50 protein-coding genes (2 of these 50 only partly in view) are annotated in these 57,022 nt (G+C 55.3%); 26 read left to right on the forward strand and 24 right to left on the reverse strand.

The annotated features are described in order from the left end of the window. Positions 1-264, reverse strand: partial view of a protein translocase subunit SecD gene (secD, locus tag Abor_RS09540; protein WP_179193572.1) — the 5' end (the start) only. 1,302 nt of this gene lie to the left of the window's left edge; only the first 264 of its 1,566 coding nucleotides appear in the window; it begins with the start codon at positions 262-264; the stop codon falls past the left edge of the window. A 309-nt stretch (positions 265-573) separates the two neighbouring features. Here secD and Abor_RS09545 point away from each other — a divergent pair, with 309 nt between their 5' ends. The 3 genes from Abor_RS09545 (at position 574) to Abor_RS09555 (ending at position 4,773) form a co-directional block, all read left to right on the forward strand. Then, complete coding sequence (locus tag Abor_RS09545; protein WP_048841647.1) at positions 574-1,554, forward strand: Gfo/Idh/MocA family protein; 981 nt, start codon at positions 574-576, stop codon at positions 1,552-1,554. A 203-nt stretch (positions 1,555-1,757) separates the two neighbouring features. Next, positions 1,758-3,692, forward strand: coding sequence for a ribonucleoside-diphosphate reductase subunit alpha (locus Abor_RS09550; RefSeq protein ID WP_048841648.1), 1,935 nt, complete (start codon positions 1,758-1,760; stop codon positions 3,690-3,692). Between the two features lie 64 nt (positions 3,693-3,756). After that, positions 3,757-4,773, forward strand: a complete 1,017-nt coding sequence (locus Abor_RS09555; protein WP_048841649.1) for a ribonucleotide-diphosphate reductase subunit beta — start codon at positions 3,757-3,759, stop codon at positions 4,771-4,773. Between the two features lie 403 nt (positions 4,774-5,176). On the opposite strand, the gene Abor_RS09560 is transcribed toward Abor_RS09555, so the two are convergent. Beyond that, entirely contained in the window at positions 5,177-5,980 is an 804-nt protein-coding gene (locus Abor_RS09560) for a tRNA1(Val) (adenine(37)-N6)-methyltransferase (protein WP_048841650.1), read from the reverse strand. Between the two features lie 238 nt (positions 5,981-6,218). Between Abor_RS09560 and Abor_RS09565 the strand changes: the two genes are divergently transcribed. Beyond that, entirely contained in the window at positions 6,219-7,166 is a 948-nt protein-coding gene (locus Abor_RS09565; protein ID WP_371861222.1) for a polyprenyl synthetase family protein, read from the forward strand. A 369-nt stretch (positions 7,167-7,535) separates the two neighbouring features. Here Abor_RS09565 and Abor_RS09570 read toward each other — a convergent pair whose 3' ends face one another. Further along, the gene (locus tag Abor_RS09570) at positions 7,536-8,399 is read right to left on the reverse strand and encodes a glutamate racemase (protein ID WP_048841653.1); all 864 of its coding nucleotides are present in this window, start codon (positions 8,397-8,399) and stop codon (positions 7,536-7,538) included. 13 nt (positions 8,400-8,412) lie between these two features. Beyond that, positions 8,413-9,165 carry an orotate phosphoribosyltransferase gene (locus Abor_RS09575; protein WP_048841654.1) on the reverse strand — a complete coding sequence of 251 codons (753 nt, stop codon included), beginning with the start codon at positions 9,163-9,165 and terminating at the stop codon, positions 8,413-8,415. A gap of 274 nt (positions 9,166-9,439) precedes the next feature. On the opposite strand from Abor_RS09575, the gene Abor_RS09580 reads away from it, so the two are divergent. Together Abor_RS09580 and Abor_RS09585 are read left to right on the forward strand one after the other, a co-directional pair. Continuing rightward, positions 9,440-9,679, forward strand: a complete 240-nt coding sequence (locus tag Abor_RS09580) for a hypothetical protein (RefSeq protein WP_048841655.1) — start codon at positions 9,440-9,442, stop codon at positions 9,677-9,679. An 88-nt stretch (positions 9,680-9,767) separates the two neighbouring features. Further along, positions 9,768-10,166 carry a hypothetical protein gene (locus Abor_RS09585; protein ID WP_126621017.1) on the forward strand — a complete coding sequence of 133 codons (399 nt, stop codon included), beginning with the start codon at positions 9,768-9,770 and terminating at the stop codon, positions 10,164-10,166. A gap of 73 nt (positions 10,167-10,239) precedes the next feature. Here the strand turns inward: Abor_RS09585 and gltA are convergent, their stop codons facing one another. The 4 genes from gltA to Abor_RS09605 all read right to left on the reverse strand — a co-directional run bounded on the left by gltA (position 10,240) and on the right by Abor_RS09605 (position 13,346). Then, the gene (gene gltA / locus Abor_RS09590) at positions 10,240-11,550 is read right to left on the reverse strand and encodes a citrate synthase (protein WP_048841657.1); all 1,311 of its coding nucleotides are present in this window, start codon (positions 11,548-11,550) and stop codon (positions 10,240-10,242) included. A gap of 151 nt (positions 11,551-11,701) precedes the next feature. Next, the gene (locus Abor_RS09595; RefSeq protein ID WP_048841658.1) at positions 11,702-12,229 is read right to left on the reverse strand and encodes a SixA phosphatase family protein; all 528 of its coding nucleotides are present in this window, start codon (positions 12,227-12,229) and stop codon (positions 11,702-11,704) included. Further along, a complete protein-coding gene (locus tag Abor_RS09600; RefSeq protein WP_048841659.1) occupies positions 12,226-12,543 on the reverse strand; it encodes a chorismate mutase in 318 nt (105 codons plus the stop codon). The genes Abor_RS09595 and Abor_RS09600 overlap by 4 nt, the downstream gene beginning before the upstream one ends. Positions 12,544-12,611: 68 nt before the next feature. Further along, the gene (locus Abor_RS09605; protein WP_048841819.1) at positions 12,612-13,346 is read right to left on the reverse strand and encodes a metallophosphoesterase; all 735 of its coding nucleotides are present in this window, start codon (positions 13,344-13,346) and stop codon (positions 12,612-12,614) included. 287 nt (positions 13,347-13,633) lie between these two features. Here Abor_RS09605 and Abor_RS09610 point away from each other — a divergent pair, with 287 nt between their 5' ends. Further along, a complete protein-coding gene (locus tag Abor_RS09610; protein ID WP_048841660.1) occupies positions 13,634-15,151 on the forward strand; it encodes a succinate CoA transferase in 1,518 nt (505 codons plus the stop codon). Between the two features lie 157 nt (positions 15,152-15,308). Here the strand turns inward: Abor_RS09610 and Abor_RS09615 are convergent, their stop codons facing one another. The 8 genes from Abor_RS09615 to Abor_RS09650 all read right to left on the reverse strand — a co-directional run bounded on the left by Abor_RS09615 (position 15,309) and on the right by Abor_RS09650 (position 26,564). Further along, on the reverse strand, positions 15,309-16,067 hold the full coding sequence (locus tag Abor_RS09615) for a PI-PLC domain-containing protein (RefSeq protein ID WP_048841661.1): 759 nt from the start codon (positions 16,065-16,067) through the stop codon (positions 15,309-15,311). Beyond that, on the reverse strand, positions 16,054-20,604 hold the full coding sequence (locus tag Abor_RS09620) for an AAA family ATPase (protein ID WP_048841662.1): 4,551 nt from the start codon (positions 20,602-20,604) through the stop codon (positions 16,054-16,056). Before Abor_RS09620 ends, Abor_RS09615 begins: the two co-directional genes overlap by 14 nt. A gap of 39 nt (positions 20,605-20,643) precedes the next feature. After that, entirely contained in the window at positions 20,644-21,276 is a 633-nt protein-coding gene (locus tag Abor_RS09625; protein ID WP_048841663.1) for a thioredoxin domain-containing protein, read from the reverse strand. An 84-nt stretch (positions 21,277-21,360) separates the two neighbouring features. Beyond that, positions 21,361-22,296, reverse strand: a complete 936-nt coding sequence (locus Abor_RS09630) for a hemolysin family protein (protein ID WP_048841664.1) — start codon at positions 22,294-22,296, stop codon at positions 21,361-21,363. After that, positions 22,293-22,832, reverse strand: coding sequence for an rRNA maturation RNase YbeY (ybeY, locus tag Abor_RS09635; RefSeq protein ID WP_048841665.1), 540 nt, complete (start codon positions 22,830-22,832; stop codon positions 22,293-22,295). The genes Abor_RS09630 and ybeY overlap by 4 nt, the downstream gene beginning before the upstream one ends. Then, positions 22,816-23,892, reverse strand: a complete 1,077-nt coding sequence (locus Abor_RS09640) for a PhoH family protein (RefSeq protein ID WP_048841820.1) — start codon at positions 23,890-23,892, stop codon at positions 22,816-22,818. The genes ybeY and Abor_RS09640 overlap by 17 nt, the downstream gene beginning before the upstream one ends. Before the next feature lie 32 nt (positions 23,893-23,924). After that, positions 23,925-25,310, reverse strand: a complete 1,386-nt coding sequence (gene miaB, locus Abor_RS09645) for a tRNA (N6-isopentenyl adenosine(37)-C2)-methylthiotransferase MiaB (RefSeq protein ID WP_048841666.1) — start codon at positions 25,308-25,310, stop codon at positions 23,925-23,927. Between the two features lie 183 nt (positions 25,311-25,493). Then, complete coding sequence (locus tag Abor_RS09650) at positions 25,494-26,564, reverse strand: lysophospholipid acyltransferase family protein (RefSeq protein WP_181014222.1); 1,071 nt, start codon at positions 26,562-26,564, stop codon at positions 25,494-25,496. Positions 26,565-26,864: 300 nt separating this feature from the next. Between Abor_RS09650 and Abor_RS09655 the strand changes: the two genes are divergently transcribed. Both Abor_RS09655 and Abor_RS09660 read left to right on the forward strand, forming a co-directional pair. Beyond that, positions 26,865-28,787, forward strand: coding sequence for an autotransporter assembly complex protein TamA (locus tag Abor_RS09655; RefSeq protein WP_048841821.1), 1,923 nt, complete (start codon positions 26,865-26,867; stop codon positions 28,785-28,787). Then, complete coding sequence (locus Abor_RS09660) at positions 28,787-33,193, forward strand: translocation/assembly module TamB domain-containing protein (protein ID WP_048841669.1); 4,407 nt, start codon at positions 28,787-28,789, stop codon at positions 33,191-33,193. The genes Abor_RS09655 and Abor_RS09660 overlap by 1 nt, the downstream gene beginning before the upstream one ends. 167 nt (positions 33,194-33,360) lie before the next feature. On the opposite strand, the gene Abor_RS09665 is transcribed toward Abor_RS09660, so the two are convergent. After that, positions 33,361-34,167, reverse strand: a complete 807-nt coding sequence (locus Abor_RS09665; protein ID WP_048841670.1) for an exodeoxyribonuclease III — start codon at positions 34,165-34,167, stop codon at positions 33,361-33,363. Between the two features lie 110 nt (positions 34,168-34,277). Here Abor_RS09665 and Abor_RS09670 point away from each other — a divergent pair, with 110 nt between their 5' ends. The 6 genes from Abor_RS09670 to Abor_RS09695 all read left to right on the forward strand — a co-directional run bounded on the left by Abor_RS09670 (position 34,278) and on the right by Abor_RS09695 (position 39,664). Further along, positions 34,278-35,363 (forward strand): dipeptidase, encoded by a 1,086-nt coding sequence (locus tag Abor_RS09670; protein ID WP_048841671.1) that lies wholly within the window; start codon positions 34,278-34,280, stop codon positions 35,361-35,363. Positions 35,364-35,626: 263 nt separating this feature from the next. Then, the gene (gene uvrC, locus Abor_RS09675; RefSeq protein ID WP_048841822.1) at positions 35,627-37,543 is read left to right on the forward strand and encodes an excinuclease ABC subunit UvrC; all 1,917 of its coding nucleotides are present in this window, start codon (positions 35,627-35,629) and stop codon (positions 37,541-37,543) included. 99 nt (positions 37,544-37,642) lie between these two features. Next, entirely contained in the window at positions 37,643-38,212 is a 570-nt protein-coding gene (gene pgsA, locus Abor_RS09680) for a CDP-diacylglycerol--glycerol-3-phosphate 3-phosphatidyltransferase (protein ID WP_048841672.1), read from the forward strand. Between the two features lie 169 nt (positions 38,213-38,381). Then, a complete protein-coding gene (locus Abor_RS09685) occupies positions 38,382-38,900 on the forward strand; it encodes a hypothetical protein (RefSeq protein ID WP_048841823.1) in 519 nt (172 codons plus the stop codon). 45 nt (positions 38,901-38,945) lie between these two features. Then, positions 38,946-39,209, forward strand: a complete 264-nt coding sequence (gene moaD / locus Abor_RS09690) for a molybdopterin converting factor subunit 1 (RefSeq protein WP_048841673.1) — start codon at positions 38,946-38,948, stop codon at positions 39,207-39,209. A gap of 5 nt (positions 39,210-39,214) precedes the next feature. After that, positions 39,215-39,664: a molybdenum cofactor biosynthesis protein MoaE gene (locus tag Abor_RS09695; protein WP_048841674.1), complete on the forward strand. Its 450-nt coding sequence runs from the start codon at positions 39,215-39,217 to the stop codon at positions 39,662-39,664. Between the two features lie 98 nt (positions 39,665-39,762). Here Abor_RS09695 and Abor_RS09700 read toward each other — a convergent pair whose 3' ends face one another. Beyond that, positions 39,763-41,052 (reverse strand): adenosylmethionine--8-amino-7-oxononanoate transaminase, encoded by a 1,290-nt coding sequence (locus tag Abor_RS09700; protein WP_048841675.1) that lies wholly within the window; start codon positions 41,050-41,052, stop codon positions 39,763-39,765. Positions 41,053-41,113: 61 nt separating this feature from the next. Here Abor_RS09700 and Abor_RS09705 point away from each other — a divergent pair, with 61 nt between their 5' ends. From Abor_RS09705 to bioD, 3 genes are read left to right on the forward strand one after another with little or no spacing between them, the layout of a single operon-like run. Then, a complete protein-coding gene (locus Abor_RS09705) occupies positions 41,114-42,310 on the forward strand; it encodes an aminotransferase class I/II-fold pyridoxal phosphate-dependent enzyme (RefSeq protein ID WP_048841676.1) in 1,197 nt (398 codons plus the stop codon). Beyond that, positions 42,307-42,984 (forward strand): alpha/beta fold hydrolase, encoded by a 678-nt coding sequence (locus tag Abor_RS09710; protein ID WP_048841677.1) that lies wholly within the window; start codon positions 42,307-42,309, stop codon positions 42,982-42,984. Before Abor_RS09705 ends, Abor_RS09710 begins: the two co-directional genes overlap by 4 nt. An 18-nt stretch (positions 42,985-43,002) precedes the next feature. Continuing rightward, positions 43,003-44,403 carry a dethiobiotin synthase gene (bioD, locus tag Abor_RS09715; protein ID WP_048841678.1) on the forward strand — a complete coding sequence of 467 codons (1,401 nt, stop codon included), beginning with the start codon at positions 43,003-43,005 and terminating at the stop codon, positions 44,401-44,403. A gap of 181 nt (positions 44,404-44,584) precedes the next feature. Here the strand turns inward: bioD and lexA are convergent, their stop codons facing one another. Beyond that, complete coding sequence (gene lexA / locus Abor_RS09720; RefSeq protein WP_048841679.1) at positions 44,585-45,250, reverse strand: transcriptional repressor LexA; 666 nt, start codon at positions 45,248-45,250, stop codon at positions 44,585-44,587. 222 nt (positions 45,251-45,472) lie between these two features. On the opposite strand from lexA, the gene Abor_RS09725 reads away from it, so the two are divergent. Further along, positions 45,473-46,783 carry a carbohydrate porin gene (locus tag Abor_RS09725; RefSeq protein ID WP_084594483.1) on the forward strand — a complete coding sequence of 437 codons (1,311 nt, stop codon included), beginning with the start codon at positions 45,473-45,475 and terminating at the stop codon, positions 46,781-46,783. A 518-nt stretch (positions 46,784-47,301) separates the two neighbouring features. On the opposite strand, the gene Abor_RS09730 is transcribed toward Abor_RS09725, so the two are convergent. After that, positions 47,302-48,501, reverse strand: a complete 1,200-nt coding sequence (locus Abor_RS09730) for a molybdopterin molybdotransferase MoeA (RefSeq protein WP_048841681.1) — start codon at positions 48,499-48,501, stop codon at positions 47,302-47,304. A 142-nt stretch (positions 48,502-48,643) separates the two neighbouring features. Here Abor_RS09730 and rpmG point away from each other — a divergent pair, with 142 nt between their 5' ends. Further along, a complete protein-coding gene (gene rpmG, locus Abor_RS09735) occupies positions 48,644-48,811 on the forward strand; it encodes a 50S ribosomal protein L33 (protein WP_003623017.1) in 168 nt (55 codons plus the stop codon). Positions 48,812-48,894: 83 nt separating this feature from the next. Here the strand turns inward: rpmG and Abor_RS09740 are convergent, their stop codons facing one another. From Abor_RS09740 to eno, 3 genes are all read right to left on the reverse strand, one after another. Continuing rightward, positions 48,895-49,461, reverse strand: coding sequence for a hypothetical protein (locus Abor_RS09740; RefSeq protein WP_048841682.1), 567 nt, complete (start codon positions 49,459-49,461; stop codon positions 48,895-48,897). 43 nt (positions 49,462-49,504) lie between these two features. Further along, a complete protein-coding gene (locus Abor_RS09745; RefSeq protein ID WP_048841683.1) occupies positions 49,505-49,834 on the reverse strand; it encodes an FtsB family cell division protein in 330 nt (109 codons plus the stop codon). Between the two features lie 165 nt (positions 49,835-49,999). Further along, complete coding sequence (eno, locus tag Abor_RS09750; protein WP_048841684.1) at positions 50,000-51,277, reverse strand: phosphopyruvate hydratase; 1,278 nt, start codon at positions 51,275-51,277, stop codon at positions 50,000-50,002. 193 nt (positions 51,278-51,470) lie between these two features. On the opposite strand from eno, the gene Abor_RS09755 reads away from it, so the two are divergent. The 5 genes from Abor_RS09755 (at position 51,471) to Abor_RS09775 (ending at position 54,699) form a co-directional block, all read left to right on the forward strand. Next, positions 51,471-51,947, forward strand: a complete 477-nt coding sequence (locus Abor_RS09755; RefSeq protein WP_048841685.1) for a DUF3429 domain-containing protein — start codon at positions 51,471-51,473, stop codon at positions 51,945-51,947. A gap of 116 nt (positions 51,948-52,063) precedes the next feature. Then, on the forward strand, positions 52,064-53,038 hold the full coding sequence (locus Abor_RS09760; RefSeq protein ID WP_048841686.1) for an FAD-dependent oxidoreductase: 975 nt from the start codon (positions 52,064-52,066) through the stop codon (positions 53,036-53,038). A gap of 78 nt (positions 53,039-53,116) precedes the next feature. Then, positions 53,117-53,314 (forward strand): sulfur carrier protein ThiS, encoded by a 198-nt coding sequence (gene thiS / locus Abor_RS09765; protein ID WP_048841687.1) that lies wholly within the window; start codon positions 53,117-53,119, stop codon positions 53,312-53,314. A 3-nt stretch (positions 53,315-53,317) separates the two neighbouring features. Beyond that, the gene (locus tag Abor_RS09770; RefSeq protein ID WP_048841688.1) at positions 53,318-54,094 is read left to right on the forward strand and encodes a thiazole synthase; all 777 of its coding nucleotides are present in this window, start codon (positions 53,318-53,320) and stop codon (positions 54,092-54,094) included. Next, a complete protein-coding gene (locus Abor_RS09775; protein WP_048841689.1) occupies positions 54,091-54,699 on the forward strand; it encodes a thiamine phosphate synthase in 609 nt (202 codons plus the stop codon). The genes Abor_RS09770 and Abor_RS09775 overlap by 4 nt, the downstream gene beginning before the upstream one ends. A gap of 18 nt (positions 54,700-54,717) precedes the next feature. Here Abor_RS09775 and recG read toward each other — a convergent pair whose 3' ends face one another. Continuing rightward, positions 54,718-56,859, reverse strand: a complete 2,142-nt coding sequence (recG, locus tag Abor_RS09780; RefSeq protein ID WP_048841690.1) for an ATP-dependent DNA helicase RecG — start codon at positions 56,857-56,859, stop codon at positions 54,718-54,720. A gap of 68 nt (positions 56,860-56,927) precedes the next feature. On the opposite strand from recG, the gene Abor_RS09785 reads away from it, so the two are divergent. Beyond that, positions 56,928-57,022 carry the start of an FAD assembly factor SdhE gene (locus Abor_RS09785; protein ID WP_048841691.1) on the forward strand. 217 nt of this gene lie beyond the right edge of the window, so the window shows 95 of its 312 coding nt (coding positions 1-95); its start codon is at positions 56,928-56,930; the stop codon falls past the right edge of the window.

The raw sequence follows: 57,022 nt of genomic DNA on the forward strand, positions 1-57,022 counted from the left end.
AATGTTGCGGTAGCCCAGTTGGCTTTTGATCAGCGTATCACGCGTGCTGTCTGCCAGGGTTTGCAGGCGGTCATGCGTCAGGCTTTTCAGGTCGATTTGCATGAGCAGATAAGACCCGCCGCGCAAATCCAACCCAAGGTGGATTTGCCGCCAGGGCATGGACGGGAAGGGGTTGCGCAGGCCATTTGGCAGGCAAAGAAGCAGACCTAATAGGCATACACCCAGTACCGAGGCCATCTTGAGGCGGCTGTAATACATTCTCACCTGAATCAATCGGTTTTTGTCGGGCGGAACATGCCGCTCCCGTGCGTGTGATGCAACACTCCAAGCAACGCGGTGGGGGTGCTTGGAGCCATTCTTGGCAAAAAAGTGGCACAGTTGCATCACTTTAGACAGCTAAAAGCCGCAGGAAACGGCCATTTGGTGTGGTGCGGAGAAAAAAGCGGGGGTGGGGGCAGAAAATTTGCGCGCAGGCAGTATTTTTTGCATTTTTGAGCACAGCACTTTGGGTTAGGCCCAAGGACTGCTACCGCTGCATGACAGAGCTTAAACCGGGCATTGAAGGGGCAGTCTATGCAAAACAGCTTGCGCGTGGGGGTTATTGGGGCCGGACATTTTGGCCGTTACCATGCCTTAAAAATACGCGATGTGGCGCGTGAGACTTTGGTGGGGCTGTTTGACCCGGATTCTAAACGGGCGGCAGAGGTTGCGCAGGAAGCAGGCTGCCCGGTTATGACATCGGTCGATGATCTGCTGGCGGTGTGTGATGCCGTGGTGGTAGCGGCTCCGGCTGAGTTCCATTTTGAACTGGCGGTGCAAGCCCTGCGTGCTGGCAGGCATGTGCTGGTTGAAAAACCCGTAGCGGCAACGCTGGAGCAGGCTGATTTTTTGGTAACTCTTGCGCAAGAAACCGGGCTTGTGTGCCAAGTGGGGCATTTGCTGCGCTATTCGGCTGAGCATAAGGCCATTACCCAACGCATTAGCCGCCCCCTTTATATTGAAGCCACCCGTATTGCCCCCTTTAAGCCACGCGGCACAGATGTGTCTGTGATTCTTGACCTCATGATTCATGATCTGGATTTGGTGCTGGCTATTGTAGAGAGCCCTATTGCCCAGGTTGACGCATTAGGGGCTGCTGTTAGCTCTGCCCACGAAGACATAGCCAATGCGCGTGTACGCTTTGAAAATGGCTGTGTTGCGACCATTACCGCCAGCCGTATTTCTCTTAAGACCGAGCGGCGTATGCGCCTGTTTTCTGAGGAAGGGTATCTCTCAGCCGATTTTGGCAAGCGGGAATTGACCATGATCGGGCGGGAGCGGGGTATGCCATTGCCGGGCACGGGGGGCTTCCGCCGAGAATCGATCTCATGGAAAGACAGTGATTCGCTTTATGCCGAGCACGAAGCCTTTGTTGCCGCCTGCTTAGAGGGTGCCCCTGTTGTGGTTGATGCCCGCGCAGGCCGCCGTGCGCTTGAGGCCGCATTGGCGGTTGCTGATGGCATAGAAACCACGCGCCGCCGTATGGAGCTGTCGGGGTTAATTGAGGCCCGTTAAAAAAAGACGGTGACTGAAATATTTTATGATCGCTGAAAACTGCGGCAAAAACGCAAAGCAAGTCTTTTTTTGGTGTGTTTAGTCAAAAAAATCACTAGATATAGGGGACACTTTCGAGCAAGAACGCGAGATATGGTGTGGCCCGCAGGGTGCCGACACAACTCAACTACAGCACTATCAAACGCAAACGGAGCAAATGATCCATGAGTCTTGTCGACGTTCAGGAAAATGAAAGCCGTTGTTCTGAGCCACGGGAACCTGGGGCTTGTGATCTGTTTGCGCCAGACCAGCTGGAAGATATGGTGCAACTGCCAGGCCACCACCAAGTACGCGTAGACCGCACGCGTGATGCCCTGCTGACCCCCTTTGGTAAAGCCACGCTCGATAACCGCTACCTGCTGCCTGATGAAAGCTATCAGGATCTGTTTGGCCGCGTGTCGTCTTACTACGGGGCAGATGCCGCCCACGCACAGCGTATTTATGACTATATGAGCCAGCATTGGTTTATGCCCGCCACGCCTGTGCTGTCTAATGGCGGCACAACGCGGGGCCTGCCAATTTCGTGCTTTTTGAACGAAGCCAGCGACAGCCTTGATGGTATTGTGGGGCTTTGGAACGAAAACGTGTGGCTGGCCAGCCGTGGGGGCGGCATTGGCTCTTACTGGGGCAATTTGCGCTCTATTGGTGAGAATGTTGGCCGTAACGGCAAAACGTCTGGTGTTATTCCCTTCATTCGTGTGATGGACAGCCTGACACTGGCTATTAGCCAAGGCTCTTTGCGCCGTGGCTCTGCTGCTGTGTACCTGCCTGTCTGGCACCCTGAAATTGAAGAATTTATTGAAATTCGCCGCCCAACAGGGGGGGACCCAAACCGTAAGGCGCTTAACCTGCACCACGGTATTTTGGTGTCTGATGCCTTTATGCGCGCGGTTGAAGCTGACGAAGAATGGGGCCTTGTTTCCCCCAAAGATGGCTCGGTTATTCGTAAGGTGTCTGCCCGTGCATTGTGGATCCGTATTCTTACGGCCCGTATGGAGCAGGGCGAGCCCTACATTGTCTATTCAGACCACGTAAACAACGCACGCCCTGAGCACCACAAGCTGGCTGGGTTGGAAGTAAAAACCTCCAACCTGTGTGCCGAAATTACGCTGCCAACTGGTATCGACCACCATGGCAAACAGCGTACTGCCGTGTGCTGCCTGTCTTCGCTGAACCTTGAGACATGGGACCAGTGGAAAGACCACCCGCAGTTTATTGAAGACGTTATGCTGTTTTTGGATAACGTGTTGCAGGACTTTATTGACCGTGCCCCGCCTGAAATGCACAAGGCGGCTTACGCTGCCATGCGCGAGCGGTCTGTGGGCTTGGGGGTTATGGGGTTCCATTCTTTCCTGCAAGCTAAAAACCTGCCATTTGAAAGCGTGATGGCTAAGGTTTGGAACAAGAAGATTTTCAAGCATATTCGTGAGCAGGCCGATGCGGCGTCTCGCAAGTTGGCAGACCTGCGCGGGCCGTGCCCCGATGCGGCTGAATACGGCGTGCATGAGCGTTTTTCTAACAAAATGGCTATTGCGCCAACGGCGTCTATTTCCATTATTGCAGGGAATGCCAGCCCCGGTATTGAGCCGATTGCGGCCAACGTGTTTTTGCAGAAAACCCTTTCTGGCTCGTTTACCGTGCGTAACCGGCACCTGCAAAAATTGTTGCAGCAAAAAGGCAAAGATACAGACGAAGTTTGGTCTCACATTACCCTGAGCAAGGGCAGTGTGCAGGGCTTGGACTTTTTGACCGATGACGAAAAAGACGTGTTTAAAACCGCCTTTGAGCTAGACCAGCGCTGGATTGTGGAACACGCGGCTGACCGCCAGCCCTTTATCTGCCAGGCGCAGTCTATCAACCTCTTCCTGCCTGCTGATGTGCATAAGCGTGACCTGCACCAGATACATTATATGGCATGGAAAAAAGGCCTGAAGTCTCTGTATTACTGCCGCTCTCTTTCTATCCAGCGTGCAGATACGGTCAGTAACGTGTTGACCGCAGCAGACGTACAGGCCGCAGAGCATGCACAACGTGCCGGTGCGGCTGCACCAGCGCCTGCCACCAGCACCGACTATGATGAGTGCCTTTCTTGCCAGTAATGGCAAGAAGTGCTTCTAGTTATTTGTTTTTAAAAGTTTATTCCTTTTTCTGAAGGAGCCCGCCATGAGCGAAACACAGGCCGGAAACGGCGAACAGGAACAGCATTTTGACCTGCTGACCTCTAACCCGGTTTATAAGCCGTTTCGCTACCCGTGGGCGTATGATGCGTGGTTGACCCAACAGCGCCTGCACTGGTTACCAGAAGAAGTGCCTCTGGCTGATGATGTAAAAGACTGGCACCGCGTGTTGAACGACACAGAGCGCCATCTGGTTACGCAGATTTTCCGCTTCTTTACGCAGTCAGACGTTGAAGTGAATAATTGCTACATGAAGCATTACAGCCGGGTGTTTAAGCCCACTGAAGTGCTGATGATGCTCTCTGCGTTCTCTAACATCGAGACCATTCATATTGCCGCGTACAGCCATTTGCTGGACACGCTTGGCATGCCCGAAGAAGAATATTCTGCATTCCTTAAGTATAAGGAAATGAAGGATAAATACGATTACATGCAGGCGTTCTCTGTGGACAGCAAGCATGAAATTGCCAAGACACTCGCGGCTTTTGGGGCCTTTACAGAAGGCTTGCAGCTCTTTGCATCCTTCGCAATTTTGCTCAACTTCCCACGGTTTAACAAACTTAAGGGTATGGGGCAGATTGTCTCTTGGTCTGTGCGTGATGAAACACTGCACTGCCTGTCTATTATTCGCCTTTTCCGGGTGTTTGTGCACGAAAACCCTGAAATTTGGACGGACAGACTGCAACAGGAACTGCGCGAAATTTGCGCAACCATTGTTGAGCATGAAGAAGCATTTATTGATCTGGCGTTTGAAATGGGGCCGGTTGAAGGCTTGGATGCGCAGCAGGTTAAAAGCTACATTCACTTCATTGCTGACCGCCGCCTGATTCAGCTTGGGTTGGAGCCGCTTTATAACACGACAAACAACCCTCTGCCTTGGCTGGACGATATGCTGAACGCAGTGGAACACACGAACTTCTTTGAAAACCGTGCGACCGAATATAGCCGTGCGTCTACCTCTGGCACATGGGAAGAAGCGTTTGAGGCTTCCGTGTTCGAGTAAGACCGTCCTTCGGTTGAATCCTTAAAAAAGGCTACCTGTTAAAGGGTGGCCTTTTTTATTGGGGCGTGGGCGTAACGGTGGGAGAGTGCGGTTAACTCTGGCGAGTTAAAGAGTTGTTTTTAAAGAGTATGGCTTGCGTAAAGGGTCGCTCTGGTGTGAGGCCAGAGCCAGAGCCAGAGCCAGAGCCATGGGCTTTGAGCGTGGTGGTTTGAATTGGTGGCGCCTAAGACAAGGTAGGTGCTCAAAAGGCCTGCGTGGTTTCTAAAAAAGCATTTCTACCCCTAAGCAACATGCTTCCGTTTGTGGCTTGTTGTTGCACGGAGGGTAGAAAAAAGGCTTGCCTTGGGGCGCTTACGGGCTTGAGCCGTTGCCGTTGCCGTTGCCGTTGCCGTTGCCGTTGCCGTTACCGTTGGGTGGCTTGTGGCTGGTAAGGGCGTGGTGTGCGGGTAGGCTGTGTTGCTGTGAGAGTAAGGGCGTGGCCTTCTTTTAAAATAAGGCGGCTTTGAGGGGTAAAACTGCCATCTGCCTCGTGCAGAATAAGGCCGGGCAAAATGCGTGCGGGGCTGCGCACGCAGTAACGGGCCTGCACAATGATAAGGCGTGCCTCACGCCCTGTTTTGGGCCAGAGGGGGCATAGGGTTATGTCCCCAAAATTATGGTGCGTGAGAGCGCCACAGGCTTCTGCCAGCAAGGTTGCGGGTAGAATAAGGGTTAGGCTGCCTTTGTAGCGTAAAAGGCGTGTGCAGCCTTTTACCCATGCCTCAAGCGTATCGGGTTGGGCGCGGCGGGCAAGGTCGCGCCGTGTGTGTGGCGAGGCTGTGCCCAGTGTTGGGTGCCAAGGCGGATTCGCAAAGCAGTGGTCAAAACGGCCATAGGGCAGGTCTGGTGGCAGGCTCTGGGGAAAATAAACATTAAGGAGCGTGACTCCGGTACGGCCGTTAGCGTCCAGATTATGCTGAGCCAGAGCGGCTGAGGGAGAATCTGCCTCGATACCCCACAAGTTCAGTCCTGTTATGCGTTGGCTCAAACATAACAGGCCAGCCCCCGCGCCGCAGCCAATTTCTGCTACGCGTTGGCCGGGCCGGGCTGGCACGCAAGCGGCCATAAGCACAGGTTCTAGGCCGGTTCTGTTGCCAGAAATAAACTGGTCGTAAAGAATTTTTCCGGCCATAAGAGTACCAGAAGAGAGTGGGGGGAGTGCGGACATGCCCGGCCTTGACCAAAATTGTCTGGTTGTCTTGAAGGTGTTGATGCTTGACCGTTTTTCTGGTGCCCCGCATATGAAGGGACGTCAACTCATCCCATGGCTGGGGGAATAGCGTTTGGGTGTTGCAGTGAGAGTGCCGGAGACCGGTACGGCCACAAGCCAGGATGGAACTAGTGTTTCTGTGAGTAAGCCAGGAGAAGCGGGCTTAAAAGCCTTGGCCGATTATCTCGCGCAGGATATGCGCGCCTGTAATCAGGTTATTATTGACCGTATGCAAAGCCCTGTTGCGCTTATTCCGCAACTGGCGGCGCATCTTGTTGCGGCAGGGGGCAAACGCCTGCGGCCGTTGCTTACGCTGGCATCTGCCCGGCTATGCGGTTACGACAACCAAGATGGTAAGCTGCGGCATGTTGAAATTGCCGCCTGTGTTGAGTTCATTCACACAGCCACTTTGTTACATGATGACGTGGTGGACGAAAGCCAGCTACGCCGTGGGCTTGCGAGTGCTAACGCCATATTTGGCAACAAGGCGTCTGTACTGGTGGGCGACTTTTTGTTTGCACGTGCCTTCCAGATTTTAACAGCTGATGCCTCTCTTGATGTGATGGCCATTCTCTCTGCTGCTTCAGCCACATTGGCTGAAGGGGAAGTGATGCAGATGACCACGCAAAACGACCTTTCCACCTCGGTTGAGCAGTATTTGCAGGTTATTTACGGCAAGACTGCGGCGCTGTTTGCTGCAGCCTGCGAATCTGGCGCGGTCATTGGCGAAACAGCCCCTGAAAAGCGTGAGGCCCTGCGCGTTTATGGCGCAAACCTTGGTATGGCTTTTCAGTTAGTGGATGACGCATTGGATTATGCGGCAGACCAAGCTGTGCTGGGCAAAGAGGTTGGTGATGACTTTAGGGAGGGAAAAGTAACCCTACCTATTTTGGCTGCTTACGAAGCCGGAAGTGAAGAAGACCGTATTTTCTGGCGGCGTGTGATTGAAGAGTCTGAGCAAACGCCAGAAGACCTTGATACCGCCCTGCGCTTAATTGAACAGACCAACGCCATTGCTGTAACGCTGGCTAAAGCAGAAGAGTATGCTGCTAAAGCACGTGAGGCTTTGAGCTTGTTTGACGACTGCGACATTAAGGCTTTGCTGGTTGAAACGGCAAGTTACTCAGCTAGTCGTGCAAGTTAAGCCAACAGGTACATAACGTTAAGAAAAAGCCAGTCTGATATGTTTCAGGCTGGTTTTTTTGTTGGTGGGTAGGCATTTCGCTCAGGCTCAGGCTCAGGCTCAGGCTCAGGCTCAGGCTCAGGAGGTTGAGGCTTTGCTGCGGGGGCAGAATGGCTGCGTTTGTACCCGTAATGATGAGAGTGTAATTTTTAACGGCATAGGCCACTTTACCGACACGTTAGTGCTTTGTTTGAGCAAAGAGAAAGCGTGTGTATTTTCAGGCGCGTGCAATGGCGGGCTAACCAGCTTTAGCGGCTTTTGAATCTGGCTTTCAATCGTTTGGTTTTGCTCACGACTGGTGGCGGTTTGTCTAGCGAAACCAGAATATTTCTAAGCTGAAGAAACAGGCGCTTGTGATGGGGTGTTTTGCCAGAGTGTGAGGTCACTAAAGCCAAAAAGCGGTAAGCGCTGGCGTAGGGCCGCGGCGTTGGGTGGGGTGGCGGTAAAGAATGCTTGTTGGGCTGTGTGTGTGGCTACTGGTGGCAGGCATGTTGGGCAACTTTGCAACACGGTAAGCGTGTGGCGTGCAACAGCCGGTGCGGGGTCTAGCCATGTGATATGGGGCGGGGCAAGGGCTTTAAGCCGCTCCAGCACAAAGGTATAATGTGTGCAGCCAAGGCCTACTGTATCTAGTTTGTGGCTTGTATCGCGGTCGAATAGGCCGGAAATTTCGTGTGCGAGTGTGCTGTCTGGTACATCTTCACCCCGAAAAAGGCTTTCTGCGCAGGCGGCAAGGCCGGGGGCTGCGTGGGCTATGAGCGTACAGTCTGGCGCGTAAAGTGCCTGTAAATTGTTAAGATAGGGCCGCCGGATGGTCGCGCGGGTGGCGAGTAGGCCAATAACCTGTGTGCGGGTGGTGCGTGCCGCCCAGCGTATGGGGGGGACACAACCAATAAAGGGCATGTCTGACCATGCGGCCCTAAGGGCTGGCAGTGCCAGTGTGCTGGCTGTGTTGCAGGCTACAACGACAGCCTGTGGCTGTAGGGTGCGTATGGCGCCAGACAGAAGAGCTACAATACGGTCTATTAAAAAGTCGTCTTGTTGCTCGCCGTAGGGAAAAACGGCGGTGTCGGCCAAGTAGTCTATGGCAAGGGTGGGGGCAAGGGTGCGCAAGGCCCGCACAATACCAAGCCCGCCTATTCCGGAATCAAATGCCAGAATACGGTGCGGGGCAGGGTGTGCGGGGCTGCTCATGCCAAGTGGGGGTTCAGCCCTGTTTAGCTTTATATGCTGCGGCTTCTTCTAAGCTGCCAACGCCGCCATGGCGGGCAGACCAAGCGCAGGGGTCTTCAAGGAAGCGACGTACTTCTGCTGCTGCGGCTTCTGAGAAATAGGGGCGGGTTGAGCAGGCTTCGAGCACGTCCCACCATGTGCACAGAGAGTGCAGGGCTACGTTCATGTCTGTCAGGGTGCGGTGCGCACCGGGGAATACACCGTAATAGAACACCACAAAAGCGTGGTTAACCAGAGCGCCAGCATCACGCAGGGCGTTGGCAAAGCGTACTTTAGAGGCACCATCGGTTGTTAGGTCTTCAACCAGCAGGGTGCGCATACCTTCGGGTACATCGCCTTCAATTTGGGCGTTGCGGCCAAAGCCTTTTGGTTTTTTGCGGACATAGGCCATAGGCAGCAGCATGCGGTCTGCCATCCATGCGGCGAAGGGAATGCCGGCCGTTTCGCCACCGACAATGGCATCTAGGCTTTCATAGCCAACGTGGCGGCCAATTTTTTCAACACCCAGCTCAACAATTTTTGCGCGCGCACGGGGGAAGAAGATGATGCGGCGGCAGTCGATATAAACCGGAGATTTCCAGCCAGATGTCAGGGTGTAGGGGTCTTCTGGGCGGAAATTGACAGCTTTAATTTCCAGCAGCAGGCGTGCTGTGGTCAGGGCCGCGTCATGGTCCCAATCACTGGTGTGACTTGTGTGGGGGGTGGCCAGAGTGGCGGGTGACGTCATTAAGCACATCCTTAGACTAAAAGGGCGGTTGGAATTGGCTTTGGCATACCCTCCAGCGCCGCGAAAATCCATGCCTTCTTTTGTGTGAGCCTATAGGAAACGCAAAAAATTGGTGCGAAAAGGTATTGAAGAGGAGCCGCACAAGGCATGTATGACAAAAAAGACACGAAAAAAAAGATGTGATGAGCCAAATACACTTTGCCGCTTGCTTAGCCTAACGAAGTGGCGTTTAATTGTTGTAAGTTGAGATTAATTATTAGTTGAGGAATGTGCTGTGGCTGCTGAACTAAGTCGGATCGCGCGTAAATGCGAGCGAGCTGTCATTACAGCCTATCAGGAACTGCGTGACGTTGGCACACAAGATGTGACCGCTTTTCACGCCTGTACAACGCTGTACCGCATTCATCACCCTGAAGCCTCTTTGAATGAAGCGCGCCGCTTAGTGTCTGAATGGATTGACCACCATGTGGTGCGTAAATCTGACGGGCCCACCAAAGGCTGTGACTGCGACTAAAGCATAGCGCCTGCTTAAAATTTAAAGTTTGCTGCAAGCCAAATCTGGCCAAACCGGGTTTGGCTTTTTTATGTTTAGGGCACATGGCATGTCGGATGCAAAACGCAACCTAAGCGGGTTATGGCATGGGCAGTTTAGCTACCCACGTACCTTTCAGCCTGAATTTTTTACCGCAACATTGCTTGACCAAGCTGGTAGCCTGTCTGGCAGCATTACCGACAAAGTAACCGACCCAACCCATGCAACGGGCGTATTTTTGGCGCATGTGCGTGGGCAGCATGTTGGGGCTGATGTGCATTTTAGTAAGCAGTATGAGAGTGCTGCGCGGCCACACCGTGTGCGCTACACTGGCCAAGTGAATGCCGATGGTACGGAGATCAGTGGTACTTGGCAGATAGACGGTAGCTGGTCTGGCCCGTTTTTAATGGTGCGGGCGCAGCCAAGCCAAGAGGTAAGCGTGCAGCGTTACGAGACGTTGGACGTGTAACCGTACGGCCTGATGATAAGTGCTAGTGAAGTTATTGGGGAAGAATAAAGAGATCTTCCCCAATAAGGAGTGTTTAGCGTTTGTCTACCGGCACAAAGTCACGCTTAGGCGCACCCGTATAAAGCTGACGCGGGCGGCTGATACGCTGGCCGGGTTCTTCGATCATTTCTTTCCACTGGCTGACCCAGCCTGTGGTACGGGCCACGGCAAACAGCACTGTAAACATGCTGGTAGGAATGCCCATGGCTTTGAGAATGATGCCTGAATAGAAGTCTACGTTCGGGTAGAGCTTACGCTGCACGAAGTAATCATCGTTAATGGCGATTTTTTCTAGCTCGATGGCGAGGTCAAGCAATGGGTCATCTTTAATGCCCAGCTCTTCGAGCACTTCGTGGCAGGTTTGCTGCATGATTTTGGCGCGAGGGTCGAAGTTTTTATAAACCCGGTGGCCAAAGCCCATAAGCTTAACGCCGCTGTTTTTATCTTTAACTTTGCTGATAAAGTCTGGGATATTTTCTTTGCTGCCAATTTGAGCCAGCATTTTCAGCACGGCTTCGTTGGCACCACCGTGGGCAGGCCCCCACAGGGCGGCAATGCCAGCGGCAATGCAAGCAAAGGGGTTAGCGCCGGTAGAGCCAGCCAGCCGCACGGTAGAGGTAGAGGCGTTTTGCTCGTGGTCGGCGTGCAAAATCAGAATACGGTTCATGGCGCGGGCCAGAACAGGGCTGATTTTGTAAGGTTCAGACACCCGAGCGAACATCATGGACAGAAAGTTTTCTGCGTAGTTCAGGTCGTTGCGGGGGTAAATAAAGGCCTCACCCTGCGTATATTTGTAGGCCCAAGCCGCAATGGTTGGAATTTTGGCAATAAGGCGCATAGCCGCTAGGTCGCGGTGGGCTTTAACAGCAATATCGCCTGCATCGGGGTAGAAGGCAGACAGCGCGCCTACGGTACCACACAAAATGGCCATTGGGTGTGCATCGCGCCGAAACCCGTTGAAGAAGTTACGGATTTGCTCGTGCAGCAGGGTATGGTTTCTGAGGGTGTGGGTAAATTTGTCTGATTCTGCTTGGTCTGGCAGTTCGCCATTAAGCAGCAGGTAAATGACTTCTTCATAAGAGGCGTGCTCTGCCAGTTGGGCAATGGGGTAGCCACGGTGCAGAAGAACGCCTTTATCGCCATCGATAAAAGTAATTTTGCTGTTGCAGGATGCGGTTTCACCGTAACCGGGGTCGAAGGTGAAAACGCCCAGTTCCGCCGGTAATTTGCGGATATCAACAACATCTTGGCCCAGAGTGCCGGAAAGAACAGGGAATTCGGCAGTCTTGCCACCGAGCGAGATGGTGGCAGTGCCCTGCGTACCTTCGTTCTGCGACGTGCTCATAGTACTTCCTTCTGCAAATGCGACCGCAGAACCCTTGTGCGGTCTGCCTGTCTGAGTGTTGTTCCTGATCTTGTAAAAAACGGAAAGAAGGCTGCCGATAAACCGCACGTTATCTGGAAAGAGGCGCGGCGGAAAACTGCCATTTTTGGGCTTAGGGTCGCGAGAATGTGTCTAATGTCAGGCTGAGAGTATCGCAGCTTTGCCAGTTGGGTTGTGGGATATTTGCGGTGCTACCCCACATTTTGAACACGGCCAGACTACCCGTTGCGAATCCTTGGTCGAGCACGGCTGCCTGTGTGTCTAGCTGGCGGGCAAGGGCCGATATACCGGGGTTATGGCCAATAAGCAGTACGGTACGCGCCTGTGGTGGGGCTTTTTGTATTTGTGCCAACAGGGCGTGGGGTGGGGCCTCGTAAATATCGGGGCAAAATAAAGGCGCACTGAGGGGGGCGTGCAAAAAAGGCAGCAAACCCTCTAATGTTTGGCGGGTACGTACTGCGGGGCTGCAAACAACATAGTCTGGTGAAAGGCCTTGTTGGCGCAGCCATAGGCCGCACCGTTGTGCGGCGGCAAGCCCTGCTGCTGTAAGGGGGCGCGCATGATCTGCGGCCGAGCTGAAGTCTCCCATCGGGGCGGGGGCTGCCTCGGCATGTCTGAGCAGCAGGAGCTTGCGGCTCATTTTTTAGGTGTGTCCGCAGACTGGCGGGCAATGGCCTCGTGGTGGCGAATCACTTCATGAATAATGAAATTGAGAAATTTTTCTGCAAAATCAGGGTCTAGGTGTGCCTCTTCTGCCAAGGTGCGCAGGCGGGCAATCTGGCGTGTTTCACGTGCGGGGTCTGCTGGCGGCATGCCGTAACGTGCTTTTAAGGCCCCCACCGCTTTGGTGCACCGGAAGCGTTCGGCCAGCATGGCCACAAGGGCTGCGTCAATATTATCTATGCTGCGGCGCAGCTCTTGGAGGGTTTCTGCGGGAGAGGGCTGGTCTGTCACGGTTGTTCTTTTTTCTCTGTTACTAAAAGTCTTGGCGGCACACAGCCCGGTCGTTTGGGGCCTTGGGCTTAGCCTAACTCTTCCATGAAAGTGGGCGGTAGGTCTAGCCATGCAAGGTGGCCGCCTTTGCCTGCGCCGGTATCTGTAAAAATGGCTTTACCCCCCGCCCGACCGGGAATGGTGAGTGGGCAGCCATTGGTTGAGCGTTGGTCGTGCCCGCAATAAATAGTGTAGCCGGTTGGGATATGATTAACCCAGTTTAAGCAACGCTCGGGGTAGCCATCTTTTTGTACGCGGCTGGTGGTCTCACCAAATAAGGCGCGTGAGAGCAAAAAGGTAACGCGGCCAAGGGCTGCGGGCGGGGCTTCCATAAGCATGCGCACATCAAACGCGCCGTGCACAAAAACAGTGCGGCCCAGCACGACCCATGCCGGTGCGGCATCAAGGTAGGGCAGCACACCGTGCAAAACATCTTCGTTTTCGGGCTGGTGTAGTTGGGCCAGAGTCTCTTCAAGCGGGGGGTCTGGGCGGAGTTTGCGGCCCATAAGGGCGCGACCCAGTTTGCGGTCGTGGTTGCCGATTAAAAACAGGCCACGTTTTTGGTCGATAATTTGCATCATGGCTCGCAGCACGCCCGCGCTGTCTGGCCCGTAATCTACAAGGTCACCTAACTGGATAATGAAGCGGTCTGTGGCAATGGCGTGGCGAAAGGCTTGCAGGTCTCCATGCACGTCTCCGACCACGCGGAGTCCTTTGCGGATCGCGGCTTTCACGTTTTCGTCAAGCTCTAGGCCTCTGTCCATTGGTGTTTGTCCATCAATCCTTCCTTTCATGTAGGCTTGCAGGACGCTTGCAGAAAAGAGGCTATGCGCAATTTTTTGTGTAAAAGCCGCATGCACAAGCATGTGACAGGCCAAAGCACGGTTTTTCTGCCTAGGTTACATCACACCCCGGCACCAGGTGGGGCCGGTTGGAAAAAAGCAAGTATCAGAAGGCTGTAGCCGGAAAGGCGAGGGCGTTATAAGCCTTTTTACAGTTGGCTCGTTCTGCTTTTTTCAGAACGCTATGAACAAGAACAGGAAGCCTCTCAATGACGGAGCGCATTCGTAATATTTCTCTGCGTAGCAAAGTTTGCCCGGCAGAAGCCGCAGCAGAGCTCATCCGCCCTGGTGCGGTTGTTGGGGCAAGTGGCTTTACCGGCGCAGGGTACCCAAAGGCCGTGCCTGGCGCATTGGCCAAGCTGATGGAGCAGTCTCAGGCCAAAGGGCAGGAGTACCGCATAAGCCTTATTACGGGTGCCTCTACCGGCCCGCAGCTGGATGGTGAACTGGCCCGCGTGAATGGGGTTTACTTCCGCTCTCCGTTTAATACCGACGCCGGAATGCGGAATCGGATTAACGAGAACGAAACCGATTATTTTGACAACCATCTAGGCCAAGTGGCTGGCCGTGCGGTGCAGGGCAATTATGGCAAGTTTGATATTGCCCTGATTGAAGCCACCGCCATTACAGAAGACGGTGGCATTGTGCCGACATCTTCTGTCGGGAACTCTCAAACTTTTCTTGATGTGGCCGAGAAGGTCATTGTTGAGGTGAATGAGTGGCAGCACCCCGGCCTTGAAGGTATTCATGACATTTGGGACGGCAATGTAAGCGGTGTACCAACCCGCGACATTATACCGCTTACCAAAGCAGATGGCCGTATTGGCGGGCATTCTCTTAAGGTAGACCCCAAAAAAATTGTGGCCATTGTACGCAGCAACGACCGCGACCGTAATGCCCCGTTTGCCGCCCCTGATGCCGCAGCAAAAGCCATTGCCAAACACCTGCTTGATTTTTTTGAGCATGAAGTAAAGCAGGGCCGCCTGCCGCCTTCTTTGCTGCCGCTACAATCTGGTGTGGGCAACGTAGCCAACGCCGTGCTGGACGGCCTGAACGAAGGCCCATTTGAAAACCTGATGGGCTACAGCGAAGTGATTCAAGACGGCATGCTGGCCATGCTGGATTCTGGGCGCATGCGTATGGCCTCTGCTACCTCGTTCTCGCTGAGCCCCGACGCCGCAGAAGAAATTAATAACCGGATGGATTTTTTCCGGAACAAGATTATTTTGCGCCAGCAGGACGTGAGCAATAGTGCCGGGGTTATTCGCCGCCTTGGTTGTATTGCCATGAACGGCATGATTGAGGCCGACATTTACGGCAACGTAAACTCGACCCGCGTGATGGGCTCTAAAATGATGAACGGGATTGGTGGCTCGGGTGACTTTGCCCGCAACTCCTACCTGTCTATCTTCTTGTCTCCCTCTACGGCTAAAGGTGGCAAAATTTCTGCCATCGTGCCTATGGCGGCCCATGTTGACCACATTATGCAAGATACCCAGATTTTTGTGACAGAGCAGGGCCTTGCTGACCTACGTGGTCTTTCTCCCGTTAAACGGGCGCGGGTGATTATTGAGAAATGTGCACACCCAGACTACCGCCCAATGTTGCAGGATTATCTTGATCGTGCGCTGAAGGAGTCGTTTGGTAAACACACACCGCATCTGCTGAACGAGGCCTTGAGCTGGCACCATCGTTTTGTAGAAACGGGAAGCATGCTGCCCGCATAAGGGCGCAACGCAACAGCGTTAAAGGGCGGTACCTGCGGGTGCCGCCTTTTTTTATGGGGAAAGGCGCTGCCTCTTAGCCGCAAAAAACAGTGTTTTCAGGCCCGAAGGCTGACGTTTTGCGACAGCCTTTTAAGCTGTAGGGGCTTGAGGCTGTTTATTAGCTGTCGTGTTTGAGGGGTTGGGTAAACTGGGTTGGTTGTTGTGTTACAACAATATCAACAGGGCGCTCGGCCAGAAATTTTGTGGTGGAGAGCGCTGGGGTGTTGGGGTTTTCGGTAATAATGGCCTCGGCATCGCGGTGCACAAGGGCAAAGAGCGCTGGTGTAGCGTTAGGGGCAACGTAAGCGGCATAGGGGTGGTGGCCTGCCATACGGTGCGCCAGGTAGGCGTCTCGTGTTGAGCGAATGGGTATGGCCACCATCATGGCGCTGTCGGCCTGTAGGGCGGCTTCTATGCCCTCATGATCTGGGGCAACCAGTACCACGCGGTCGCGCATTCTGGCTTTACGAATAAGTTTTGCAACCGCAACGGGGTCTGTGTCGTTTAGGTCTAGCATCAGAAGGGTGCGTGCCCTGCGTGATGAGGCTAGAACCTCACTGAGCTGGTTGGAGCCGGGTACAACAATAACCCGGCCATCGTTTTGGGTGGCCAGTTGCAGGCGCAGCATGGCCGGTGTGGCGGCTGTATGCAGCAGGCCCGCCGAGTTGGGGGTCATGCTTAGGCCCGTACCGGGTGCGCACACCACCAACCCGTGGTGAATGCGTGCCATAAGCCCATCTGCGCGAGACTTATGAAGCGCTAAGCCCGTGCCTGCAAGCAGGCACACACCAAGTGCAAAGGCGGCTTTACCAACGCAGCATTTAAAGCGGCGGCGTTTGGGCGGTTGTGTTTCTGATGTCAACTCAGGATCCGACATCTGTTGTTTCCCTGTCCTGTTGGCCTGCCATGGCCGCTGCGCGCGCAAGATCAACCGATAGCACGCGGCTTACGCCGCGTTCCTGCATGGTTACGCCAAACAGATGGTCCATATGGGCCATCGTTAGCTGATGGTGCGTCACAACCAGAAAGCGTGTTCCTGCCTCTGTGACCATGTCGCCAAGAAGAGCACTGAAGCGTCCGACATTGGCATCGTCTAACGGTGCATCAACTTCGTCGAGCACGCAGACGGGAGCGGGGTTACAGCGAAAGACTGCAAAAATCAATGAAAGAGCGGTGAGGGCTTGCTCTCCACCTGAAAGAAGGGAGAGTGTTGCCAGCTTTTTACCTGGGGGTTGTGCGTAAATTTCCAACCCCGCCTCGAGCGGATCGTCGCTGCCGACCATACCCAAATGAGCACGCCCGCCACCGAACATACGGGAAAAAAGTGATTGAAAATGGTGATCTACCTGCGTGAAAACGGCCATTAACCGCTCTCTGCCCTCTTTATTGAGCGACCCGATAGAGCCGCGCAGGCGCGCAATAGCGGCTTCTAGGTCTGCAATTTCTGCAGCTAAGGTATTCGCTTGGGTGGAGGCTTCTTCAGCCTCAATTTCGGCGCGCAGGTTCACGGGGCCTAAATCTTCACGCTCACGCGTAAGGCGGCTGATTTTACGGCGGAGCGATGTTTCGGCTGCTTCGGTCAGTTCCCCCAATGGGGGGCGGGGTGGGGCTGGATTTTCGGCCAGAAGCTGGTCAAGAATGGCTTGTGCCTGCTCGCTTTTGCCCTCGGCCTTCAGCACGGCTTCTCGGGCGGCGGCAAGGTCGGCTTCTGTTTTACGGCGCTGCTCATTGGCGGCGGTTAACGTGGCCTCGGCCTGTGCGCGGGTGGCATCGGCTGCGGCGTAAGCCGATTCGGCTTCTTGCAGGGCTTTAAGGGTGGTTTGTTTTTGCCGTTCGGCCTCTGCTGGCAGAGCCGAGACACTTTGGTGCTCTGTGCGGGCACTCTCAAGCCGGGTTGTGGCGTGCTCTAGGTCTGTTTGCGCTGTGGCGGCGCGGGCTGTCCAGTCTGAGAGCGAGGCAGCAAGAGTGTTTTGCTGGTGCGCCAGCGTTGTTTTTTCGGCCAGCAGGGCCGCGCGGTGTTCGCGCAGGTGCTCAAGGGCCGTGGTGAGCGTGCTGCGCTGGGTGTGCAGGGCGGCAATATCTTCTTCCCCCGTTGCGGGTAGGGCCGCTTGGGCCTCTTGCAGGGTAAGGGCGGCCTGCTCTTGCTGGTGGGCAAGGTTTTGTGTTTCGGCACTGAGCTCGCTTAGGCGGGGGGAAAGGGCATCGAGCCGAGATTGGATTTCAAGCGTTTGCTGGGCAAGGCGCTGGTGGGCAAGGCGGGCTTCTTGGGCTGCTTTTTCGGCTGCAGTAGCGGCTTGCTCGGCCACGCTATGGGCTGCCTCGGCCTCGGTTTGGTGGCGTTGTGCGGCCTCTAGCGCTGCTTCAAACTGGGTATTGGCTTTGGCGGCGCTCACACGGCTTTCAAGCTCTGCAAGAGCTGTTTCTTCAGTTAAGACCTCTTGGCGCAGGCGCTCGCGCTCTGGCAGCAAGGTATCAAGCCGGGCGGTTGCTGTGGCCTGTTGGTTTTCAGCCCGTGCAAGGGCTGCATTAGCGGCATGAAGGGCTTGTTCTGCACTTTTGAGAGTGGAGCGCGCTTTTTGCTCGGCCTCTTGTGCGGCGCTGTCTTGTTGCCGGGCTTGGGCCAGAGTGTGCCGCAGGGCTTCGGCTTGTGGGAGGGCGGCGGTAGCTTGGTTTGCGGCAGTGAGAGCGGCTTGTGCATCGGCCAGAGCACCGGCGGCACGCTCTAGTTGGGGGCGTAGGGTTTCAAGCCTTGCGCGAGAGGCCGCATGGCGGCGCTCGGTTTCAGCCTCGTGCGTGCGGGCTTGTTGTAGGGCTTGCTCTAGCTTGCGGCGCTCGGCCTGTTGGGTGCTGGTTTGTTGCTCAAGTTGCTGCACGGCTTGGGTAAGGGTTGCAACGGCTTGCTCAGCGGCTGGGGCTTTTTGGGCCAGTTCTGCTAAGCGCTGTTCGGTCTCTTTTAAAATGCGACGCTGGCCAAGGCGGCGGGTTGCGGCATCTGGCTCGCCCGCGCGAGTATAAAAACCGTCCCATCGCCAGAGGTCACCTTGGGCAGAAACAAGGCTTTGGCCGGGTAGAAGGGTAGCTTGTAGGGCTGTACCGTTTTGCCCATGAGGGAGTAGACCAATAAAGCCAAGCAGGTGTGCCAGCACAGCCGGAGCTTTAATATGCGCACTTAAGGCCACCGCTCCGCCGGGCAAGGGTGGGGGTGGAGTTTGAGCGTTAAGCTGGTGCCAGCCGCGTGGTGCGTTATCAGCCACGGGGGCGTCTAGTCCTTCGGCTAGGGCAGCGGCCAAAGCTGCCTCGTAGCCTTCGGGTACGTCCATTTGGGCAGAGACGGGCTCGGCACTTGTGGCCTCATCGTGGCCGAGGGCCTGCGCTAACCCTTCAGCCTGCGCTTTAAGGCGCGTGAGTTCAGCGCGGAGTGTGTCGTACTCGGTTTGTGCACTGCGCTGCGCTGTTTTTTGGGTGTTAAGGTTGGCTTCTAGGCTTTCAAGCGTTTGGGTAACGCCTGCAAGGTCTGTCTCTAGCTGTGCCCGGTTTTGTTGGGCTGTGTGCAGCACATTGTCTGGAATGGCGGCCTGACTAGCCTGCTCCATGCCCCGGTTAAGGGTTTGCTCCTCCTGCACGGCGCGTTGTAGTGCGGTTTCGGCCGCACGGCGCGCTTCGGCTAGGGTTTTGCGTTGTGCTTCATCTGCTTGAAACGCCCGGCTGGCCTCAGTTAATGCCTCAGATGTAGCGTGGCGCTGGGTTGTGGCGGTTTCTAGCGCGTGCAGTGCGGATTGTTGCGTAGTGCTGGCATTTTGGGCGTCGGTACGCAGGGTCGTGAGGGTGCTGTCTGCTAACAGAGCGCCCTGTGTTTCAGCATGGCGTTTTTCAAGCTGGGTAAGGTCGTGGCGCAGCGTGTTAAGCCGCGCACGGGCACGCTCAAGGGCTTTTGTGGCCTCGGCCTGTGTTTGGCGAGCGTTTTCGGCATCGTTACGGGCAATGGAAAGTGCTACACGAGCCTGAGAACGGGCTTGCTCTGTGCCTTCAACGTGCGTGCGGGCTGCGGCCTGTTCTGCCGTGCTGGCCTGCATGGCGTCTTGTGCTGCGGTACGCTCGGTTTCTGAGGGTAAGCGGGCGCGTAAGCCTTCAAGCTCTGCTTGCAGTGCGTTTAGGGCTTCTGCGCTGCGGGTATGTTGGGCTGTGGCGGTTGAAAGGTCTTCTTGCGCGCGGTCTTTGCGGGCGCGGGCTGTGCTGAGCGACTGGGTAAGCTGGGCAAGGCTTTGCTCTGCTTGTGCCAACTCGGCGCTGAGCGTTGCCTGCTGGTTTTCAGCCTCTGCTGTGCGGGTAGGCAGAGAGGTTATAGCGGCCTGTGTGGTTTCTTGCTCAGCCTTAAGGCGCTCTAGTGTTGCTGTGGCATCATCAACGCGGGTTTGGGCGGCTATAAAGTCTGCTTCGTGTTGGGTAAGCCGTGCTGATGCCGCATTGGCTTGCGCGGCGGCCCGTTCTTCTTCCCGCGCTATACCTTCTGCCGTTACGCGTTGGCGTTCTAGCAGGGTGCGGGCGGTGTCGGCTTTTTCCCGTATGGCGGGTAGGGCTTGTGTGGCCTCGTATTCGGCAATAACGGCGGTTTCGGCTGCTTCTTCGTGCTCGGTTAGGGCTTTGCGGGCGCGGGCTGCCATGTCTATGGCGCGCTCAACCGCAAGGCGGGCACGGGCGTGTAGTACGGCCAGAAGCTCGGTTTCTGCATCGCGCAAGGAGGCAGAAAGTTCGCGGTAGCGGCTGGCCTCGCGCGATTGTTCGGCCAAGCCATCTAGGCGGGTGGTGAGTTGTTGGCGCAGGTCTTCTGCGCGGGTAAGGTTGTTTTCTGTAGCGCGGAGCTTGAGTTCGGCCTCGTGCCTGCGGGCGTGCAGGCCGGTAATGCCTGCGGCTTCTTCTAAAATGACCCGGCGTTCTTCTGGCCTGGCGCCCACCAGCATGGCCACGCGGCCTTGGCTGACCATGGCAGAAGAGCGGGCGCCAGAGGCGAGGTCTGCAAACAGGGTTTGCACATCACGCGCGCGGGCAACCTTGCCGTTTATACGGTATTCACTCCCAGCGCCGCGCTCGGCCCGGCGGGTAATTTGCAGTTCGTCTTGGTCTGCAAAGGCGGCGGGGCCTAAGCCCTTGGCCCCTTCAAGAGTTACCGTGACCTCTGCCAAGGCGCGGGCGGGCCTACTGGTGGTGCCCGCAAAAATGAGGTCGTCTAGTTCACCACCGCGCAAGGAGCGGGCAGAGGATTCGCCCATCACCCAACGCAGGGCCTCTACCACGTTGGATTTGCCACAGCCGTTAGGCCCCACAATGCCCGTGAGGCCGGGTAGAATTTCTACCGTTACGGGGTCTGCAAAGCTTTTAAAGCCAGCAATACGCAACCGGACAAAACGAACGGTCATGGACGGCGGTAAACCTTACGGCCCATACGCACCCTGCTTTTAGCTGGCGTCTGACAGATGTTTTACGAATTCATCGTAAGACATGTCGTTAGAGACCTGCACTTTGTCGTTAAAGCGGAAGGTGGGGGTAGAATCGAAGTGGTATTTGTTTTGCGCGTCTGTCTGCTGGTTCAGGATAAACTGCATGAGAGACTGGTCAGCGATGGTTTTATCAAACGTGTCGCCGGGCATGCCAGCAAAGGCCGCCATTTTTTTCAGCGCATCAACCGGGCTGGAATCGCGCACATAGGCCCAGCGGTCTAGGCTGGCCAGAAGTGACAGAACAAAGGCCTCGTAGCGGTCTGTGGGCAGGCTGCGGGCAACCATAGCGGCCAGTGTGGCCAACTGGTCTGTTGGGAAGTCGCGGAAAACATAGCGAATTTTGCCGGTATCAATCAGGTTTTTCTTAACCTGCGGGAAGGTGTTTTCGGCAAAATGGGCGCAGTGAATGCAGGTGAGGGAGAACCATTCTTCAACCACAATTTTGGCATTGGGGTTGCCCAGCACGCGGGGGGCAAAGCGGCTGTCCGTGGCCGGGGTGGCAGCACTTTGCGCGTGGGCGAGGCTGCTGGTAGCCGCCCCAAGCAGTGCCGTACCTGTGGTGACAAGAAGTGAGCGGCGGGAAAAAGCCATGGAAATGCTGCTCCGAAAAAAGTCAAAAGGACAGTGTGTTACCTGTAGGCATGACGGCAGATAGGCTCTGCCGTCAACTCTCGTTTAGCTTTGCTCTGTTGTGGGCGGGGCAATGTTAGGCTCTGCCGGGGCGTTGGGCAGTTTGCGTAGCCGCACCCGGCGGATATGCCGTGCATCGGCATCAAGCACGCGAAAGACGTAGCCGTTTTCGTGGGTCAGTACCTCACCACGGGTGGGAACGTGGCCCGCCATACGAAAGACAAGACCGCCAATAGTTTCGATCTCGGCTTCTTTTTCAGTAGGGGTTAGAATCGGGCCTACTTTTTGCTCACATTCTTCAACGGGGCAGCGGGCATCGACATCAAACGACCCATCGGGGCGGGCCACAATCATGGTCACGGCGGGTTCGTCGTGTTCGTCTGAAATATCGCCCACAATGGTTTCGATCAGGTCTTCAATGGTTACTAGACCGTCAATGCCGCCATATTCATCAATGACCAAAGCCATATGGGTGTGGCGCTGGCGCATTTGCAGCATAAGGTCGAGCACGGGTATTTGCGGGGCTACCAGCAGGGGCTGGCGCAGTAGGGCCTCAAGGTTAAATGCCTCGCTGGTGCCAACGTAGGCAATGAGATCCTTTACGTGGATCATGCCCACAATATCATCGAGCTGTTCGCGGTAGACCGGCATGCGGGAGTGGTTTTCACGCCGCATCATGGCCAGTGCGTCATCAAGGCTAATAGAGACGGGCATGGCGACAATATCGGGCCGGGGCACCATGACATCATCAGCCGAGATGTTTCTGAGCCGCAAAATATTGGCAATGAGCGCACGCTCTTGGCGGTCTAGCTCTGGCTTTTCGCCGCCTGCGGTATCTTCTTCCGATTCATCGGCGGCTTGCTGCACGAGGGCCGCAATAGAACTACGCAGGCCGGGGGCATTTTTTTTGCGGTTAAAGAAGGAGAACAGCCCGCCACGCGACTGGGGTTGTTGCTCTTGCTGGGGGTCAAAATCGTTCATGCGCGGGGTTTCCACGGATTAGGAACCCCAAGCCGGGAGAGCAGGCGGGATTCGAGCATTTCCATTTCGCGGGCTTCTCCCGCATGGTGGTGGTCGTAACCTGCTAAGTGCAGGCTGCCATGTATAACCAGATGCGCAAGGTGGTGGCTTACTGGCCGCCCGGCTTTTTGGGCCTCACGCAGCACAGTTTCGAAGGCAAAAATAATATCGCCCCCCGGTAGGCCGGGCGGTGGCTCAAAAGTAAGCACGTTGGTGGGTTTATACTTGCCCCGGTGCGTGCCGTTAAGGCGTTTGACCACGCGGTCGCAAGACAGCACAACGCTGCCGGGCTGTAGCCCAATGGCGGTGCAAGCGGCCAAGGCGCGCTTTACCACTCTTTCGGGGTTGGTCACGTAAGAGCGCCAGCGCCTGTCTTCTACAAGAATTTCAGGCGCTGTTTCAAAGGGGAAGGCAGGAAATGCGGTGGCAAAGCCTGCGTTTTCCTGATGAGCCACGTCCGGGGTCTGAACGTGGCTACGGCTACTTGGCGGTTCCATTGTTCTCCTGACGGCGCGTGTTCGAGGGTTTATCCCTACTGGCAGCCGCCTTTGCATCATACGCTTCAACAATCCGCGCGACCAGCCTGTGTCTTACAACATCTGCTGCTTCGAAGCGGGTAATGGTAACACCGCGCACATTTGCCAGTGTTTCAATGGCGTCTCTCAGGCCTGAGGTGGTGCCGGAGGGCAGGTCAACCTGTGTGAGGTCTCCGGTTACGACCATACGGGAGCCGGGGCCGAGGCGGGTGAGAAACATCTTCATTTGCGCAATGGTGGTATTTTGCGCTTCATCAAGAATAACAAAGGCATGCGAGAGGGTACGGCCACGCATAAAGGCTAGTGGAGCCACCTCAATATCACCTGCGGCCATACGGCGCATAACTTGGTCACCGGGCAGCATGTCGTGCAGGGCGTCGTAAAGGGGGCGCAGGTAGGGGTCGATTTTGTCTTTCATATCTCCGGGCAGAAAGCCCAAACGCTCACCCGCTTCGACTGCGGGGCGGGAGAGAATGATGCGGTCTATGGAGCCAGCCTGCAACATGGCAACGGCTTGGGCTACAGCAAGGTAGGTTTTGCCGGTACCAGCAGGCCCTATGCCAAATACCAGCTCTTTGCTGGCCAGAGCCTGCATGTAAGCTGCTTGCCCGGCAGAGCGTGGCTCTATGGCACCATGGCGCATTTTAAGCGTGGGCAGGCTGCCTTCTGGCGTTAGAAAAGCGGGGGCTGCTGCTTCGGTCTGGGGTGTGCGCATGTCGGACTGCCTTGTGCTGGCGTTGAGCATGGTCATGCGGATTGTGGCTTCTATGGCGCTGACATCAACAACGCCGCCTGTAGCCAGTTTTTTGTAAAGATTGCTTAGGGTTGTGCGGGCAATGGTGGTGTGGGGCGGTTGCCCCTTAATGGAAATACGGTTGCCACGGCGGGCAACCTGTATGTCCAGCCCTTCTTCCAGATGCCGCAGGTGGCGGTCGTGGTCGCCTACCAGTTTGGCAAGAAGCGTATTGTCTTCAAACAACAGCGTGAGAGGTTGGGTCTGCTCAGGGGTGGCCGTGGGCAGAGTGGGGGCGGAAGAAGGCTGGCGTTGTGTCGTCAAGCGTACTCGGTCTCCTCTACCAGTTCACCAGACAGAGAGTTGGTGAGACGTTCTGTAATTTTGACAGAGAGTTCCTGCCCGATCAGGTGGCGTGGGCCAAGAACATGCACAGGCTGCAACCAAGGTGAGCGGCCAGTAATCTGGCCGGGTTTGCGGCCTTCGCCGGTAAACAGTACCGGAAAGGTTTTGCCTACCAAGGTTGCGTTAAACTCGTCCTGCTGCTCACGCAAGAGGGCTTGCAGCGCTTGCAGGCGGGTATCTTTAACGTGTTCTGGCACTTGCAGGGGGGCACCTGCTGCGGGTGTGCCGGGGCGCTGGGAGTATTTGAACGAGTAGGCCAGCGCAAATTTAACATCGCGCACCAACTGCATGGTGGCCTCAAAGTCTTCATCGGTTTCGCCGGGGTGGCCGACAATGAAGTCTGAAGACAAAGCGAGGTCTGGGCGCACTGCGCGGAGTTTGCGCACAATCTCACGGTATTCATCAGCCGTGTGGCCGCGGTTCATGGCGGTAAGCACACGGTCTGAGCCAGCCTGTACCGGTAGGTGCAGGAAGGGCATGAGTTGGGGCAGGTCACGGTGGGCCTCAATGAGTGCATCTGTCATGTCGCGCGGGTGCGAGGTCATGTAGCGGATGCGAGAGAGGCCGGGAATTTCTGCCAAAGCGTAAGCAAGGCGTGGCAGATCCCAAATTTCTCCGTTTTCACCTTCACCGTGGTAGGCGTTTACGTTCTGGCCCAGCAGGGTAATGTCGCGCACGCCGCTTTGGGCCATGCGGCGGGCTTCTGCTAATACAGAGGCAACGCGGCGGCTGCTTTCTGCGCCGCGGGTGTAAGGCACCACGCAGAAAGAGCAGAACTTGTCGCACCCTTCCTGAATGGTGAGGAAAGAGGTGAGGTTGCCCGGTGTTTGCGGGGCCTCTGTGTCGGGCAGGAAGTCAAACTTCTGCTCAGCGGGGAAGTCTGTATCAATCACCGCCCCACCGGCGCGGGCCGCGCGGGCCACCATTTCTGGCAGGCGGTGGTAAGTTTGTGGGCCAAGCACAATATCGACATACGGTGCACGGCGGAGAATTTCCTGCCCTTCTGCCTGCGCAACGCACCCGGCTACCGCAATAACGGTGGGGTGGCCTTCTGCTGCGCGGGCTTCTTTTATAAGGCGCAGGCGGCCGAGTTCTGAAAAGACTTTCTCAGCCGCTTTGTCACGAATGTGGCAGGTGTTGAGAATGATCATGTCTGCCGCGTCTGGCAGGTCTACGGGCTGGTAGCCCAAAGGGCGCAGCACGTCGCTCATGCGGGCGCTGTCGTACACGTTCATCTGGCAGCCCCATGTGATGACATGCAGGCCACGGCGGGTGGAAGATGGGGCGATGGTTCCAGTCATGACAGCAGACGCTCCGGCTTACCGCAGGCCCATTCCGTACGGCAGGAGGAGGGAATCAGGCGGACAGGGCCTGAGGTCAAGCCTCTTTTCTCATATAATGCAGGTTTATGCGCAACTGTGGTGCAGGGAACGCGTGCAGAGGGGCCTCCGGCAGGGTTGGTACAGCCTTGGTTTGGGCCAGTATTAATGCCTGTTTTTACATGAAGCAAAAGCCGCACCTATTCTGTCAAGAACTCTTGCAAGACCTCTTACTTTATTGTGCGGTAGCTCTGCGGGGTCGTACTTGCCGGGCAGAACGGTACCGGGGCTATTTTGGCGGAGTTCTGCCGCGCCTTGGGCTACGGCGTTCCATGCGGCCTGAGCCAAGGCTTTGCGGCTAGGGAACAGCTCTGGGTCGAGGGGTTCGTGCAAAATAACGGTGGCACGCGATTCTTTCCATTGCACCAACTGCCAGAGATGGGGGCCTAAATCCATATCGCCATACCATGCAAACACGGGGCGGCGCAGGCGGTGTAGGGGTAGGCCTTCTAGGCGGTCATACACCAGTGAAATGGGCTGAATAAGCGGGGCCATGCCCGGCTCGTAGCTAACCGGCAGCAAGGCGGGATCCATGCCGTCGCGCAGTTTGGGGAGTTTGGCGATGGCAAAAAAAGCCGACATGAACGGTAAAACGCGAGAGCCGTCTGACGAAGTGCCTTCGGGGAAGAGAACCAGATTATCACCCATAACCATGCGGTTGATCATTTCATCACGCTCGCGCCCGGTAGTGCTGCGCTGGCGGCTGACAAAAATGGTGCGGCCAATTTTGGAGATAAGGCCCATGACAGGCCATTTCTCAATATCGCCTTTCGCAACAAACACGGAGGGCAGAATAGTGCCCAGAATAAGCACATCTATCCATGATGAATGATTGGAGATGTAGATAACCGGGCGCTCGCCGCGTTGGCGGGCTTTTGGGCCGCCAACTGTGCCGGCGCGTTGCCCTACAACCCGAATGCGCAGGCCGAGCAGTTTGCACAGAACGCCCCAAATAACGCGTGTCCAGCGTATTTTGGGGGTGCCGGGCACGAGCAGCAGGCAGGCTTCAAACCCAACAGACAGTGGCACCCAAAAAACGACACCGCCTAAGCGTAATGCCCCGCGAATCTGGCCAGAGAGTTTACACAGAGCTTCGACCCAAGCCGGAAGAGGGCAAAGTGGGCCAGACCCGGTTGGCGGCGCAGTGTGGCCCTGTGCAGAGCGGCGGCGGCTGATCATGTTTTTGCACCCGCCAGTATGTGGCAGGGCACCGGATGGAAAGGCAACGAGAAAACCATAACCCGTCTCATAACGCGAACTGATGCAGGTGGACAATCTCGCTTTGTGTGTCTGTAATAAGAAACAGTGAGCAAAAAAAATGCCTATTGCGGCAACCTGCGTTCTTTTACCGTATTTTTGTCATGGTAATGAGAGAGTAACACCCACGCATGAAGAGTTTTTGAGTTGGTACAGAGAGTGCAACACGACAAGAAAAGAGTGTGGGGGGCAACAAACGTGCCCGCAAAAGGGTATGGTGTGTTGGGCCTGTTAGCCCGCACGGCGAATCGTGTTGTAACGGGTGTTTCTTTGTGGGGGGTTAGCCTTGGCTGCGCGTGGGCAGCAGACCCGCAGCCTTATGTGACCACGGTAAAGCCAACCGGGCAGGCAGACCTTGATGCAGCACTGAATGCGTCGTCTGACCTGCTGGGGCTACAAGGCACGCATGCCGTGGGGCCGTTTGCGTTGGCAGGGCGTGTGCGCAGCGATTATGAGCGCCTGCGTACAGCCCTTGAAAGCTGCGGCTATTACGGTGGCACTGTAACTATTACCCTAACCCGCCAAGGTGCCAAAGACGGGGTTAAGCTTGATGGCCAGTCTTCTGCCCTTGCAAGCTGGATTGAAGGCATACCAGAGAAAGAAAAAGTTACGGCTGAAATAACCGTTGAGAAGGGGCCACTTTACCATGTTGGGCAAGTGAGCCTGCTTGACCCTAAAACAAAAGCCCCTCTAACGCTTAACACAACAGAACAAAATGCGTTTGGGCTTAAAACCGGCACCCCCGCCGTAGCCGAGACGGTGCTGGGGGCAGGCGGCAAACTGCTTGAGGCCATGCGGGAAGAAGGCCACGCACTGGCTACGGTTGGCACCCCAAAAGCCTATTTACGCCCAGAGAGCAAAACGCTTGATGTGGTATATGACGTAACACCCGGCCCGGTGCTGAATATTGGCACTATTAACGTGGCAGGCCTTAAACGGGTGAATGAGTCGTTTGTGCGCAGGCGCATGACCGTGCAGGAAGGGCAGCTATACCAGCCCTCTAAAATTGATGCCGCCCGCCAAGACCTGACCAGCGTGGGCGTGTTTTCTAGCGTTGCCGTAAAAGATGGCGCAGACCAAGCCGTAAACGGTACCATGCCGCTGGATTTTACGTTTAAAGAAGCAAAGCGCCGCGCCATTGGTGCCGAAGGTGGGTACTCAACCGACCTTGGTGCCCGTGCGGGTATAAACTGGACACACTACAACCTGCTGGGCAATGCCGAGCGCCTGAAACTGGCGGCCCTTGTAACCGGCCTTGGTGGCTCTGCCCAACAAGGCTTGGGGTATGATGTGTATGCAGATTTTTTTAAACCCGACTTTTACAGCCGAAAACAAAACCTGAGTGTGCGCCTTGAAGGCCTGCGCCAGTTGTTTTGGTCTTACCGCCAGACAGCGTTGCTGGCCCGTGCAGGGCTTACACGCCAAGTGGGGCGGTATTGGAATGTAAGCTATGGCCTTTCTGCCGAGCAGGAAAATATTCAGCAGTTTGGTGTCTCGCGTGATTACACCATTATTTCTGCCCCTCTTGGTGGCGCGTTTGATAACACAGGCGTTGGTAACCCTATTGAACCTGCGACCCATGGTATTAGGGCATCTTTAAACGCGGCTCCCTCCGTTTCATTGGGGAATAAGGGCAGTGGTGAGTCGTTTTTTACTATTCTGAATGCCACGGCATCGGCTTATTTTGACCTTGAGCATTTGGGCATTAGCAAGCCGGGCCGCAGTGTGCTGGCTGTGCGGGGTACTATTGGCAGTATTCAGGGGGCTGGTACCTACGACATACCGCCAGACCAAAGGCTATATGGCGGTGGGAGTGCTACCGTGCGTGGCTTTAGGTGGCAGGGTGTTGGCCCGCAATATAAAAACACTCGCTATGCCATAGGCGGCACATCGTTGGATGCCGGAACGGTTGAATACCGGCAAAGAATACTCAAAAGCTTTGGTATGGCTGGCTTTATTGATGCCGGGCAGGTGGGCAGTAGTAGTGCGCCCTTTACCGGCACTTTGCGTGTAGGTGTAGGGGGTGGTGTACGGTACTACACCCCTATTGGGCCAGTGCGGCTAGATGTGGGTGTGCCCCTGAACCGCCCCGAGCGTGGCGATAAGTGGGATTTGTATATTGGCCTTGGGGAAACATTCTAATGGCGGCGCATGATCAACAAACAGGTGCGCCGCGCCGGTCGGGTTTGCGCCGAGCGGCCCGCATTGCTGGCCTAAGCGTTGGGGTGTTGGCCGGAGTAGCCGGGCTTGCTGTTGGGGTGTTGGTAATAGGTGCCAATACCGGTGCAGGCCGCAGGGTGCTTATGCAGCAAACAACCGCCCTTACCGGGGGTATGGTGAATATAACCGGCCTGGCTGGGCGCTTTCCTGACCATTTGCGGGTTGGCCAGATTGCGATCAAAGACAAGCAGGGGGTATGGTTAAGCCTTAAAAACCTAGACCTTGACTGGTCTTTACTGGCGCTGCTGGGGCGCACTGCGCGTGTGTATAGTGTAAGTGCTGATGAGCTTGATATACCGCGCCTGCCTGTGTCTGACCCGCAAAGTGCCTCGGCTTCTTCTTCCAGCGGGCCATCAAAGCTGGGTATGGGGCTGGATATTCGCAAACTGGCCATTGGGCGCATTAACGTTGGGGCACCGTTGGCAGGTGAGGCAGCCAGCTTTGCGTTAAATGGGCATGGCAGTTTGTCATCGCTTGATGCGGTGCTTAACGGTGTATCTTTGCCAGACCTACCCAAGGCCGATATTGGCCTTGCGTTAAAACGCTTAGACAAAGAAGGCCAGATAAACCTAGCAACCCGCACCAATGGCGGCACACTAGCTGTGCATGTTGATGCCAAAGAAGGGAATAATGGGTTTGCGGCGACCAAGCTGCAAATGCCACAACTGACCCCGTTAGCCCTGACACTGGATTTAAAAGGCCCCAGCAAAGCGGCGGTGCTTAATTTTGCGGCAAATGCTGGGCCAGTAACGGCTAAAGCTGCTGGTGTGCTTGATTTGCCGGGCCAGCGGCTTGGCACGCTTTCTGCCCAGCTTGACGCACCCCAGCTTATGCTCAAGCCAGATATGGGGTGGGGGGCTATTCATTTTACGACCCAGCTTAAAGGCAAAATGACCGAGCCTGAAGGGGCTGGCAGCTTGCAAGTAGACAGGCTGGTAGCAAGTGGTGCGGCTGTTGGTAGCCTAAAAGCCAACTTTACCGGCCACGCAAACCAAGCTGGGCAAAGCGACCTTATGCACGTGGTGGTTACAGCCGATGGCATAAGGCTGCCCGGTGCTGCCCCCACTGTGCTGGCCGCGGCACCGCTTACGCTTGAGGCTACACTTAAACCGCAAGAGGCAGGCAAGCCGGTGGTGCTTGATGTCTCGCACCCGCTGTTGCACCTAACGGGGCAGATACAAAGTGCAGCCCCGCAACGCGGCACGTTAGAGTTGGCACTGCCAGACCTTGCACCTTTGGCACAAGCCGCCAATACGGCGCTGCAAGGGCAAGCAGGCCTTAGGGCGCAGTTTGACTTACCTGCCAAAACAGACGGAGACACCCATGTGGTGGCAGATGGCACCTTGGCCATTACCGGTGGCCAGCCCCAAGCGGTGGGGTTGATAGGGCCTAAGGGAACATTCTCGCTCCAAACCACTCTGCGGCCATTTTATGCGCCACTGGTTGGTAAAGACGAGGCCGTTAAAGGTGAGGCCGCTACCCCGGTTGCACACAATGCAGCGGCAGGCCAAGCGCAAGGGCAACAAGGGCAGGGGGCTGTGCCGCAGCACGCCGCCCAGCAAGATGGAGCGCACACAGCACAGACTGCACAAACAGGCAAAACCCAAAAAGCCGCACCAATTGCCAGCGCTGCCCCACGGCAGGCTGATGGGCAGCAAATAGAGCTGAGCAAGTTTACGCTTTATGGGCAGGCGCTCCATTTGGTAGCGCAGGGCCGGGTTAATACCGGGCATGATATGGCTGTGTCTTCAACCTTGGCTTTGCCTGACCTTGCTAAGGCGCTGCCCTCTTTACGGGGTGGCTTAACATTGGCGCTAGACGCCACAGGCCCACTGCAAGACTTTGCAGCTAACCTGCATGCCGAGGGTGACCCCGGCACAGCCACCATGCCGCGCGGCCCGGTTGCGCTTGATGCCCACCTGCAACATTTGCCCGCAGCGCCCGCTGGTACGCTGGATGTGCAGGGGAGTGTTGATAAGGCACCTTTGCAGCTTACCGCAGCGTTTGCGCAAGATGCCCAAGGCGCACGCCAGCTTGACCTGCAAAAACTGTCTTGGAACAGCGTGCAGGGCGAGGGCAAATTAGCCTTACCCCAAGGTGAGGTTGTGCCACTTGGGGATATTACCCTTAAAATTGGCAGACTGGCTGACTTTAAAAACCTGATTGGCCAGCAAATTGCGGGGGCGTTGGCGGCGTCTGTGCACACTGTGCAGGTTGAGGGTAAGCCGCAGGTTAACCTGAAGCTAGACGGCAACGTAACGACACCACAAGCCAAGGTGGGGTCTTTGGCGTTGGCGGGGCAGGTAACAGACCCAGCCGCACACCCCAATGCTGACTTAACGCTTAAACTGGCAGGGCTTTCTGCCGCAGGTGTGACAGGGCAAGCCAAAATTACCGCCAAAGGGCCAGACGACGCCATGCAGCTTACAGCCCTTGTGGGGCCAGCAAGTTGGTCTGCCAGCCCGTTGGCTTTAGACACAGCGGCGTTGCTTAATTTGCCTGCAAAGCAAGTTAAGCTGCAAAAGCTGACAGCTACCGCCAAGGAGGAAACGTTAAAGCTACAAGCCCCTGCGCTTGTCTCGTTTGGAGACGTAATGGGTGTAGACCGCCTGCGTGCAACACTGGCAACGCGCGGTGCGGCCCCGGCTACGCTTGATGTAGCAGGGCGTATAAAGCCAACCTTGGCCCTTACGGCTGATATTGCCCACGTAACGCCCGCGTTAGCGCGGCCTTTTGCACCAGACTTTAAAGCCCAAGGCGAGCTTGACTTGCACGCTAAGGTTGCAGGCACGTTAGCGCAACCGACTGGGCAGGCACGGCTGAGCGGGCGTGGTTTGCGGTTAGATGGTAGCTCTGCTGCCGCGTCTATTCCGCCGCTCTCGCTGGATGCTTTGGCTGATTTAGCGGGTACGAGTGCCAAGGTAGATATAAAAGCCTCTGCCGGGCCAAAGTTGGGGCTGACAGTGGCCGGGCGTGCCCCCTTGAACAAAACTGGGCCGCTAGATTTGCGGGCTAATGGCAACCTAGACTTGTCTATTGCCAATGGTGTGCTGGGGGCGCAGGCGCGCCAAGCCTTGGGGCAGGTGCAGCTTGCTGTACAGGTAACCGGTACGGCCGCAAGCCCCAATGTAGGTGGTACGGTTGACCTGCGCGATGCTGATATTCAGGACTTTGCCCAAGGCCTGCACCTTTCTGCCATTAATGGCCGTGTGGTGGGGGCGCATGACAGCGTGGTGATAGAAAACCTGACCGCCAAAGCGGGTGAAGGGACGCTGGGTGTTACCGGCTCTGTTGGGGTTTCTGCCCCCGGTATGCCCATAAACCTGCATTTAACCGCGCAAAATGCCCGCCCGCTTTCAAGTGATTTGCTAACGGCTATTATGAATGCCGACATCACCGTTAAAGGGCAGGTTAGCACCCGCATGGATGTGGTGGGCGGTATTGACCTGAAGAAGGTTGATATTAACATTCCCAACTCGCTGCCGTCTTCAGTTGCGCGGTTGGAGGTAGTGCGCCCCGGCGATAAACAGCCAGACCCCAAGCAAGCCCAAGCTAATGCTAAAGCCGCCGTGATTGGGCTAGATTTGCGTGTGACCTCTCCGGGCAAATTTTCTGTGCGTGGCCATGGGCTTGATGCGGAAATGGCAGGCCGCTTGAAAGTGCAAGGCACAGCCCAAGCCCCACTGGTAAGTGGCGGGTTTGACTTAAAGCGCGGTAATTTTGATTTGGCGGGTATTTCGCTCAACTTTACCAAAGGGCGGGTGGCGTTTAACGGTAGCGGCGTAAGCCACAAGTTAGACCCAACACTGGATTTTGAAGCTGACCGTGTGGTGAACGGCCAAACCGCCATGCTTATGGTGGGGGGGTATGCCAGCCAGCCTAAAATCTCGTTCCAGTCTAACCCGGCTTTGCCGCAGGATCAGGTTTTGGCCATGCTGCTTTTTGGTACAGACGCACACTCTTTGTCGTCTACCCAGATGGTGGAGTTGGGAACAGCACTGGCGACCCTGACAGGTGTGACCTCGTTTGACCCTATGGGCACCTTGCGTAAAACCTTGCACCTTGACCGTTTGGCGGTTGGGGGTGGCTCTGGCGTGGGGAATGGCGGCACCACGGTAGAAGCAGGTAAATACGTTATGAAAGGCGTGTATGTGGGGGCCAAGCAGGCAACGTCTGGCTCTGGTACGCAGGCACAGGTGCAAGTTGACCTAACCAAAGAGCTTAAGCTGAATACAACTGTTGGCACGGGGGGTAACGTAACCGGCTTTACCACGCCAGAAAACGACCCCGGCAGCAGTATTGGCCTGTTGTGGCAGCACCGTTACTGAGTGTGCGTGCGGCGCTTCGTTTTTAGGGGGCGCATTACGGCACCTCTGCTGGTTGTTGAGTATGTTGTGCCAGTTTGGGGTATTTTTCACGCGGTGTGAGCGGCTGGCGTGACAAAAGCAAAAAGGGGCCACACTGAATTGTGTGGCCTCTTTTTTGTTGGGTGTTTTTAAAAGGTAAAGTCAACAACGACTGGCACATGGTCGGAGGGAGAGGCCCAGTTTCGGGCCTCTGTGAGCACAGACATGGCTTTAAGGTTAGTGGTTAGGTCTGGGGTAACCCACACATGGTCTAGCCTGCGGCCACGGTTAGACTTTTGCCAGTCTTTGTTACGGTAAGACCACCATGTGTAGAGTTTTTCTGTGTCGGGCACAAAATGGCGCATGGCATCAACAAAGCCTGCATCTCGCCATGCGGTTAGGCGTTCTATTTCAGGCGGGGTGTGGCTTACAATTTTAAGTAGTTGTTTGTGGCTCCATACATCGTGCTCTAGGGGGGCTATATTGAAGTCTCCTACCAAAATGGAGCGGGTAGGTTTGCGCGTGGTAAACCACGTTGTGACCTCTTCAACAAACGCCAGTTTATGCTCAAATTTGGGGTTTTCTATGGGGTCTGGAATATCTCCCCCGGCGGGCACGTAAAAGTCGTGCAGGTCTATGGGGCCGGTTGGGGTTTGCAGCACAACGCCAATATGGCGGCAGTCTTCTTTGCCGTGCCAATTGGGTAGGTTTTCAAGTGGCGTTATGGGGTGGCGCGAGAGAATGGCAACGCCATTATAGCTCTTCATACCTTTGTAATGCAGGTGCTCAAACCCAAGGGTGCGCAGCGCCTCGGCGGGAAAGAGGGGGTCTGCCACTTTGGTTTCCTGAAGGCAGATGACATCAGGGCTTAAAGTGGTGGCCAGCGTTTCTATGTGGGAAAGGCGTAGCCGAAGGGAGTTGATGTTCCAGGTTACAAGTCGCATAGCAATTGGCATTGCGCATCCGGGTTTGCGGAGCAAGTAAAATTCGGCCCATACTGGCCGGGCAGCGCACCCAAGCTTGGCGTGCCCCTTGTAATGACCGGATAGGGAACCATTTTTGCAGCATGACGCATTCTTCTTTGGCGCAAGCCAGCCAGCCGCAGGTTTCTACCGCCGTACGTGCCCTGCAAGACAGAATTTTTACCCTTGATAGCCACATTGATATTCCGTGGCCGGATGAGCGGAATGCGTTTTTAGACACACCAAACCGCCGGGTTGATCTGCCTAAAATGCAGCAGGGTGGTATGTCTGCCGGGTGTTTTGTGGCCTATATTGGCCAAGGCCCCACCACGGCAGAAGCCCACGCACAGGCGCAGGCCCAATGCTTGGCGATGCTGGACGCCATTAACCAAATGCAGGGGAGCCATAACGGTATTACTGCCCGCGTGTGCCCTACCGTAGAGCAAATGCTGGCAGCCCATGCAGCCGGTGCCCTTGTGGTGGTGCCAGCGGTGGAAAATGGCTACGGCATGGGCGACGACCCCGCGTTACTGGCGCAGTTTAAGGCTAAGGGGGCGCGGTACGTAACCCTTACCCATAATGGGCATAATGTGTTGGCCGATGCGGCTATTCACCGCCCGAGCTTGGGCGATAAACCGCAAAACCACGGTGGGCTTTCTGCCTTGGGGCGGGAGGCAATAGCCCATATGAACCGCTTAGGCATGGTGGTTGATGTGTCGCATGCTTCTAAATTAACCATGATGCAGGCTGCTGCGGTGTCGCGTACGCCAATAGTAGCAAGCCATTCTTGCGTGCGTACATTGTGCGACCACCCGCGTAATTTGGATGATGAGCAGCTTGATGCGCTCAAAGACTGTGGCGGGGTGATACAAATTACCGCCATGCCTGCCTTTTTGAAACCTAAGCCAGATGAAGGCAAGCGCACTGCGAATGTAGCCGACTTTGTTGACCATATTGACTACGTGGTGCAGCGCCTTGGGCCGGCCTATGTTGGTATTTCGTCTGACTTTGATGGCGGTGGCGCGATTGACGGCTGGGAGAACGCAACGCAGGGCGTAAACCTAACGGCAGAGCTTATGCGCCGTGGGTATGATGAGAGCGAAATTGCGGCCTTTTGGGGTGGAAATTTCTTGCGTGTGCTCAAAAAAGCAGAAGAGGTGGCAGAACAAACAGCGGACGTATTGGTCTAAAAGATGGACGTAATTTTAGATTGTTTGTCCACTTGCCTGCTTGACTCCTTTATTCTGTAACAAAAACTTCGTATTTGCCTGTGTGCAGGCAACAAAGTTTTTATAAAATCGTTAAAAATCAAACCCTTGCTTTGTATGGCTAAAAAATATGCAATACGAAGAAGGGGGGAGAAATCTGCCGTTTTTGGTGGGGGTGATGGGGGTAATCCACACACTTATCCACAAAATCGGTGGATGAAATTTTTGTGTCGAGAGAGCGCTTCATGACAGCCGATAGGTCTTTGCCACCCACACCAGCAAGCCCAAGCGGGCAGGAGGGGCAAACTGCCCCTTTAAAGGGTGTTGAGGCTATTCGGCATGCGCTTAAAACCATGCCGCTTTCGCCCGGTGTGTACCGCATGTTGGGCAGCAAGGGTGAGGTGCTGTATGTTGGTAAGGCGTTAGCCTTAAAAAAACGTGTGACCTCTTACACCAACGTGGCCCGCCTGCCAGAGCGGCTACGGCGTATGGTGTCTGAGACGGTGGCCATGGAAATTGTGACCACCCACACCGAGGCCGAAGCTTTGCTGCTTGAGGCCAATTACATTAAGCGCATGAAGCCCCGCTTCAATATTTTGTTGCGTGATGACAAAAGCTACCCATGGTTGATGTTGACTGATGGGCACCCTTTTCCGCAGGTGGCAAAACATAGGGGCAAGCCCGTTAAAGGGGCCAGTTTGTGGGGGCCTTTTGCCTCTGCTTGGGCGGTAAACCAGACCCTTAATTTGCTCCAGCGCGTTTTTTTGCTGCGCTCATGTACCGATGCCGTGTTTAACAGCCGTGTGCGGCCGTGCTTGTTGTACCAAATAAAGCGTTGCTCTGGCCCGTGTGTAGACCGCATAAGCCAGCCAGAATATGCCCAGCTTGTTGAGCAGGCGCGTGAGTTTTTGTCTGGCAAAGATAGCGCCCTGCGTGAGCAGATGGGGGCAGAAATGCACCGTGCGGCAGAGGCAATGGATTTTGAACGTGCCGCCGTGCTGCGTGACCGTATTCGGGCACTGGCGCAAATGCAGGATTCAAGTGTTATCAACCCGGCATCTTTGCATGAGGCTGATGTGTTTGGTATTTGGCAGGAAGCAGGCCAAACCTGTATTCAGGTTTTCTTTATTCGGGGTGGTCGTAATAATGGCAACCGCTCGTTTTTTCCGGCCCACGCGCGGGAGGAAGAAGCGCCTGATATTCTGGCTGCCTTTATTGCCCAGTTTTATGATGACAAACCGTGCCCCGCCCAAGTGCTGGTCAATTGCGCCTTGCCCGAAGAGGCGTTGTTGGGGGAGGCTCTTGCCCTAAAACGTGGCCGTAAGGTTGAAGTTTTAGCCCCACAACGCGGTGAAAAACGCCAGGTACTAGACCACGCCGTTGCCAACGCGCGTGATGCCCTGCACCGCAAATTGGCTGAAACCGCAGGGCAAGCCAAATTGCTGGAAGGGGTGGCCAAGGTCTTTAACCTAGAGGAAACACCCCAGCGCATTGAAGTGTATGATAACAGCCACATTATGGGCTCTCATGCGTACGGGGTGATGATTGTAGGAGGCCCAGAAGGGTTTGACCGGCGCTCTTACCGCAAATTTTCTATTAAAGGCCCAGTAACCCCCGGCGATGACTTTGGAATGATGCGTGAGGTGTTGGAACGCCGCTTTGGCCGCGCACTGAAAGAAGCGGCCGAGGGGGATACCTCAAACTGGCCAGACATTTTGCTGATTGATGGCGGCGCTGGGCAATATTCTGCGGTGCGCGGCGTGTTGGATGATCTGGGCGTGACAAATGTGTGCTTGGTCGGCATTGCCAAAGGCTCAGACCGAGATGCCGGGCGGGAGTGGTTTTATACCCAAGACCAAGAGCCATTCCAGCTAGACCCGCGAGACCCGGTTTTATACTACCTGCAACGCTTGCGCGACGAAGCCCACCGCTTTGCTATTACAACGCATAGGGCAGGGCGCTCTAAAACCTTGGTGCGCTCAGAGCTTGATGATGTGCCGGGTATTGGCCCGGCCCGTAAAAAAGCCTTGCTGCACGCGTTTGGTTCGGCACGTGGGGTGAAGCAGGCGGGGCTTGCCGAGCTCGAATCGGCCGCGGGTATAAACCGCGAGACAGCACGGGCTATTTACGGCCATTTTCACCCCGATTGGGTGCCAGAATAGGTGGGGGGCAGAGCAATGTTGTGCATTTATGGGTGAGTGGCGCAAACAGGGGCAGAGAAAGCATTTCAGCCACGCACAAAATAGGTTAGTCTCCCACCAATGCTGACAGATTTGCCGAATGTCCTGACCATTTCGCGTATTGTGGCTATTCCCATAGTGGTGGCTTTTGCTGCTTGGGGAACGCCACAAGCCGATGCTGCGGCCTGCCTGCTGTTTATTTTGGCAGGTATTACGGACTATTTTGACGGAAAGCTGGCGCGCTCACGCCACCAGTTGTCTGACTTTGGTCGTATGTTCGATTCCATTGCTGATAAGCTGTTGGTAGGGGCATGCCTTATGGTGCTGGCGGGGCTTGTGCGCCTGCCATATTATAGCCTGTGGCCCGCTATTATTATTCTCTGCCGCGAAATTTTGGTGTCTGGCATGCGCGAATATTTGGCAGAGCGCCGTGCAAGCTTACCTGTAACCCGCCTTGCAAAATGGAAAACGGGTTTTCAGATGACGGCAATCGGCTTTTTGCTGGCCGGAGATGGTACCGGCGTATTGCTTGGCATGGCGTGGTTGCCTGTTGCCCTTATTGGGGCCGTGCTGCTTTGGATTTCTGCTGTGCTGACCCTGATTACAGGGTGGGACTACCTGACAACCGGCTTACGGCATGTTGAGTTGTAAAAACGTGCTGTGTGGGGTGGGGTGCAGGCGTTTTTAAAACATTAACACATAGGGCGCATAGGGCAGTTTGTTTTAGGCGGTAACCCGATATTTACCTTGATATTGTGTAAGGTAGGCGCGCAGGTCGGGCGTGGTGCTTGCGTGATATAAGGGATAGCTAGGTCTGATGATGCGAAAAGCGGCGTTGGTGGCGGTTTGCCTGAGCGTGAGTGGCTGCTCCGGCTTTGGAAAATATATTTCTGACACAGCAACCCTACCCGGAGAAAACCCAAACGCCCCCGCTGGGTCAGACCTGAATATGCGCCGCGTTTATGGCTACCATACAGCCGAAACCCCAATTTTACCCCAAGGTGGCAATATATGGCCCGGCCCCCCGCCACCTTTGCCAACATTGGAAGATGTTGAAAAAGACCGTAGCGGCACAGCGTTAGATGGCGGCAGCGGGCAAGACGTAGGGGCTGTGCTGCAAGATGGCAGCGAAATGAGCTTGAGCGACCATGATAAAAAAGCTGAGGGCGGCAAATTGCCTGATGCAGAGCCAGATGTGGCCGAGCGTTACGGCGCAAAACGTGGTAATGCCTCGACCATAGAAATTCCCAACGGGGATGGCTCGGTAACACTCATTCACCCAGATGGTACTGTTACGACCGTTCCTGCCAAGAAAAATACGCCCGCAAGCGCCCACTAAGCCTCGACGCTGCTGGGTGCTGAATGTTTCGGGCAAGGAGTGTGTATGGCAACAGCGGTAACGGTTCTCTATTTTGCATCATTGCGTGAGCAGATAGGGCGTGAGCACGATACAGCACCCGTGCCTCCAATAGGTGTGAGCGTACGAGCCTTGCAAGCCATATTGGCAGAGCAAGATGCCACAGTGGGGCAGGTTTTTGCCGCAACCCCGCGCTTACGTGTGGCTATTAACCAAGCATTGGCCACCTTTGAAAACACCGTAAAACCGGGCGATGAGGTGGCATTTTTTCCACCCATGACCGGGGGCTAAGCGGCATGATACGCGTATGTGTGCAAACCGAAGAGTTTGATGTGGGGCAAGAGGCAGCCCGCCTTTCGCGCGTGTCTGACAGTGTGGGGGGTATGAGCCTGTTTGTAGGGCAGGTGCGGGAGCAAAATGACGGGTTAGAAAGCCTGAGCCTTGAGCATTACCCGGGTATGACAGAAGCCTTGCTGACAGAGTTAGCCCAGCAGGCACACGCCCGCTTTAATTTGCTGGCATGCACTGTGGTGCACCGTGTTGGTACCTTAGGCGTAGGTGCGCCTATTGTGTTTGTAGGCAGCTCAGCCCCCCACCGGGCCGCCGCTTTGCAAGCCACAGCATTTTTAATTGATAGGCTAAAAACTGGCGCACCTTTTTGGAAGCGCGAGCATTTTAAAGGTGGCCGCACGGCATGGGTGGAAGCCAAAGAGGCTGACGACACCGCCGCCGCTGCGTGGGACTAAAAGCGCAGCGGTGCAATGCCCCCCCCTTAAGTGTGTGGGCCCCTTACGACCCGAGAGGCTGTGTTTAAACAGCCTGCTTTGGGGGCAAACTGGAAAGGTTAGGGTGTAGAGAGAACCGTATAAATTGCGGTGGTAAGTTTGTGTAACTCTGCTTCGGTTATGGTGAAGGCAGGCGTTAGGTACACAATATTGCGGAAAGGCCGTATCCAGACACCTTGAGCAATAAAGCGTTGGCGCAGGGCATCTGGGTTGGCAATTTTTTCAAGCTCTACCACGCCAATGGCTCCAAGGGTGCGGACATCTTTTACACCCGGCAGGGTGCGGCAGGGTTCTAGCCCTTGGGTTAAGAGCGTGTTGATACGCTGCACTTGCTCAAGCCGGGGTTCTTGCTCAAATAAATCGAGCGATGCATTGGCACATGCGCAGGCCAGCGGGTTGGCCATAAACGTGGGGCCGTGCATAAGCGCGTGCTCTGGGTTGTCAGACAAAAAAGCCTCAAACACATGGCGGCGGGCCACGGTTGCAGCCAGCGCCATAGTGCCGCCAGTAAGGGCTTTAGAGAGCGTTACGATGTCGGGTACAATGCCTGCTTGCTCGCACGCAAACATGCTGCCAGTACGGCCAAAGCCTGTAAAAATTTCATCTAAAATAAGCAACATGTCGTGCTCATCGGCTGCCTTGCGCAAGGTACGCAACACATCTGGGCTATGAAACAGCATACCGCCAGCACCTTGCACCAATGGCTCGGTTATAATGGCGGTAAGTTCATGCGCGTGGGTTTTAAGAAGGCGTAAAAACTCGGCAGTGCTGGCTGCATCTTGTGGTAGGGGGGCAATAATATGCTCAGCCAAGGCGCTGCCATAGAGGTGGTGCATGCCTTCTTCGGGGTCGCATACGGCCATGGTGGCCAGCGTGTCTCCGTGGTAGCCGCCTTTAAAGGCGAGCAGCTTTGTACGCCCGGTTTGGCCTTTATTAAGGCGGTATTGAAGAGCCATTTTCATGGCGACCTCAACCGAGACAGAGCCGGAGTCTGTAAAGAAAACGCGCTCTAGGTCTCCGGGCAGCATGGCGCTTAGGCGGCTTGCTAACGTGAGCGCTGGCTGGTGCACTGTGCCGCCAAACATAATGTGGGGCATGGTGCTAAGCTGGGCTTCTACTGCTTGGCGTATATGGGGGTGGTTGTAGCCGTGGCAGGCTGTCCACCATGCGGCAACGCCATCGGTCAGGCAGCGGCCGTTGCTTAGCTCTATGGTTGTGCCGTGGGTGCGGGTGGCGGCAAGGGGGGCAGAAGCCGTTTTCATTTGCGCGTAAGGCAGCCAGATATGGGGCAGCCCCGTGGTGTACCAACCCGGATTGGCGCTTGTGGGGGCTGTTGGGGTGGTAGACATTGTGCTGCTTACTCCTGCTTGGTGATTGACCAGACGCCACGGCTCCGGCACCACTGGCTACATGACGCGGTTTGATCCTCTTTTCCAGCATGGTTTGGAAAGATTGACAGAGCAGGGGCGTCTTCGCACGTCTCGGAGCCTTGACCCAAGGGCAGATGCCCAACTGGTGCGGGCAGATGGCACGGCTTTGGTCGATTTTTCATCTAATGATTATTTGGGCCTTAGGCTCCACCCGCTTTTGCGTGACAGAGCGGCGGAGTGGGGTGCTCGCTATGGGGTGGGGTCTGGTGCTTCGCGGTTGGTGAGTGGTACCTGTAGTGGCGCAGTGCAGCTAGAGGCACGCTTGGCTGGGCTTAAAGGCACAGAGGCTGCGTGTATTTTCTCTTCAGGGTGGCAGGCTAATGCAACGCTTGTGCCTGCTTTAGCGCGGCTTTCTGCTGCTGTGTTGGGTGCTCCTGCCGTTATTTTTGCCGATAAGCTCATTCATGCCAGCTTGTACCAAGGCTGTGCGGCTGCGGGCATACAGCCGCTCCGGTTTAGGCATAATGATGTGGCGCATCTGGCAACATTGCTTGAAAAGTATGCCGATACACCCGGCCTTAAAATAGTGCTGACCGAAAGTGTTTTCAGCATGGATGGGGATAGGGCAGACCTCCCTGCATTGGCTGCCGTCTGCCGCGCACACAATGCGTTTTTATGTGTAGATGAAGCGCATGCAACAGGCATTTTAGGCGAAAATGGCCGTGGTTTAGCGCATGGCTTGGCAGACCTTGTGGTGGGTACGTTTAGTAAGGCTTTAGGGTGTATGGGGGCGTTTGTGGCGTCTTCTAACCCGGTGTGCCAATGGCTGATGAATAGTGGGTCTGGGTATATTTTCTCAACCGCGCCGTCTCCCATGGTACTGGGCGCGGTTGATGCCGCCCTAGATTTGCTGCCAACCCCAGAGCTTGAGCAAACCCGCACCCATGTTGCGGCCCTTTCTGCCCTGTTGCGGGCACAAGTGCAGGGTATGGGGCTGGATACGGGGCCGTCTTCCACCCAAATTGTGCCGATTATTGTGGGGGGCGAGCAAACCGCTTTGCAGGCTGCGCAGGCTATGGAGCAGGCCGGGTTTTTAACCGTAGCCATAAGACCCCCAACTGTACCGCCGGGCGGGTGCCGCTTGCGGGTGGTGCTGCATGGTTTTCATACACAAACGCAGGTTTTGACTTTGGTTGACGCGTTACGAAATGTGGTGCGCCAAGGTGTAACAGCATGAGCGGGCTACAGCCTGTTTTTGTGCATGGCTGGGCCTGCGGGCCAGAGATATGGCACCCCGTACAAGCAGCGTTAGGTGTGACTGACTGGCTAAGCCTTGACTTAGGGTATTTTAAAGCCCCCACACACCAGCCGCAAAGCGTGGCTGCTACCAATTTTCTGGCAACGCAAGATAAACAGCCCAAGCTGTTTATTGGCCATTCTTTTGGGTTTATGTGGCTCTTAAGCCAGTGCAAAATACCAGAGGGTAGCCGGTTTGTGGGTATTAATGCCTTTGGGCGTTTTGCTGCCACGCAAGGGTATGAGCATGGCGTACCCACTCGTGTACTACAAAGAATGCAGGTGGGGCTAAGCAGAAATATAGCGCAAGGTGTTAATGCCTTTAGAGCACGCTGCCATTTACCAGAGGTGACGGAGGCCATTTGCCAGCCGGCCGCTTTACACGATGGTTTAGAGTTTTTAGCGCAAGGCGATGTGCGGCCCAGCCTGCCCCCACTGGTGCAGAATAAAAGCCTGCTGGTGTTGGCTGGTGCACAAGACCCCATAGTAACGCCAGCCCTGACAGAGGCCGCTTTTCCGGCAGGGGTGGTGTGCCACTGGCAGGCACAAGGGGGGCATATGCTACCGCAGACACACCCGCAGTTTTGCGCTGAACATATTCGCACGTTTCTTTAAGTAAGGCCGCCAGACGTTATGGATACATTGCCCCGCCAACACCGTATTCGCCAAAGTTTTGATAATGCAGCGCAGTACGATACGGCAGCGACTATGCAGCAGGTGGCTGCACGGCAGTTATTTGCGCAAATTTGCACCAAATTGGGCACCAAGGCACCTGCGCGTATTTTAGAAATAGGGTGTGGCACCGGGTTTTTAACGCAGTTGCTGCATGAGCGCTGGCCACAAGCGACACTGATAGCCACAGACATTGCCCCCCATATGCTCAAACGCGCAGCACAGCGTGTGGGTGAAGCTGTACAGTATGCAGTGCTTGATGCCGCCAGCCCTGACATTGAGGGGCCGTTTGACCTGATATGCGGCAACCTTGTTTTTCAATGGTTGGAGCAGCCCAAGGCTGTGCTGGCTCGTTTGGCGGGTTTGTTGGCCCCCGGCGGGGTTTTAGCGCTTTCTAATTTGCTTGAAGGCACCTTTGCTGAGTGGCAGACAGCTTGCGCCCCGCATGAAAGTGGTGTGCCTTACTACCCCAGCCAACAGGTTTTGGCAGACTGCGTGCCGCCATTGTGTTCTGGTAAGTGGCAGGCACAAACGGCGGTGCAGCCTTTTGCCTCGGCCCATGCGTTTTTACGGCATTTAAAACAGACTGGTGCCGCAGTGCCACGGGCTGGGTATAGCCCGTTGCCTATTGCTGCATTGCGGCACGTCATGCAGCGGTTTGATGCAAACGGGCATTATGTGTCTTGGCAATTTGCGTATGGTTGCTTTCAAAGGCCGGTACGGGCTGGGGTATTTGTAACAGGCACAGACACAGGTGTTGGCAAAACTTTTGTTTCGGCCTGTTTGGTTAAGGCGTGGAACGCGCTTTATTGGAAACCCCTGCAAAGCGGTTTGGCTGAGGAAGAGGGTGACACCGCAACCGTTGCACAGTTAGCCGGTTGCGCCCCAACCGATATAACGCCCCCCGCTGGAGCATTTCAGGCCCCACTTTCGCCCGAAGCCGCGGCTCAGGCAGAAGGCCAGTGCATTAATGTGCAGCAGCTTGAGCTACCCAGCAAAGAGCCTATGCGACCTTTGGTTGTTGAGGGGGCAGGCGGGTTGATGGTGCCTGTGGCAGAGCAGGTGATGATGATTGACCTAGCTGTTGCGTGGGGGTTGCCTGTAGTGCTTGTAGCCCGCAGTGGCTTGGGTACGCTTAATCATACTCTGCTGAGTGTTGAAGCCCTGAAACAAAGGGGTGTAGCTCTTATGGGGGTTATATTAAACGGCCCCCCAAACCCCGGCAACAAACAGGCCATAGAGCACAAAGGGGGCGTGCGCATTTTAGCTGAAATTGCACACCAGCTCTATGTGACCCCAGATGCCGTACAGGCCGTGGCGGGCACTTTACCTAAGTGGGAAGAAACATGGTGGCAGGGTTAAGTGGTTTGATAAAATTTTGAGAGAGGTGGCTTCAAGCACTGCCTGAGGTGGTCTGGCAGTGTCTTTATGGCCTGAAAGCGTTGTTTTTTACGCTCATGCTACAGCAGTGGCTGGCAGTATTGCTTCTCCAGCCACCACAATTACGCTGTTCGCTTTAGATATTTAATTTAGAAACAGTGGGTTAGTGGTAACGGCGGATAAGGGCGGCGAGTCTGCCCTGAATTTTGAGGCGCTCTGCAGGAACAATGCGCGTTTCGTAATTGGGGTTTGCTGCTTCTAGGGCAATGGCGTTGCCTTTGCGGCGCAGGCGCTTGAGGGTTACGTCGTTATCATCAATTAAAGCCACAACAATCTGGCCATTTTCTACGCTGTCTGTGCGTTTGATGATGACGTAGTCTCCGTCCATAATGCCAGCATCAATCATGGAATCCCCCGCGACCTCTAGGGCGTAATAGTCGCCTGTGCCGGTAAGATCTGGTGGGATATCGAGAAAAGATGTGGTGTCTGACAAGGCTTCGATAGGCAAGCCTGCGGCAATGCGGCCATAGAGCGGAATTTTGTGTAAAGGCTGCGCTGTGCGCGCAAAGTCACCACGGATAACGTTAGCGGGCAGCGCCTCTGGGCTTTCAGCCATTTCTGGCAGTTGAATGACCTCTAGTGCGCGGGCACGGTGGTGGTGGCGGCGGAGAAAGCCGCGCTCTTCCAGGCCGGAAATAAGCCGGTGAATGCCAGATTTGGAGCGTAGGCCCATGGCTTCTTTCATTTCATCGAAAGAAGGGGAAAAGCCTGTCTGCTTGAGGTGAGATTCGATAAAAAGCAGAAGTTTATGCTGTTTACGGGTCAGCATGGTGGGGCACCTCGGAGCAGAGCGGTCGTGTAAAGGGCATACAATCTCTTTGTTCTATATAAGTTCTCTTTTTGGGTCAAGCATTTATGCGGTGTTGCGCGTGGTATTATCTGGGCAATTGCACCGTGTAGGTGTGGGGCAGCAATGCTGGTGTGGTGGTTTTCAGGTGTGCGTTTTCACGTTACGGCGCAGGACATGACATATGTGCTTATTGCCCCGTAAATGAAAAAGCCCACGCTCTGTGTACCCAAGGCGTTGCTGCAAGCGTGTGCCGTAGGCGGCATTGCGTTGTGTGGCTGGGGTGGCGGGGTGGCACAGGCGCAAGATGCCGATTTTACGCAAAAATTAAGCGGCACGTGGGGTGGGTTGCGTAGCAAATTATTCTCGGAAGGTCTTGATTTTGAAGTTAATGACCAAAATGAATATTGGGGTGTGCCAGTAGGGGGGAGCCAGCCCTCTAACAACTATATTGGTGCAACAACCGCCGCCCTTACGCTTGATTTACACACGCTAACGGGCTTGGCGTTGGGGCGGTTGCATGTAAGTGCAATGGATATTCGGGGTCGGCCGTTTAGCAACACCCCGCTTTACGTTTTTAACCAAGTGTCTGGCATAGAAGCCGATGATAACCTGCGGTTATATGAGTTATGGTACAACCAGTCTTTCTGGCACGAACGCTTTGATGTGTTGGTGGGTAAACTAGACCTAAGCCATGATTTTATGAGCAGTGATATGGCTCAGAATTTTTTAAATGCCTCGTTTTCGTGGCCAATGCTTCCAGATAATAACCTTTATGATCAAGGGCCTACATCACCTCTTGCAACACCTGCGGTGCGTATAAAATACCACCCTAATGCCCATTGGACAGTGTTGGCCGCTGTGGGAGATGACAACCCCATAGGGGCTGGTTTTTACAACGAAAATGACCCTTGGAACCAAAACCAAGACCCAAGCGGCACCCGCTTTCATTTTGGGACAGGGGCGCTGTTGTTTTTTGAAATGCAATACCACCGGCAAGACCCTGTTTATGAAGGAACTTTCAAGCTTGGTGGGTATGGAGATACAGGGCGCTTTCCGGAACAGGGGAATGCGGCAACCACACATAAAGGCAACTGGGCACTGTATGGTGTGGCAGATCAGGTTATAGCCAAGCTACAGGGGGCCACCCGGCTAGGTGTTTTTGTGCGTGCCACTGGCACGGCGGCGGCAGATAGAAACCAAATAGTTTACGGACTTGATGCAGGGGTTGTGTTAACCGCCCCCTTCCAACGGCAGAATGATGCCGTGGGGCTTGGCTGGGGTGTTTGTGCACCCAGTGGTGTGCTTGCCCGTGCTGCACGGCGCACAGGGCAAATGGTGCAGGGAAACGAGTACCATTTTGAATTAACATACCAATACCAGCCATATGCGTGGTTATTGGTGCAGCCAGATATACAAGGCATTATTGCCCCAAGTGGGGGCGTGCCAGATAACACTGGGGCACGGGTACGCAATGAAGCTATTTTTGGGATTCATTCTAGTGTTTCATTTTAGTAATATGATTTTTAAAGATATTTTTTTGTACGCTTATAAAATTGGTTAGATTTGCGTTGGCACGTCTTGTAAGAGTGTTTGCGCTGAGTTTTGACTGCTACTGCTACTGCTACTGCTACTGCTACTGCTACTGCTACTGCTACCGCCAGCGTCTGGGTAAGGTTGTGAGATGCAGCCTCAAAATTTATTTTAACAACCTCACTTTATAAGATGCGGCCCTCAATCTGCTAGTTTATTCAGGCATACCGCTTGAGGTTGCGTGCACGGCTTATAGCCCCGACAGGGCGTTAAGCTACCTGATTGGGGGCGCAAAAGACGGAGCCAGACTTTAGCCCAGCATTTTTGAGACAATTTTTAAATGGTTGCCTCAAAAATGGCCGTGCGTTGTCTGGGGGGCTTTCGCTGCCTGAAACTGGTGTTTTTTACGCCTATTTTGCAGCAGCTTGCTTGTAAAGCTGCTTGCGTTGCTCACAAAAATGCCCAGCCAGCCGTTTAAGTCTGCCCTTTTGAAACAGCTTTTAGGGAAGGCGTATAATTTGGCAGGGGGCACCTGTGTTTTGTGCCGGGGCAAAGGGGGCGCGCAGTAAAAGGGCATCACTTTGGGCAAGAATATTAAGCTGTGCCGAATCTTGCGATGCAAATGGGGTTGCCAGTGGTAGTAGCCCATTAGGTTGTGGGCTAAGCGTGCAACGCAGAAAGTCTTGCCGTTTGTCGTTTTCTTTAACATCGGCCCCCAAAATGGCGGGTTCTGTGCAAAGCTCTGTTGGTACAGGCAGGCCCATAAGGGTTTGCACGGCAGGGGCGACAAATACCAAAGAGCACACCATGGCGGCTACCGGGTTGCCGGGCAGGCCTATCATGGGGGTGGTGCCTAAGTGGCCAGACATAAGCGGCTTGCCGGGCCGCATGGCAATTTTCCAGAAATCTAGGGCCAAGCCATGTGGCTTTAGGGCATCGCGCACGAGGTCATAGGTGCCAACACTGGCCCCGCCAATGGTAATAAGCAGGTCTAGGTGGGCTGCGTAGGCAATCGCGCCAGAAAGAGAGGCCATGTTGTCGCGTGCTATGGGCAGCATGGTGGCCTCGGCCCCAACGCTGTTGAGGTAAGCTGTAACCATAAGCGCGCCAGAATTGACGATTGAGTCGGGCTTGGCGGGGTCTCCGGGCAGGATAAGCTCATCACCCGTGGCAAGAACACCTATGCGGGGTTTACGCGCGACGGGTAGCCACACATGGCCTGCGGCAGCGGCTAACCCGATATCACGCGCACTGAGTACCTTGCCTGCGGGCAGCAGGGGCTGGCCTGCGGTAAAGTCTTGTCCTTGTGTGCGTATAAACTGGCCTTTACGCCCAGCAGCTTGCAGTGTTGCCAGAGTGCCTGTGCGCTCAATATTTTCTTGTATGAGCACGGTATCTGCCCCGGCGGGAATTTGGCTGCCGGTAAACAGGCGTATGCACTGGCCTGCTTTGAGCGTGAGTGGCGTGGGGTGGCCCGCGGGTGCTTCGCCTATAACGGTAAGGGTGGCGCCCTGTTTGGCGTCTTCTGTGCGGGCGGCGTAGCCATCCATGGAAGATACCGAAACGGGAGGGTTAGACAGGCGTGCGGTGAGTGGTTGAGCCAGTACGCGACCACAGGCAGACGCCAGAGAAACGGTTTCTGGGCCGCAGTGAGAAAGTTTTTCAAGGATTCGGGCGCGCGCAACAGCCACATCCAGCATGTTTTTTTACTCCTTTTGGCTATTCTTGCGCCTGAACGCCGTAAGAATACTTGACCTTTGGCTCTTGTATGCGCATTTTGCGCTCACTTGAACACCACCCCCGGGCATGATGCCCGGCATCTGATGCTCTGCTGAGGAAGCTATGGCCAAGACCAACGTTATCAAAATCCGTCTCGTTTCCACGGCGGATACCGGTTACTTCTACGTCACGAAAAAGAATGCTCGTGCGCACACCGGCAAGATGGAACTTAAAAAATATGATCCGGTTGCACGCAAGCACGTTGTGTTCCGCGAAGCCAAGATCAAATAATTCAGCCTGATTTTTATTGGGATGAGACAAAACGCGGCACCTTAGGGTGCCGTTTTTTGTTTTTAGAGCGTAGTGGGGTGCTGCTACAGGGGCCTCGTAGTGCGGGCCTGTTTGGCGGCTAAGGCCAAAATACGCCTACGAATAAGGCCACTGGCAGGGCGTATTAAGGCCCAGTAAAGCTGCATTTTAAAACGGGTAGCCGTGTCTGGGCAGTAAACCCATGTTTGTGTGGCAAGCTTTATGGTGTGCTTTGGGGCTGGCTCAACTTCAAAAGTCAGTACCAGCTTGGCAACGCCGGGTGTGTTGAAGGCCTTAAATGCGCTTAGGTCTGCTATTGGGTATAACCCGAATGTGGGCCGCCAGAAGCGCCCAACAAGCCCTAGTGTCATATGGGTTGGTGTTGTTTCTAGCCGTGTAAAATTATCAAGCCCAAAAGGGCTTGGGGCTGCGGCTGTGTTGTGTGGCGGCTTACGCCGCAGGAAAATACCGGGCACGCGCTCACGCAGCGCCATAAAAAACCCGATAAGTGGGTCTTGGCGTAGGTTTTGCGTGAGAATGGCTTGTAAAAGCTGTTGGGGGTTACCCGCACAGGTGAGTTCATGGGCTTCATGAAACTGGAACGAGGGCAGGTAGGGTGGTGTACGCAGCATAACGGTACCTCCTGAGGGGCTCAGTAGGTACGTGTTTGTGGTGTTAGTAAAGTGGGTCGTGCCGGTCGTAAGGAACGACAACGTCGTTTTGGTTGGCAAGGTTGAGCATGGCACGGGCACGCTCATCAAGCGTATCGGTATCGAGCGAGTGGTCACGCAGGCCGTTCACACGGCGGCGCCATGCGGCTTGCTCGGTTGCGGCATCTTGCTGGGCTTGTTTGGCTTGGTCGAGCAGCACAAGCTGCTGTTGGTAGGCTTTTATGCCGTGGTCGCCTTGGGTGGCGTTCCAGCCGAAATAGCCAGCAATACCCAAAAACACCATGGGGGGCACAACAGCACGAACAGCGCGTCTTATCATACGGCCCAGTTTCACGGTGTTTTAACCCCCTTATTGGTACGCTTTTGGTTAAAGCGCGTAATCTTGTTCAGATTATGGAACAGTTTTCATAAAAGCAAGAAACTCTGTTGGGCAGTGTAAAACAAAACAGGCCGAAGGGGTGCCCCTCCGGCCTGTTTTTAGCGTGGTTGTATAAAAAGCTTAGTGTTTCAGAATGCTACGGCCTGCATACTGCGCGGCGGTTGCCAGTTCCTGCTCAATACGAATGAGCTGGTTATATTTGGCTGTGCGGTCTGAACGAGACAGAGAGCCGGTTTTGATCTGGCCGCAGTTGGTCGCCACGGCAAGGTCTGCGATGGTGGAATCTTCGGTCTCGCCTGAGCGGTGGCTCATAACGGCGGTGTACCCGGCTTTGTGGGCCATTTCGATAGCCTGAAGGGTCTCTGTCAGGGTGCCGATCTGGTTGACCTTAACCAGCAGAGAGTTACCCACACCGGCCTCAATACCACGGCGCAGGCGCTCTGGGTTGGTGACAAACAAATCATCGCCTACCAGTTGCACGTTGCGGCCAAGGGTTTGGGTTAGAAGGCTCCAACCTTCCCAGTCGTCTTCTGCCAAGCCATCTTCAATAGAGACGATGGGGTAGCGTTTGGTCAGGTCTTCAAGGTAGGCCACCATCTGGCCTGCATCAAACACCTTGCCTTCACCTTTGAGGTTGTACTGGCCGTCTTTGTAGAATTCGCTCGAGGCGCAATCCAGAGCAAAGGTGATGTCTTCACCCAAGCGGTAGCCTGCGGATTCTACGGCGCGGGAAATAAAGCCCAGTGCATCATCAGCTGATTTGAGGGCAGGCGCAAAGCCGCCTTCATCGCCTACGTTGGTATTATGGCCAGCATCTTTGAGGGCTTTTTTGAGGTGTGCAAAAATTTCTGCCCCCCAGCGAATACCGTCTGCCACTGTTGGTGCGCCAACAGGCTGGATCATGAATTCCTGAATATCGATGGGGTTGTCAGCGTGCTCACCACCGTTGACAATGTTCATCATGGGTACGGGCAGGGTGTGGGCAAAAACGCCGCCAACATAACGGTAAAGGGGTACTTGCAGTTCTGCTGCGGTGGCTTTGGCAATAGCTAAAGACACGCCCAAAATAGCGTTGGCACCCATGCGGCTTTTGTTGGGGGTGCCGTCTAGGTCAATCATCGCGTTATCGATGTCGATCTGGTCTGCGGATTCGGCACCTTGCAGGGTGGGCAGAATTTCGTTTTCAATGTTCTCAATGGCGTTGAGTACGCCTTTGCCGCCATAGCGTTTGGGGTCGTTGTCGCGCAGTTCCACGGCTTCATGGGCACCAGTGGATGCACCAGACGGAACAGCCGCCCGGCCCCTTGCGCCGGAAGCCAGCTCTACATCCACTTCAACCGTAGGGTTGCCGCGGCTATCGAGGATTTCGCGTGCAATGATATCAACAATGGCACTCATGCTTTTTTAATTCCCGTTTTAAGAGCCGGAAAAAAGAGTGGTTTCCGGCTGCGGTGTCTTGTTTTTGTTATCGAGCCTAACACAACACAAAAGCGGCTGCTTTTTCGTGCTGTTGCCTAGTGGCATCGTGTTGGGCTTTTCTGTCAACCGATCTCGTGCAGGAAAACGTGCTGAGGAGGCACATTTAACACTCATGAAAAGACTTCCGTTCGTGGCTGTGGTGCTCACATTGGCTGGTTTGCTGCCGTTTTTGTTTGGGGCATGTTGCATTGTCTTTTTCAATTCTGGCGTGCCGTTGCCCAACCTGCTTATGGCTTTTGTGTTTTATGGCGCTATTTGCCTAAGCTTTTGGGGCGCTGTGCAATGGGGTTTGGCCCTAGAGGCAGACCCGTTGGTGATAAGCACTGGCGCCAAACGCTTTGATACAGCACGGCTTGTGCTGGGTGTGGTGCCTGCGGTGGCAGGGTGGCTTGCCGCCTATTTGGCTTTTGCATGGCAGCCTATAGCTGGGGTTGTAACTCTGGCCGTTGCTGTACCGGTTTTAGCGCTGGTTGAGCGGCAAGGGTGGCGGCAGGGTGCCTTACCAACCGGCTATATGGGGCTGCGCTGGATTGCTACGGCCATTATGGAATGCTGCATTGTGGTTGTGCTGTTAGCACGCCTGTTTTGACATAAGGGTGATACCGCACGTGATGACGCCTGTGGTGTTGGTGTTATAACAAAGTATTGCGTGCAGATTACCCGAACGCTCTGTGAGTGTTCGGGCCAGAGAGGAATTAAGAGAACATGCAAGGCTCACCGCGCATTCTGGTTAAAGGGGCTGGCGTTGCAGGCATGACCGCAGCCGTAACACTGGCAGAGCGCGGGGGGCGTGTAACCTTGTACGACCCCGGTGGGCGTGTTGGGGCTGGGGCATCTTGGTTTGCAGGGGGCATGTTGGCCCCGTGGTGCGAGGCGGAATCTGCACCCGCCGAAGTGACCGCGCAGTCTGTTGATTCGGTGGATTGGTGGGCAGACCATGTGCCAGACGTGGTGCGGGCAGGCAGTTTGGTACTAGCCCCCCCGCGAGACGTAGGGGAGGTGGCGCGTTTTGGCCGCCGTACCTCACATTTTGAAACGGTAGATGGTGCGCGTATTGGCGCGTTAGAGCCAGACTTGGCTGGGCGTTTTCATAAAGGCTTGTTTTTTGCCGATGAAGGGCACGTAGACCCGCGTAAAGCGTTAGTGGCGTTGCTAAACAGTTTGAAGTCTTTTGGCGGGCAAGCTGTTTTTACCGCAGACCAAGCACCAGACCCGGCAGAGTTTGACTGGGTGGTAGACTGCACCGCCCTAAACGTGCGGGACAAATTGGAGGGTTTGCGGGGCATGCGCGGCGAAATGCTACTTTTGCGCTGCCCTGATGTCACCTTGCACCGCCCTGTGCGTATGCTGCACCCGCGCATACCTATTTATATTGTACCGCGAGAAGGGCATGTTTTTATGGTGGGTGCCACCATGATAGAGAGCGAAAACGCAGGCGGTATGACCGTGCGCTCCATAACCGAACTGCTTAATGCCGCATGGGTACTGCACCCGGCCTTTGCCGAAGCAGAAATACTGGAAATGGGCACAGGGCTGCGCCCGTCTTTTCCCGATAATATGCCGCGCGTTATACAAAAAGGGCGCACGGTTTATATTAACGGTATGTACCGCCACGGTTTTCTGCTCTCACCCGCCAGGGCGCGTGAGGCTGCCGATATTGTGTTTGGCGCAAACAGCTAACAGGCTGTTTTAAAAGGGTTGCGCTGGGGCATAAGTGTGCTTACGTGCCGCACTATGGCAAGGGAGAGGAAACGGCCCATGAAAATTGTGGTTAATGAGCAGGAGCACAACGTTTCAGCCACCACGCTGGCCGCGTTAATAGACGAGCTAGGCTATGGTGGTGCGCGCGTTGCCACAGCCCTGAACGGAGATTTTGTGCCCGTGACACACCGTAAAGACGCTTTGCTGAAGGACGGCGTAAAAATTGAAATTGTAGCCCCCATGCAGGGGGGCTAAGGCATGGCAAAGCAGTTTTACGGGGTTGAGCTGTCCTCTCCGCTTATGTTGGGCACCGCGCAGTATCCATCGCCTGAAATTTTGAGTGAGGCCGTAACAGCGGCGCAACCCGGTGTGGTGACTGTCTCCCTACGCCGTGAATCTGCGGGTGAGCGGGCAGGGCAGGCGTTTTGGTCTCTTATTCGTAAATTAGGGGTGCCAGTTTTACCCAATACCGCAGGCTGCCATACCGTGAAGGAAGCCGTAACCACCGCCCACATGGCGCGTGAAGTTTTTGGAACAGACTGGATTAAGCTGGAAGTAATAGGCGAGCTTGATACCTTGCAGCCAGATGTATTTGGGCTGGTAGAGGCTGCGCGTATTTTAAGCGAAGATGGGTTTAAGGTGTTTCCCTACACCACAGAAGACCTTGTGGTGGCTGAAAAACTGCTTGGTGCGGGGTGTGAGGTGCTTATGCCATGGGGTGCGCCTATTGGCTCTGGCAAAGGGTTAAATAACCTGTTTGGCCTGCGCGCCATGCGTGCCCATTTTGCTGATGTTCCTTTAGTGGTTGATGCTGGCATTGGTGTGCCGTCCCACGCCGCGCAGGCGCTGGAACTGGGGTATGATGCCGTGCTGATAAACACAGCCGTAGCCAAAGCCGGAGACCCTGCCTTAATGGCCCAAGCCTTTAAGTTTGCGGTAAAGGCCGGTGTGCTGGCCCGCGAAGCAGACCCCATGGAAGAGCGTGATATGGCTGTTCCCTCTACCCCGCTTATTGGAAAGGCCATGTTGGCATGAGCATTTTGCCGCAAAAAATTTACCCCATTGTGGACACTGCAAACTGGATAGACAGGCTGGGTGGGGCAGGGGCACGCTTTATTCAACTTAGGGTAAAAAATTTGGAAGGTGAGGCCCTGCTGGCTGAAATTAGGCAGGCCCATACTTACGCCAAAAAGCACGGGGTTTGCCTTGTGCTCAATGACTATTGGCAAATAGCCCTAGAGGAAGGGATAGATTATATTCATTTAGGGCAAGAAGACCTTGATACGGCAGATTTAAATGCCGTGCGTAAGGCGGGCATACGCTTTGGCCTAAGTACGCACTGCCATGAAGAGCTGGAACGCGCCCTGTCTTTTAAACCAGATTATGTGGCTCTTGGCCCTATCTGGCCCACGCGGTTAAAGAAAATGGCGTTTGGCCCACAAGGGGTTGAAAAACTAACCGAGTGGAAAAAGCTGATTGGCGCTATGCCCTTGGTTGCCATTGGCGGCGTTACGTTTGAACGCTTGCGGGCATGCTTAGAAGCCGGGGCAGACAGCGTTGCCGCCGTGTCTGACTTTACCCAGCATGCAGACCCAGAGGGGCAGGTTAAACGCTGGTTAGCAGAGGCTGAACGGGCTTAAGGTCTAGCTGCATGGGCGTTAGCCGCCCGTGAAAATACGTGCGGCGTCTGTTTTGTTAAACAGTGTGAGCAACACTTCAGCACTGTCTGGCAAGGCTGGTGTTTTGGTTGGGGCTGTGTCGGGTAGTATATGTTTGGCCTCTGCGTGGGCTGTGTTGAGGAGCAGGTCAACCAGTATTTCTGAGGCCATGCGGTAGTCTGGCAGGCCAGACTGGCGGCGGCCTGTTACATCACCCCCACCACGGAGGCGAAAGTCTTCATCGGCTATTAAAAAACCATCTTCTGTTTCACGCAGGCAGCTTAGGCGGCGGCGGGCGGTTTGGCCCAAGGCGTCCTCATGCAGCATAAGGCAGTACGATGCCGCAGCCCCTCGGCCCACGCGGCCGCGTAATTGGTGGAGTTGGGCTAGGCCAAAGCGCTCGGCGTGCTCAATAACCATAATGGTGGCGGTGGGTACATCGACCCCTACTTCAATAACGGTGGTGGCCACCAGCATACGGGTTTTGCCTTGGGCAAAGTCTTGCAAGGCTTCTTCCCGCACGGTGCTGTCTTGCTGGCCATGGGCAAGCCCGGCTATGGGGCCAAAATAACTTGTGAGTTCAGCATGGCGGGCTTCTGCTGCGGCTACGTCGAGTGCCTCGCTTTCTGACACAAGTGGGCATACCCAAAAAATTTGGGCCCCTTTGCTAAGGGCGCGGCTTAGGCCGCTGAGTACGTCATCTAGCGCGTTTAGGCTGTGCAAAGAGGTGCGTACAGGTTTGCGGCCTGCGGGTTTGCCTTCAAGCCTGCTGGTTTGCATATCACCAAAGCGGGTAAGCAGTAGGGTGCGGGGTATGGGGGTGGCGGTCATGACCAGCATGTCGGCCTCGTGCCCTTTTTCAACCAGGGCTAGGCGTTGTTCCACTCCGAAGCGGTGTTGTTCATCAATAACCGCAAGGCCGAGGTCTGCAAATTGTACGCTGTCTTGCACCAGTGCGTGGGTGCCCACCACAAGAGGGGCAGAGCCATCTGCAATGGCCAGCAAGGCCTGCTTACGTGCTTTGCCTTTAACAGAGCTGGAAAGGTAGGCGACAGGCACGGGAGAGAGCCGCTCAAACGTTTTGGCATGCTGGCGGGCCAAAATTTCGGTTGGGGCCATAATGGCGGCTTGGGCACCGGCTTCTACCGCACGGAGCATGGCCAATAGGGCTACCAGTGTTTTGCCTGCCCCTACATCGCCTTGCAAAAGGCGGCTCATGCGGTGGGGGGCGGCCATGTCTTGTTCTATTTCACGCAAGGCTTTTTGTTGGCCGGGGGTGGGGGTGTGGCCAAAGGCCGCAATGGCTTGGCGTTGCAGGTGGCCATTGCCTACAAAGCGGCGGCCGGGGCGGCTGCTGGCTGCGCGTTGGGCTATGCGGGTGGCCATTTGGTCTGCCAATAATTCATCGCATGCAAGGCGGGCGTGGGCGCGGGTTTGGGTGCTGCGCCATGCATCACCTTGGTCGCTACCGGGTATGCGGTCTGGAAACTGTATGTGGTTGAGTGCAGTAACAAAGTCTGGCCATTGGTGGCGCTCTAGTAATTTTTTGGGGTGCCATTCAGGCAGGCTTGTGGGGAGCAGGGCAAGGGCTGCTTGCATGGCCTGGCGCACTTGGCCCGCAAACAAGCCTGCGGTTAAAGGCCATATGGGGTCTAGTTTGGGAATACGCTCTGCCGAGCGGGCAGGTAACAGGTAGTCTGGGCTGGTCATGCTTAGCCGGTCATGAAAGCGCTCGACCTTGCCAGACACCACCAAGGCTTCACCCAATACCACTTGTTTGGCTTGCCATGGCGAGAAAAACGCAAGTTCAAGCGGGGCCGTGGTGTCATCTAGTGTAACGCGCCATGGTTGTCGGGTGCGGGGGGCAGGTGGGCGAATGTCTTGTACGGTGCCGGTTACGGTCGCAATAGTGTCTGGCCTGAGTTGCGCTAAAAGCGGGCTTGCGCGGCGGTCTATAATATTTTCTGGTAAGCAAAAAAGCAGGTCTATTACGCGGTTGCCCCCGGCAATTCTGGCCAAAAGTTTAGCGCGTGCGGTACTGATACCCGGCAGGCTCTCTAGCGGTGCAAGAAGCGGGGCAAGCTGAGAAAGGTCGAACACTGCGCCTACCGAAGCGGTTGTGATGGAAAAGGGACTAGACACCGTTAAAACACAAGCCTCTGTTTGTCGGCTGACAGAAAGCGATCTCAAGGCTATAGGACACCAAGATCATGCAAGACAATTCAAGCACCGTTATGACAGAAAATGACCCGCTTGCCGCACGCCGCCGCAGGCTTATTTTTCGTGCCAACCACCGTGGCACGTT

The organism is Acetobacter orientalis (assembly GCF_000963965.1).
Classification (GTDB): domain Bacteria; phylum Pseudomonadota; class Alphaproteobacteria; order Acetobacterales; family Acetobacteraceae; genus Acetobacter; species Acetobacter orientalis.

What these genes read in the sequence shown, in the direction of transcription:
- Abor_RS09565 (WP_371861222.1), top strand. Translation starts at nt 6,219, where the DNA reads ATGCGCGCCTGTAATCAGGTTATTATTGACCGTATGCAAAGCCCTGTT.
- Abor_RS09595 (WP_048841658.1), bottom strand. Translation starts at nt 12,229, where the DNA reads ATGAGCCGCAAGCTCCTGCTGCTCAGACATGCCGAGGCAGCCCCCGCC.
- Abor_RS09670 (WP_048841671.1), top strand. Translation starts at nt 34,278, where the DNA reads ATGACGCATTCTTCTTTGGCGCAAGCCAGCCAGCCGCAGGTTTCTACC.
- eno (WP_048841684.1), bottom strand. Translation starts at nt 51,277, where the DNA reads ATGAGTGCCATTGTTGATATCATTGCACGCGAAATCCTCGATAGCCGC.
- Abor_RS09585 (WP_126621017.1), top strand. Translation starts at nt 9,768, where the DNA reads ATGTCGGATGCAAAACGCAACCTAAGCGGGTTATGGCATGGGCAGTTT.
- Abor_RS09710 (WP_048841677.1), top strand. Translation starts at nt 42,307, where the DNA reads ATGAGCGGGCTACAGCCTGTTTTTGTGCATGGCTGGGCCTGCGGGCCA.
- Abor_RS09545 (WP_048841647.1), top strand. Translation starts at nt 574, where the DNA reads ATGCAAAACAGCTTGCGCGTGGGGGTTATTGGGGCCGGACATTTTGGC.
- Abor_RS09660 (WP_048841669.1), top strand. Translation starts at nt 28,787, where the DNA reads ATGGCGGCGCATGATCAACAAACAGGTGCGCCGCGCCGGTCGGGTTTG.
- Abor_RS09610 (WP_048841660.1), top strand. Translation starts at nt 13,634, where the DNA reads ATGACGGAGCGCATTCGTAATATTTCTCTGCGTAGCAAAGTTTGCCCG.
- Abor_RS09665 (WP_048841670.1), bottom strand. Translation starts at nt 34,167, where the DNA reads ATGCCAATTGCTATGCGACTTGTAACCTGGAACATCAACTCCCTTCGG.
- Abor_RS09740 (WP_048841682.1), bottom strand. Translation starts at nt 49,461, where the DNA reads ATGCTGCGTACACCACCCTACCTGCCCTCGTTCCAGTTTCATGAAGCC.
- Abor_RS09615 (WP_048841661.1), bottom strand. Translation starts at nt 16,067, where the DNA reads ATGTCGGATCCTGAGTTGACATCAGAAACACAACCGCCCAAACGCCGC.
- ybeY (WP_048841665.1), bottom strand. Translation starts at nt 22,832, where the DNA reads ATGGAACCGCCAAGTAGCCGTAGCCACGTTCAGACCCCGGACGTGGCT.
- thiS (WP_048841687.1), top strand. Translation starts at nt 53,117, where the DNA reads ATGAAAATTGTGGTTAATGAGCAGGAGCACAACGTTTCAGCCACCACG.
- Abor_RS09575 (WP_048841654.1), bottom strand. Translation starts at nt 9,165, where the DNA reads ATGACGTCACCCGCCACTCTGGCCACCCCCCACACAAGTCACACCAGT.
- rpmG (WP_003623017.1), top strand. Translation starts at nt 48,644, where the DNA reads ATGGCCAAGACCAACGTTATCAAAATCCGTCTCGTTTCCACGGCGGAT.
- Abor_RS09620 (WP_048841662.1), bottom strand. Translation starts at nt 20,604, where the DNA reads ATGACCGTTCGTTTTGTCCGGTTGCGTATTGCTGGCTTTAAAAGCTTT.
- Abor_RS09570 (WP_048841653.1), bottom strand. Translation starts at nt 8,399, where the DNA reads ATGAGCAGCCCCGCACACCCTGCCCCGCACCGTATTCTGGCATTTGAT.
- moaD (WP_048841673.1), top strand. Translation starts at nt 38,946, where the DNA reads ATGGCAACAGCGGTAACGGTTCTCTATTTTGCATCATTGCGTGAGCAG.
- Abor_RS09725 (WP_084594483.1), top strand. Translation starts at nt 45,473, where the DNA reads ATGAAAAAGCCCACGCTCTGTGTACCCAAGGCGTTGCTGCAAGCGTGT.
- Abor_RS09705 (WP_048841676.1), top strand. Translation starts at nt 41,114, where the DNA reads ATGACGCGGTTTGATCCTCTTTTCCAGCATGGTTTGGAAAGATTGACA.
- Abor_RS09605 (WP_048841819.1), bottom strand. Translation starts at nt 13,346, where the DNA reads ATGGACAGAGGCCTAGAGCTTGACGAAAACGTGAAAGCCGCGATCCGC.
- Abor_RS09770 (WP_048841688.1), top strand. Translation starts at nt 53,318, where the DNA reads ATGGCAAAGCAGTTTTACGGGGTTGAGCTGTCCTCTCCGCTTATGTTG.
- Abor_RS09625 (WP_048841663.1), bottom strand. Translation starts at nt 21,276, where the DNA reads ATGGCTTTTTCCCGCCGCTCACTTCTTGTCACCACAGGTACGGCACTG.
- pgsA (WP_048841672.1), top strand. Translation starts at nt 37,643, where the DNA reads ATGCTGACAGATTTGCCGAATGTCCTGACCATTTCGCGTATTGTGGCT.
- gltA (WP_048841657.1), bottom strand. Translation starts at nt 11,550, where the DNA reads ATGAGCACGTCGCAGAACGAAGGTACGCAGGGCACTGCCACCATCTCG.
- bioD (WP_048841678.1), top strand. Translation starts at nt 43,003, where the DNA reads ATGGATACATTGCCCCGCCAACACCGTATTCGCCAAAGTTTTGATAAT.
- Abor_RS09755 (WP_048841685.1), top strand. Translation starts at nt 51,471, where the DNA reads ATGAAAAGACTTCCGTTCGTGGCTGTGGTGCTCACATTGGCTGGTTTG.
- Abor_RS09760 (WP_048841686.1), top strand. Translation starts at nt 52,064, where the DNA reads ATGCAAGGCTCACCGCGCATTCTGGTTAAAGGGGCTGGCGTTGCAGGC.
- Abor_RS09685 (WP_048841823.1), top strand. Translation starts at nt 38,382, where the DNA reads ATGCGAAAAGCGGCGTTGGTGGCGGTTTGCCTGAGCGTGAGTGGCTGC.
- Abor_RS09695 (WP_048841674.1), top strand. Translation starts at nt 39,215, where the DNA reads ATGATACGCGTATGTGTGCAAACCGAAGAGTTTGATGTGGGGCAAGAG.
- Abor_RS09560 (WP_048841650.1), bottom strand. Translation starts at nt 5,980, where the DNA reads ATGTCCGCACTCCCCCCACTCTCTTCTGGTACTCTTATGGCCGGAAAA.
- Abor_RS09700 (WP_048841675.1), bottom strand. Translation starts at nt 41,052, where the DNA reads ATGTCTACCACCCCAACAGCCCCCACAAGCGCCAATCCGGGTTGGTAC.
- Abor_RS09775 (WP_048841689.1), top strand. Translation starts at nt 54,091, where the DNA reads ATGAGCATTTTGCCGCAAAAAATTTACCCCATTGTGGACACTGCAAAC.
- uvrC (WP_048841822.1), top strand. Translation starts at nt 35,627, where the DNA reads ATGACAGCCGATAGGTCTTTGCCACCCACACCAGCAAGCCCAAGCGGG.
- lexA (WP_048841679.1), bottom strand. Translation starts at nt 45,250, where the DNA reads ATGCTGACCCGTAAACAGCATAAACTTCTGCTTTTTATCGAATCTCAC.
- Abor_RS09630 (WP_048841664.1), bottom strand. Translation starts at nt 22,296, where the DNA reads ATGAACGATTTTGACCCCCAGCAAGAGCAACAACCCCAGTCGCGTGGC.
- Abor_RS09730 (WP_048841681.1), bottom strand. Translation starts at nt 48,501, where the DNA reads ATGCTGGATGTGGCTGTTGCGCGCGCCCGAATCCTTGAAAAACTTTCT.
- miaB (WP_048841666.1), bottom strand. Translation starts at nt 25,310, where the DNA reads ATGACTGGAACCATCGCCCCATCTTCCACCCGCCGTGGCCTGCATGTC.
- Abor_RS09555 (WP_048841649.1), top strand. Translation starts at nt 3,757, where the DNA reads ATGAGCGAAACACAGGCCGGAAACGGCGAACAGGAACAGCATTTTGAC.
- Abor_RS09550 (WP_048841648.1), top strand. Translation starts at nt 1,758, where the DNA reads ATGAGTCTTGTCGACGTTCAGGAAAATGAAAGCCGTTGTTCTGAGCCA.